Genomic DNA, 56526 nt, shown 5'->3' with positions numbered 1-56526 from the left:
ATTGATTCCCTAAAAAAATTATTGGATTATTAAGAAATTAACATTGCTTGTTAAACTTTAGATAAAGAAAATTTTAACGTTAAAATTCTTGAGTACTTTAGTGCTATACTAATCACTAAAACTTAAAATTATGTTACGTTGGATCGTTATTTTTCTAGTAATTGCCTTAGTTGCAGCAGTATTTGGATTCGGTGGAATCGCCGAGGGAGCTGCAGATATCGCTAAAATTATATTCTACATTTTTATTGTACTTCTTGTATTATCATTACTATCTAGACTTTTTAGAAGATAAAAAATCTCAAACCTATTTTACAAACTAAATTACTATTTAATATTATGAAAAAAATCCTCATCCTGGCCCTTATTGCGGTCACAGCGTTTTCTTGCGGAGCACCGAAAACTGTGCAAGAATCCAGAAAAGTCATTAAAGGATATTGGTCACTGGACAATGTTTCTTACGGTTCTTCAGGAAAATTTAATGTTACTCTTTTCAGCGATACATCAGCAGAATGTTTTGAGGGTAGTACTTGGAGATTCATACCGAATAACAATACCGCCACATACACCATAGAAAATGGAAATTGCCCGACAGGTGAGAGAAACTTCATATTTACTATTGTGGAAATCGACCCTGCTTCTGGACTATATGATTTTATAATCAAACCAACCAATGAAAAAGGAAAATCTGCAGACAACGTTGGTTTCCGTGTTCAATTGGCTCAACTTAATGAAAATTCCATGAAATGGGAGCAAACGGTTAGTCTTGAGGGCAAACCTTTTAAAATCAATATGAATTTCTCTAAGATTCAAGAGTAAACTTTAAACTTCAAATTAAGATATATGAAAACTTTTTTAAAAAAATTGACTTTAATTTCCTTTGCAATCGCCTTGGTTATAAGCTTTGGAAGCTGTGAAGCTACAAGAAACGCTAACAATAAACAGAAAGGTGCCGTAATTGGTGCTACAGGTGGAGCTATTCTTGGTGCCATCATTGGAAACAACGTTGGTAAGGGTGGTAATGGCGAGCTTGGTGCCGTAATTGGCGGCGTAGTTGGTGGAGGAGCCGGTGTTCTAATCGGTGACAAAATGGACAAGCAAGCACAAAAAATTGAAACTGAAATTCCTGGAGCACAGGTAGAACGAGTAGATGATGGAATCGTGGTGACATTTGATGAAAATAGCGGTGTTTATTTTGATACTGCCAAGTATAATATTAATTCAGCGTCACAAGCTACACTGGATAAACTGGCGAATGTATTGAAAGAATATCCAGACACAGATGTATTAGTAGTTGGTCATACGGATAGTGTAGGTGCTGATGAAAGTAATATGACACTTTCCAAAAATAGAGCCCAGGCCGTTACTAATTATTTGGTAACAACCAAAGGCCTAAGCTCTGGTCGCTTTACAACTAACTGGTACGGTGAAAGTGCTCCAGTGGCCGACAATTCAACTGCTGAAGGTCGTGCAAAAAATCGCCGTGTAAACTTAGCCATTGTACCAAATGAAAAAATGAAACAAGAGGCACAACAGCAAGCAGGCGAATAATTAAATAATCAAGCTACTCCAAATAATAAAAATCCCGTTCCATATTGGTCGGGATTTTTTTAGCTTTATACACAAATGGAATTGAGCACAAATTATGAAATAATAATTGTTGGTGGTGGTCTTGCCGGATTGGTAGCGGCATTGCACCTTTCAAAACAAAATTGCAATGTGCTTTTATTAGAAAGACATCCATATCCGCATCACAAGGTTTGCGGAGAATATGTGAGCAACGAGGTTTTGGCATATTTATCTCAGTTGGGCATTGATCCATTTGTTGTGGGGGCAACTAAAATTTCAAATTTTGAAATGAGTGATGTCAATGGCAGACTCCTTAAATGTGAATTACCGCTCGGTGGTTTTGGCATAAGTAGGTATAGTTTTGATAATCTTATCTACCGAACTTTGAAAAATTACGGAAAAGTTGCATTTGAAACGGTTGAAAAAATTAATTTTCAAAACGATTCTTTTGAAGTTATAACACAATCAAAAAAAAAATTCATATCTAACTATGTTTTGGGGGCCTTCGGTAAGCGTTCCAATTTAGATGCATTTCTCAACCGTGATTTTTTTGAAATTCCAGCAACTTGGCTCGCGGTAAAGGGTCACTTCGATTATGATTTTCTAACTAATAGCGTAGCGTTACATAATTTTGAAGGCGGGTATTGCGGATTGAGCAGGGTTGAAGATACTATTGTAAACGCGTGTTATTTGACTACGCTGAAATCTTTCAAAAAACATGGGGATGTTTCAAATTTTCAGAAAAATTGTCTCTCAAAAAATCCCTATCTCAATCAATTCTTCAATAATGCAAAACCGATATTTGATAGACCAATGACCATTAGCCAAATTTCATTTGAATCAAAAAAACCTGTAGAAAATCATATTTTTATGGTTGGCGATAGCGCAGGGTTGATACATCCACTCTGCGGAAACGGAATGGCAATGGCAATTCACGGCGCAAAGATTTTTTCTGAATTATATTTAAAATCAAAAAAAGAGAATTGGGATAGAGCACGTTTGGAAAAACAATATGCATTATCTTGGAACCAATATTTCAAAAATAGATTGAAAACCGGACGATATATACAACGAGCTTTATTGAACCCGGTTTCGCTAAAAATTGGATTTGCGGTGGCAAAATTATTTCCGACAATGCTTACTTCAATTATCAGAAATACCCACGGAAAAAAGTCGATATGATATATTTCAGCAATAAAGAAAGATCGAAACAGCCTGAAATTATGGACGATTTTCATCTGCAAGGTAATGAGATGAAAGTATTGCTCAACGATCTGAAACGTGTAAATAGATGGTTGGGGGGAAATTCAGTAACGCTTGATGGCATTGAAATTCTTTTGAAGAATTATTCCAAAAAGGATAAAATAACAATCATAGATTTTGGTTGCGGTGATGGTGAAATGTTACGACAATGCGCAAAATTTGGTCATCATAATGGATATAATTTCAATCTCATTGGTATCGATTTTAATCCAAATATTTTGATTGAAGCGAGCAAAAAAAGTGATGGATTCCCAAATATTTCTTATCAAAAAATGGATGTTTTTTCTGCTGAGAATTTAATTCCAAATTGCGATATTGCGCTATGTACCTTATTTCTGCATCATTTCAGAAATGAAAAAATTGAATTTTTGTTGAAGAAAATTCTTAATAAAACAAGTATCGGTGTAGTAATAAATGATTTACAAAGGAGCAGAATTGCCTTTCAATTATTTAAATTAATAAGCAATCCGTTTTTAAAAACGAAAATTGCAAGACACGACGGATTGGTTTCCGTTGCTCGAGGATTTAAAAAACAAGAGTTGGCACTTATTTCAACAAAATTAGATAGTCAACATAACAGCATAAAATGGCGCTGGGCCTTTCGATATCAATGGATAATAAAAAAAACGAATCCGTAGTTTTATGAGCGTAAAAATTATAAATGTTGCCAAGCAACTACCAGATTACAGCCGTAACACTTCAGAAATAATTCCTTTTTTCGAGCAATGGATGGAAGGGCAGGAGGCTCGATTTAAGCGAAAGGCCATTAAAATTTTTGAGAGCGCCGGTGTGGACAAGCGCTATTCAATTATGGATCCCATTGAGGTTTTTACCAATACCAGTTTTGAGGAGCGCAATGCCATCTACAGTCGGGAAGTGAAGAAACTTGGACGTAAATGTTTAGAAAAAGCTCTCTCTAAAGCAAATTGGAAACCTACGGACGTTGATTTTATTATCACCGTAAGTTGCACAGGAATTATGATCCCAAGCGTGGATGCATTTTTGGTGAATGAGTTGCAAATGAAACAGGACATTATCCGGTTGCCGGTGACCGAGATGGGCTGTGCTGCAGGAATTTCAGGAATTATTTATGCCGAAAATTTTTTAAGGGCCAATCCCGGAAAACGCGCAGCTGTAATTGCACTGGAAGCGCCCACCGCAACTTTTCAGTTAACAGATTTCTCAATGGTGAATATTGTGAGCTCTGCGATTTTTGGAGATGGTGCTGCTTGTGTTCTATTATCCTCAAATGAGGAAGATAGGGGGCCTGAAATTATTGCAAATGAAATGTACCACTTTTATGACGCCACGCAAATGATGGGTTTTAATTTGGTAAATACTGGACTTCAAATGGTTTTGGACAAAGAAGTCCCGCAAAAAATTGCCGATCATTTTCCAAACATCATTCATCCTTTTTTGAAAAAAAATAATCTCAAGATTGAAGATATTGACCACCTGATTTTTCATCCGGGCGGTAGAAAAATTGTGGAAACCGTAGAAGACCTCTTTGGACAGCTAGGTAAAAATATTGATGATACTAAAGAGGTTTTGAGGCTATACGGAAATATGAGCAGCGCAACGGTGCTATATGTTTTGGAAAGATTTATGGATAAAAATCCTCCGATTGGTAGTTTAGGACTTATGCTCAGTTTTGGCCCAGGATTTTCTGCACAACGCGTGTTATTACGATTTTAATGGATAATCAAAAATTTATTTCTTCTGAAGCGTGGCAAAATCAATATGCATTGATTCTTGGCGGAAGCAGTGGGTTGGGTCTTGCATCTGCTAAAAAATTGGCGGAAAATGGAATGAATATCTGCATCGTGCATCGCGACAGAAAAAGTAATCTGCCAAATTTCGAAAAAGAAATTAAATTAATGGAAAGCTTTGGCGTTACCGTAAAAACGTTCAACAAAGATGCTTTAAAAGAAAACGTAATAGAAGAAATAATATCTGCGCTGCCGAAAAATAGCGTAAAAATTCTTTTACATAGCATCGCAAAAGGAAGTTTGAAGTCTATGTCGGGGACATCTGAAATATTGAAAATTCAGGACTTGGAAATCACAATCCACGCCATGGGAACAAGCTGGTACCAATGGACTGCTGCGCTCATTGAAAATGAAATCTTTTCAGAAAATGCACGAAATTTAGCTTTCACTAGCGAAGGAAACAATCGTGTTTGGCCAGGTTACGCTGCGGTTTCAGCGGCAAAATCCGCGCTTGAAGCCCTTATGCGAAATATGTCCATAGAATTTGCCAGCAAGGGAATAAACACCAATTGCATTCAGGCCGGAACTACTGAAACTGCGGCTTTTCGTGCAATTCCGGGAAGTGATGATCTTGCAAAAATGGCCTTGAACAGAAATCCATTTAATAGATTGACCACGCCACAGGATGTGGCAAACGCGGTTTATCTTCTTTGCAGACCTGAAGCGGACTGGATTAACGGTACTATTTTGAAAGTGGATGGAGGAGAAAGCAACTGTTGATATGCCAAATTTTGAGAATATACTTGAAAAATTGCCTTACACAGAGCCCTTTTTGTTTGTTGATTCGCTTTTGGCAATCGATGAGAATGGGGTAGAGGGTATCTATAAATTTTCGGCCGATTCCTATTTTTATAAAGGACATTTCAAAAATAACCCGATCACGCCAGGAGTTATTTTAACTGAATGTATGGCGCAGATTGGCGTTGTCTGCTTGGGAATATACTTGATGGATATTGAAGCTTCAGATAATTTAAAAATTGCGTTAAGTTCTTCTGAAATAGATTTTTACAAACCTGTGTATCCTGATGAGACCGTGCGAGTACTTTCAGAGAAGGAATATTTTAGATTTCAGAAATTGAAATGCAAGGTTAAAATGCTAAATTCAAAGAACGAGATTGTGTGTAAAGGCAGCATAAGCGGAATGATTTTAAATGAAAACAGTGGAGAATAGAGTAGTGGTAACGGGTTTGGGAATTGTTTCTCCCATTGGTGTAAATCTTACCGATTTCAATAATTCCCTTAAAGAAGGTCAATCAGGAATAACGTTTAGGCCCGAGCTCGAAAAATTGAATTTTTCCTGCCAATTAGGCGCGCTACCAGAAATTTCCGAAGAAAAAAAGCACGCCTATTTTTCTGAACTTCAGCTTAAAAATTTTAATAGCAGCGGAATATTATATGGCGTTATCGCTGGAATGGATGCGTTGGCGGATGCCAAGATTGCCATTGCAGATAATGATGGCGAACCACTTTGGGATTTGGGAATCATTTTCGGGACGGGTACCAGCGGCATTGAAAAATTCAGGGAATCCATTTATAAAATTGATGCGGGCAACGTACGCAGACTGGGGAGCACTTCTGTTTCACAGACAATGGCCAGCGGTGTGAGCGCCTATCTTGGCGGATTGATAGGTGCCGGTAATTTGGTTACGGTTAATTCTTCCGCTTGTGCTACGGGCACGGAAGCGCTTCTTTTAGGATATGAGCGCATAAAAAATGGGCATGCCAAACAAATCCTTTGCGGTAGCACGAGTGATAGCGGTCCCTACATTTGGGGCGGTTTTGACGCCATAAAAGTTTCAAATTACAAATACAACCACGCACCGGAGCAAGTTCCCGGCCCTATGAGTGAGGATGCTGGCGGATTCATACCCGGAAGTGGCGCTGGAGCCTATCTTTTGGAATCTCTTGAAAGCGCTAAAAATAGAGGTGCTAAAATATATGCCGAAATTTTGGGAGGCTCAGTAAATAGCGGTGGCCAGCGAAATGGCGGCACGATGACGGCTCCGAACGGTACGGCAATTCAAAGATGCATTGTCAATGCATTGGCCAAATCACGGGTGAAAGCGGAAGAGATTGATTATATAAATGGTCATTTAACCGCTACCATAAAAGATCCCGACGAAATTGAAAATTGGACCAAAGCATTGCGCAGGGAAGGAAATAATTTTCCCTATATAAATTCAATAAAGGGAATGGTTGGGCACTGTCTGGCCGCCAGCGGGAGTATTGAAATAGTTTCTGCGTTACTTCAATTACAGGACAATTATATTTTTCCAAATGTAAACTGTGATAAAATCCACCCGAGAATTGAAGGGTTAATTTCTTCGGAAAAAATTCCTAAACAAACTATTCAAAAAGAATTACGGACTATTATAAAGGCAAGTTTTGGATTTGGAGATGTGAATGCTTGTGCTATCTTTAAAAAAATTTAAAGCGAGATGACTACAGCGGAAATTTATCAAAAACTTGAACCTATTATAAAAACGTACTTGCCGGAAGACGTTAATGCTTCAGAAATTAAAAGAGACAGTGATCTTACCAAGCAACTCAATATCAATTCTGCACATTTGGTGGATATTGTTTTGGACATTGAAGACGCTTTTGATGTAGAATTCAAGAATGAGGATATGGAAAAGTTACGCACCGTGGACGATACGATCGCCATTATTAAGAAAAAAATTACTAAATAAATTTTTTATCCAGTTAGCGAAAGTTTTAATTCAGTTAAAGTAAGTTAAATAATTTGATGTAAGGTGTTTAAATATTATTTTGATGTGAATCCTTAAATATTTAAGACATGAAACTTATTACAATCCTCATTTTTACATTTATTTCATTTACGGCGTTTTCACAAGATCAATTTTTTCAAAATTCAGATGCGAGTGCCGCTGAAAATTCTGAAATCATCACAGAATCCTACAACGAGCAACTAGCAATGACTACGCAACAACGTTTACTATTTAAAAAGAAGGTTGAGGAATTTTTGATTCGCGCACAAAAAATTGAGAAGGAGTATACCGGAAAGGAAAAACTGGATATGCTCTTAGCGCTTCAAATGGAGGAAACAAGAGAGATGAACAACATCCTTACCCGCCCGCAAATGACGGTTTATAAAGAAATGAAAACAACGGTACAGCCAATTGATACTATAAAAAAAGAGGATTGATTAATCCTCTTTTTCAATGAAATCTTCATTATCAGTAGTTCGTTCAATGGTGGGTTCTTCATTGTAATTGGTCTTCTTCAATCCAGCGGAATCAACATCAAAAAATTCCATAATTTCTGGAGGGTTTGATATTTGTTTCGTGCGTTGGCCTCTAATGGCTATAGGTTTTGAAATCACGAAATCGTTATTCTGAATAATTTTCAACCAATCATTTGAATCAAATTCAGACGTATCTTCCGTTTTTAGGTCCAATTCACGCTTATCTACCAAATCGCCAATTTTCACACCGAGTGCATCCGCAATTTCTGCCCACTGGGTATCAGAAACTTTCGTTTTAGCAATATCAATAGCCAAATACTTTTCATCTATTCCTGTTAAGTAACTCAAGGTGTGCGTACCCACACGGGTATTGCTGCTGTAAATAAGCGTTAGCTGTTTATCATCCCTTGCTATAACTCCCATAGTGTCCATTTGTTAATTTTAAAAAAAGTGTGTGGTAAAAATATAAATTCCCCCAAATAAGTGGGGGAATTATATTTTTATATTGAAAATTATTGATGCGTCTGCATTTTTTCCTTGCGTTTTTGAAGTTGTGCACTTACTTCATTAATTGCCTTTGCCGTGGCAGCTTCAAAAGAAGCATTTGAGTTTTCAGCGAAGATGGTAGGTCCGGGCATACTTATGCGAATGCTACATATTTTTCCTTCTTCAGGATTGCTTGTGTTTTCTTTTTTGAAATAAACGTCTGCCCCAACTATAAAATCATATTTATTTTCAAGCTTGTTCAGCTTTTCGGTGATCATGGCTTCCAGTCTTGGACTGGCCGAAACTTCGTGGTACTCAAAATTAATGTTCATATATCAAGTTTTTTTTATTATCAATTTTAAAGATACAATAGCACAAAATCCAGTACAAACTTTTAATATGATTTTGTGAAACTATTGCGGCAAGTGGCCGCTGGGTTCATCAGAATCTTTAATTGTCATGGATGCAATAATTCCCGCGGAAAGGCAAACGGCAATAACGGCCAAGGAAAGCCATTCCGGCAATTCTATATGGTGTGAAAAAATCATTTTTAAACCAACAAATGCCAAAATAGCAACGAGGCTATAATTGATGTACCTAAATTTCTGGAGCATTCTGGAAATCAAAAAATACATGGATCGAAGTCCAAGAATTGCAAGTATGTTTGAACTAAAAACAATAAAAGGATCAGCCGTTATAGCGAGAATAGCGGGAATGCTATCCAGCGCAAAAAGAATATCCGTGAGTTCAATAATTATTAATGCAACGAAAAGGGGAGTGGCAGCGCGAACACCCATTTTTCGGATAAAAAACTTATCGCCTTCCATTTTAGTTGTCAATGGAAATAATTTTCTAAGGAATTTATAAACTTTGGAATGCTTGGGATCAAATTCTTCTTCCTTGTGCATGAGCATTCTGTATGCTGTGATTAACAGGAAAGCCCCGAAAACATATACGATCCAATCAAATTTATTGATGAGCGCCACACCAAACAAAATCATCAAAGCTCTAAAGATAATGGCTCCCAAAATTCCCCAGAACAAAACTTCGTGCTGGAATTTTGCCGGAATCGCGAATGAAGAGAAAATTACGGCTATCACAAAAACGTTATCGATGCTTAATGAAAGTTCAATTAAATATCCCGTAATATATTTCAGGACGGCATTATTTGGAGAGAGGTTTGTTGGATTTTCTATGAGTCCTGCGCTGAAAAGCCAATAGATAATTCCTGAAAATGCAAGCGCCACGCTTACCCAAACGGTTGTCCAAATTGCAGCCTCCTTCGTTTTTATTACGTGCGGCGTTCTATTAAACACACCAAGATCAAGCGCCAAAAATAAAATGATGAATGCTATAAATATTCCCCAGACCATATTTTAAAATTTTCAAACAAAAATAAGCGCAAATAGATTTATTGGTTACAGGAAAATGTTAATAATCATAAGAACCGTTAAAACTTTTTTAAAGAAGATTTTAGTTTAACCCAATCATAGTAAATTGAAAATTAAAAAAAATGAACGTAAAACAAGAACACTTGAAAGAAACAAACCCAGAGCACGAAATTCTTGACATTTTAAAGAATAGATGGAGCCCGCGTGCTTTTTCGGATAAAAAAATTACAGAAAAAGAAGTGAAAATTTTATTGGAAGCAGGCCGGTGGGCACCTAGCGCTTTCAATGTTCAGCCCTGGAGAATAATTTGGGGAATAAAAGGCACTGAAACGTATGACAGACTTTACAATTGTCTGGATGAATTTAATCAAAGTTGGGCAGATAATGCACAGGTTTTGATGGCAGGTGCTTTCAAAAAAACCAAGGAAGGTGACAAAGAGAATTTTCACGCCTTGCACGACCTAGGCCTTTTTATGGCAAACGTTTATACCCAAGCCCACAGTATGGGAATCGCTACGCACCAGATGGCCGGAATTGATTTCAAAAAGGCACAAAAAGAATTTAAAATTCCTGAAGATTTTCACGTTGCAACCGGTATTGCTCTCGGTTATTATGGAGGAGATGCTTCTGTATTGCCTGAGGATTTGCAGGAAAAGGAAAACAAGCAGAAACGTGAACGAAAACCACAGAGTGAATTTGCGTTTAATGGAAATTTCCAAAATAAAAATTAAGGGCTATGGAAAAAAAAGAAAAAAAATACGCAGATTTTCAGGATGATTACAAACGTTCATCCAATTTCAATAAGGTTGTAAAACCAGACGATCTCAACATTGCCGGAAACGGAAAAGTGAAATTGGACGAAGATAAAAAAGCAAAAGCGGAGGAGGATAAGAAAAAAATATCTGATGCTTTTGAAAAAATAGATTCTGAGGAAGAATAAGTTGAAGCATATTTTAATAGGAGGGAAGTTGAATAATATAAGATTCCTATTTTGATTACATATTAAGGGGTTTTATTTCTGGGTGATTAGTTTTACTTTTAAGAAATAAAACCTTTTCGTTTTGTTTAGTTCAAACGGAATAGACTTTATAAATCCTAATAAATAATTGATATTTCAGAAAATCTAAAAGTGTTAGCAATGTTGAAATTTAGCCAAGATAATCTTCCTGAATTAGATTTTAAAAAAGCCGTAAAAAAGCCTATTCCCATAAAATGCGTTCAAATAGATGATGATTTTGAGGTGGAGACTATGGAAGGTCTCATGAAAGGAAAAAAAGGAGATTGGTTAATGATAGGCATTACAGGGGAGGTGTACGCCTGTGACCGCGAAATTTTTGAAAAGACGTACATAGTAAAAGAATAAGCCATTAATTTTCTATTTATACGTCCTTATTATTTGTTTCGGGATGTTATTTTTCGAATAGAGACAAATAATTTCTTCTGAATAAAATTTTTGTACAGCAAAATTGATTAATTAAATTTCTAAGAATCAATTTTTTAAGCTAAATTCATCTTACAATTAACGCTAACGTTTTTTGAGATGGCAGCAAAAATTTTTATAAGCTATTCTAGACGGGATACGGCCTATGTTTCAACCTTGGTGGAAGCTTTGCGCAAACAGGGCTTTGAAGTTTGGTTCGATAAAAATATACGAACGGGAACCGATTGGGACGATACCATAGAGGAAGAGCTGAAAAGGGCGGATGCCGTGGTACTCATTCTCTCCAAAACATCGGTAGAATCTGAAAATGTAAAGGATGAAATTTCGTATGCCATAGGACTGGACAAACCAGTGAATCCCATAAAAATTGAAGATTGCGATGTGCCGATGCGGTTGGCGCGAAAACAGTTTGTAGATTTTACGGTTATGGGCCCCGAATTGGGTTTTGAGCGATTGGTAAAAGATTTGAGAATTAATTTGAATGAGTCCTCAGTCAATGTGGTAAAAAATACATTTCAACCGCCAAAGCAACAAATTTCGGATTCAGGCAACAGAAAAAATTCAAAATCGATTAAGCCATACATTATTGGTGGGGTTTCAGCCATTTTTCTACTTTTTGTTCTCATTTTAATTTTTACGCCGCCTGAAGAAACCACAACTGATGAGGAACCGATAGAAGTTTCAACTGAGGAAAATGATTGGAAAACAGTTTATGATAAGCATAATTTGGATAATTATATTTCATATTTATATAAATATGGAAAAACAGCAAAATATTATGAAGCTGCATATACTGAAATTAATGGATTGATGGGAAATGAGGGAACTGTTTGGTATGGAACCAAGGGCGGGGAAATGCATTGCGCAAAATATTTGTTTTACGCCGGGGATGCCAATTCGCCGCCACAAATTGAAGATATTATTACACCTATTTACAGAGCGGAATTGTTTGAAGGGAAAAATTATGCTCAAAATGGACGGTACGTGCAGCCTGGGCAAAAATTGCTTGTTCAGGAAGTTTGGGTAGATATGAACAATAACATTTGGGCGGGAGTAAGGTTTAAATAGTCCTAAACAATACAAAGAAAATTTGAGGAGAAGAGCATACGATAAAAAAGATTAAATTTTCAAATATTCTATTTTACATAATATAAATTATAGTTCAAATGATTTTTGAAGATTTTATTATTCCTTTTTGATTGCTTTTATTTTCGATTCTATCAAATCCTTTTATAACAGTCAATCAAAAATGGCAGATTGTTCATATACTGAACTATGTGGAGTTCATTTGCAAAGCAGCGATAATTCCGAGTATCTATCATACCATTTATGAACGTGATTGATATATAATCCATATCAAACATAAATGTTCCAAAATTGGTCTGCATATTATTTCTAATAACCTGAAAAGAAAAATTATTATTGAAAATAATAACCTCATTTGGCGTTACGGGAACATTCTGCAGATTTTGTACGGTGCGTATCCGCTGCCATCGGCCATATAAAAAATTGGGTGTATGATATTGGTTTGCTAATCGTTTTTGAATTTGAACATCATCGGAATACGTAGCAATATTCTTTAAAATATCATTCAAAATTCTATCCTGGATTTCTGGAGCTCTTTCCTTTGTGCTGGGTAAAAGTGCATTCAATTTATCAAAAATTATCCGCGTGGTATCGCTGCGATTTTGAAAATCTGAAATCAAGATTTTTATATCCTCTATTTCTACATCCTTTGCTGCCATCAATTTTTCAATGCGAAATAACAAAGACGCCTGCTCAGCTTCAGATATGGAATTTTCTTTTCTAATTTGTGAGTGAATTAAACTTAATTCAGAAAAGGGAATCTCAGGTTCCCTTGCGTCAAGATTTAACACCACGTTGAAGTCTCCCCGATCCTCAATTCCCTTGAGGATACGTGCCAAAACATTTTTCCTGGCTTTATCGTCCGGTTTATAAGAAGTAATATTTTTCCCTTTTAAAAAATCTGGAATAAAGGCTTCCTTTAAATCGTCAACCTTTAGAATAACCATATATTGCCCCAGATTTTGTGCATATTGTAATTCTGCCAAACACGCCTTGGAGTTATTGCTGTCATTGCTAAGCACAAAAATGAAAACATCGCAATTGCGTATTTGGGAGAGAATTTCCTTCCACCACTCCGCTCCTGCCACAATTTTTGAGTCAAACCAGCATGTATGGTAAATGCTCAAAAAATCAACGAGGTCCACGACTTCCTCTGTTTGCTTTCGCGAATAGCTGAAAAACAGGTTCATAACTGTTTTGTTTTTGGTTGGAATAAATGGCGGGGATAAATTCCTTTAAAGGAATTATAAATATAGAAAGAATCTGTTCAAAAGACAATTAATGAATTTTCAGGAATATATCGGGTCTTTTGAAAATTTGAAAGTAAAAAGGTTTAACTAGAAACAATGATTATTTCTACGTAGTAGGAATACACAAATCAAACTACAATTTAGAGATTCCAATATTAAAAAATTTACCACTAATGGTTCCGGTACCATCAAGAGTGTATTTTATTTCAACAATATCATTTGCCTGAAGAAGAACAGGCGAATTTCCACTGGTACCCCAAAAATCTGAGGCGCTCAAGTTTACGTTACCCGTTGTTAAAAACGAAGCTAAAGCTCCGTTCACATATAACATCACACGGTATTTTTTTGGTCCAGCAGGTAGGTTTGTTGTGGACATGCCAGCCGTGACCAAATAAAGTCCATCGCGTAATATGCGTATGGTCGCATCCTGCGGAGTTGCACTAGTTCCCAAAACCTCATAATAACCCGGTGAATTTTGAATAACGTTGGCGCTGTTTAAAGGTATTGGCAACGGGGTCGTTGTCTGCGCAAATGATTGGTTCTCCTTATTTAAAATGATAGATGGAGTATCGTTATACGTATAAGGAGACCAAATACCATCAATGCGAATATACCATTTGTTTTCCGTTGTGTTATACAGAATTGCACCATCAAGAACATCGGTTATTGCCATCATTTGAGCATTGGTTACACGTGGCATTACCAGTGCACCCGTGGTACTTTCTATTTGGAGCGCACTACCGTCCGCAAGATCTGTGGTATTTATTCCCACTTGGGCATAATTTGGAAATGCAAATAACAAAATCAATAAGGCTATAAAAAGTTGTATGCAATTTTTCATGACCTTAAATTTTTACGATACCTATTTTGAAAAACCTTGCATCCAATGGCACACCACCATTATTCATTACGTATTGTAGGCTAATTGTCTGATTGGCTTCAAAAGGTAACATCATTACACCGCTTGTTCCAAATTCATCATCAGTTTGCATCACCACATTTCCGCGCACCAAATATCCAATTAACGTACTTCCCCGGTAAACTCCTATAATATATTTATGGCTTCCTGCCGGTAGCTCATTGACCGAAAATCCGGCAGTTATAAGATAGTTTCCTTTACGGTTGATGCGTATTGTTCCATTTCCGGTTACTGTAAAGAAAGTTGGCTCATTTGAAACTACCTCACTCTGTCCCAATGGAAATTTGTAGTAGGTATTCGTTGAAGTCTGTACCAGATTATTGTCGTTGTTTGCACCCCAATCTTTGCTCATTACAATAGATGGGAGATCTGGACGGGTAATATTATTCCAAGTGCCAGAGGAAAACATAAATAATGCTGAAAATGTACTGTTGTAAACTATAGAACCTTCTAGTGGATTGATTATGGCATTCATCTGTGTATTGTCCATTCGTGGTGGCACCAATGCGCCATTGGTACTATCAATCTGTAAAGCGCTTCCGGGAGCTGGATTGGTTGTGCCTATTCCCACTTGGGCAGTGGCAGAAACAAAAACGAATAGTATAAGTGCCACAAAAGTGAACACTCCCTTTCCAGGGAACGAGTAGGTGATTTTTTTCATTTGGGGTGAAATAAAAATTCGAAGCAAATGTAAAATTTTTTTCGATAAAAAAAAGTTTTTATTGAAGATAATCGATTGTTATGGTGCTTTTAACGGTAATTTATATGAATAATTCAATTATGTGTAAGAATTGTATTACGAAACGAAATTTGAAACTGAAAGGTCTGAAATTTGTCTGAAAAGCTTTCTTGAAAAAAGAAATGATTCTATTTTTCGGAAAATCGTTTCACCACGATAGAAGATCGTGTGGTTGTAATGAAATAAACGCCTGTTAATAAAATAGCCGCTGCAATAAGGGACTGTATTGTTATTTCTTCATCCAGAAAATACCAGCCTAAAAGCAGTGCTATAATTGGATTCACATAGGTAGATGTAGCAACTTTATCTGGAGAAACCACTTTTAGTAAATAATTGAATGAGGTAAAAGCGATTATACTCCCAAATAAAATCAACAAAATCATCGAAACTTGAACCCCGCTCTCCCACTCTTTCGGTGCAATCCATTTTTCGCCAAAAGCGAAACTGGCTATAGCGAGTGTTATTCCAGCCGTAAACATTTGGTATCCCGTATTTACGAAAAAGTTTTTAGGTAAGTCAGCCTTCCCCACAAATATGCTCCCAAAGGCCCAACTAAGCATGCAGGCAAATATCATAAGCATTCCTATAAGCGATCCTTCTTTTGCGATAATCTCCTTCTGCCCTACCAATAAAAATATTCCAACAATTCCCAATCCAACACCTACAAGAGACATGGGTTTAATTTTTTTTCCTTGAAGAAAATACATCAATATGAGTACTACCAGAGGCTGTGCCGAAATTTCCAACGCAGTAAATCCACTGTCCACAAATTTTAACGCCCAAACTACAAGTCCGTTTCCAAATGACAGGAATAAAAATCCCACGATTACGGTGTTCAAAAATTGTCTTTTCGTTATCCGTAAACTTTTCCCCATAAGTATAGAAATAAGAAAAATAAGAATTCCCGCACAACTAAATCGTACCGAAGCAAGCATAAAAGGGTCAAGTTGGGCTACCGCAATTTTGTTCAGCAAATAAGTAGAGCCCCAGATTACATAAATAGCGAAAAATGCCAGAATTACAAGTGTTGTATTTTTGGGGACGCTCATATATTATAAATTAGGGCGTGAAGGTATTGCTTTAATAAATCTGCCGGAAGAATTTTTCCGGCAGATTTTCATTATTATTCAACTTTGGGATAATCTGTATAACCCTTTTTTCCGGTAGTATAAAAAGTGTCCTCGTCCCACTCTGCCATTGGTTTATTTTTGTCAAACCGCTCTACCAAGTCTGGATTTGAAATGTAAGGTTTCCCAAAAGCTACCAAATCCGCCAGTCCATTTTCCAAAATTGCATTACCCTTTTTTTGGTCAAAATTAGTATTTATCATTAGGGTGCCATTATAAATGGGTCTGTAATGTTCGGCAATATTTGAAACTGCAAATTCAACATTTGATACATCCGTAAAAGGTTCGCTTAAATGAATGTAAGCCAAATTGTAGTTATTTAATTTTGAAATGATATAATCAAAAGTAGGTATAGTTTCCGCATCCATCTTCATTCCGAAGGTTCCATGCAGTGATGGATTAAAGCGTGCACCTATTTTATTTTCAGGCACAACTTGCTTAATGGCGTCAAGCACTTCAAAAAAGAATCGAGCCCTATTTTCAATACTTCCGCCGTAGCCATCACTTCTTTTATTTGAAGTGCCATTGAAAAATTGATGGAAAAGATACCCGTTTGATGAATGGATTTCAACGCCATCAAACCCCGCCTTCATCGCATTTTCCGCAGCATTTTTGAAATCTGATATTGTTTTTTTAATATCCTCAATCGTCATTTCCTTTGGAGTGACCGTTTCCTTAAAACCTTCGGGCGTGTACGATTTTGAATTTGGATTAATGGCAGATGGCGCCAATGGCAAATTGCCATCGTGAAAATCGGGATGCGACATTCTTCCTACGTGCCATAGCTGAATAAAAATTTTTCCTCCCGAATTATGAACACTTTGGGTCACTTTTTTCCATCCTTCCACCTGTGCCTCACTATATATTCCGGGGGTGTTCACGTAACCCACCGCATCTTTTGAAACTTGGGAACCCTCAGTAATTATAAGTCCAGCGGAAGCACGCTGTGCATAATAAATATCGTGAAGTCCTTCTTGGGGGGCATTTTCTGGGTTATCGGCACGACTTCGCGTCATAGGTGCCATAACTACTCGGTTTTTTAGGCTTAAACCGTTTTTGGAATAAGGTTGTAATAGGGGTTGCTCATTTTCCATAATTTTTTTTTGAAATGTAAAATTACGTGTTCATCACGTTTAGACCATTGATATATGATAAGAATAGTTTATGCGTGTATTTATGATGCGGATACTACTTGCCCCTTTTGCGTTTGTTGTAGTTTTTGTCCCCTCTGGTTTTGGGTTTTTTGTACTTCTGTTTAATTATCCTTTTGTATGAACCGCCAAGATTCTCCTTTTTGTTTTTTTCCTTTTTTTCGTGAAAAGCTTCCCCGGCATCCTCATCACGCGCATTTGGGTTATTTGTTTCTACGATTTGAGGCTGTTCTTCCGCAGAAAGCTTTTTTGAAATTTCCACTTCCGCAGGAAATGGAACTTCTTCAATTTGCTGGCCCATCAATCTTTCGATGCGTTCTTTTGATTCCATTTCTTTTTCGGAATAAAACAAAATAGCAGTCCCCTCCTGTGCTGCCCTACCCGTTCGGCCAATACGGTGCATGTAGTTTTCGGGAAATGCAGGTACGTCAAAATTGATAACGTGCGTAATGGCATCCAGATCCAGTCCTCGGGACATAACATCTGTAGTAACAAGCACGCGCGTTTTTTGGGCATTGAAATTTTCAATGGAACGGATACGGTAATTCTGTGTTTTGTTTGAATGGATAACGGCAATTTCATTTCCGAAGATATCATCCAAAATTTCAAAAACCAAATCGGCACTTTTCTTATTTGGCACAAAAACAAGCACTTTTAAAAATTCTTGTTCCTTCTGAAGTAAATGGATAAGCAGGTTTACTTTGGTATAAAAGTTTGGAACTTTGTAGGCCGATTGTGAAATATTTTCCAGAGGCGTACCACTTACGGCAACCGATACCGTTGTGGGAGTGATAAAAAAATCGTGAATGAACGTATTTACCTCTTCGGTCATCGTGGCAGAAAACATAATATTCTGCCGTTTTTTGGGAAGTAGTTCTAAAATATTGGTAAGCTGAAAACGAAATCCCAAGTCCAGCATAACGTCCACTTCATCGATTATCATTTTTTTAACCGATTTAAGTTGAAGCGCGCGGCTCACCACAAGATCATACAATCTGCCGGGCGTTGCAACGATAATATCCGCACCTTTGGCCACTGCTTCTTTTTGCCTATTGATATTGGTGCCACCATATACGCCAATAGTGCGTACCGTCATATATTTTGAAAATTTCTCAATTTCCTCCACCACTTGCAGTACAAGCTCACGCGTGGGCACGAGAACCAAAACACGCGGATGGATTTCTTTTGAAAAGGGCAAATTTTGAAGCACGGGAAGCATATAAGCTAATGTTTTTCCCGTTCCGGTCTGCGCTATTCCCACCACATCAGCTCCAGACATAAGTACCGAAAAAGATTGCTCCTGAATGGGTGTTGGCCGTTCAAAACCCAAATCGGTTACTGCATTGTAAAGTTGCTTGCTTATATTGAATTCGCTAAAAGATTCCATCGCTGTTTATTTGCCGTAAAAGTAAGGTTTTAAAAACAAGCAAAAGCGAAGTTTCTGCTTCGGGAAAACAATTGAAATCAAAAACCGGGTTTATTCAGAAAATATAAAAAACGTTATGGATTCATTTTTTGAAGTGCTTTATTTACGTAATCCACACCGAAGTTTGCGTCAAGATTCATGGATTCTTCCCGTCCAAGGGTGTAATAAATATGGTTGGTGCCAGCTTTTGAAAAACAGACAATTAAATCTGCCAACACATTATACGCTCCCTTCGTTTTCTTTGCGGTACTTGTCAACTCGCTATAGCTTCGCGAAGCAAATTTTGAACAATCAACTGCTTCATCCTTATGGTTTATGTAGCTTTTTGCGGCAATAACCTGGCACCCTGCCGAAAAATTTGAAGTACCAATACCAGACCAGTGTATATTTATGCTTTTATTCACTTGAATACTATTGGGTTTATTAAGGTCTGCTGGGGTCATTGCGTTGTCGTTGTTCCAGTCACGAAGCACCATCACGCCATTGTAATCATAAGGTTTTAGGGCTCGGTATATTTTATTTTCATCTGAAATTTTATGCCAACCAAATCGATATTTATGCTGTCCTTCCACTAAAAATGGTTCGTCCTTTCTGCCCGCCATACTGGAACTAGGATCAGTTGATCCCCAAAATTTAAACACCATTCCATTAATTAACAGGATAAATAGATCATCATTTTGCCGTGTGTTCACACTTACATCCTGTTTTCGGCGAATACCAATTAAATGTATTTCATTAGAATCAAAATTCCAATCAGAGACTTTTAAAGTAGCATAAGTTTTGGAAAGTGAATTTACATGCTTCATTACAGGGCCCGGATTATTTTTGTAATATTCTTTCGATTTTTTGAGCAAGTTCATCCAATTTCTATATTCTTCAGAAGGATTGGCAGCACTGGCCTTTCCCCAATCTGAAATTAGCCCCGAAGCCTTCCAGCGGTTAACATGTTTCATCGTCATGTTGCCTACAACTCCATCCGGAACCATTATTTTATCACCGTGTGGATCCACGGTCCGCACATATTCCTGAAACAATCTGGCAGCGGCCTGTGTAACATAATCAAAGACTCCATCTACGACGCCCCTTGGCATAAATCCTGCTTTGAATAAAAATGTTTGAAGCTCAGCTACTTTCCTTTCATTTTCCTGTCTGAAAGATCGCCATGTAGTTCTATCATCATCGCGAAATGAAACCTTATTCACTAAAATCCCATCCTTGTGATAAGAAGCTAAAAATTGTTTTCGGTCTGCGGGATAGCTGCCAGCATCGCAGCTTCCCAAATAAATTGTTCCCATATTTAATTTTTTAGTTAGTTAAAAAAGAAATGCAGCAAACCAAAACCTTTAATTGAACACGGTAAAAAATAAATTAAAGAGTTTAGGTTCTGTAAGAGAGGAGATTAGGAATAAATATAGTGATTTTTTCAAGTAAAAATCAAAGAATTTTTAAAAAGGAAGTTTATTTGGATTTTTCTCATTCGTTCTAAATGAAACATTTTCTGAAAACTTATCTAGCAACAATTGCAGCTTAGGCTTTATATATTTTTGGCAAAATGGACGATTTACATCAGAATAATAATAGTTGAGAAGTTCCTCACGGGAAGATTGAAACTGGTGAAAAGGTAAGATTTGTGTAATTAGCGTGTCATCAAAGCTATTTTGAAGTTTTTTCAGAATAGAAATACATTCAGTCTTCTGAACTTCAGAAAAATAATAGATGGCAGACCGATATTTTTTGCGCATCCTGTGATTTACTGTGCTCTTATGGGTATGTAAATGGATTTCAATAAGAGTTTCCAAAGAAATTTCTTTACTCTTGAAAGAAATTAAAATCGCTTCGGAAAAGTTTTCATTTTCGCCCGTAGAAGCCACAAAGCCCTGTGAAACGCTTTGTACGCCAATCAATGATTGAAAAACAGCTTCGGTACACCAATGGCAACCACCGCCCAGCGCTATTTGGGATAAAATTGGATGTTCTTCGTCAATCAATCGTCCTTTTTCACTTTTGAAATCTGCCCTTGGTAGGTAATGCTGGTTCGGTTTCTACTATTGATAGTTAGCATTGCATTGCCATTTCTTGAAACTGAAAGTGAAATAGTGAAAATTTCATCATTTGCTTCCACTTTAGCAATAAGCTCATAACCTTTGCTGGTTTTTTCAAGATTATATTCTGATGGAGCACCAGTGAATACCACGCCTCTGTCATTGGAGAACCCACCGCCGGCCCACCCCCTACCATAGTAAGGCATATTGCTCACAATCAATTCTTCAGAAAAAACTATTGAATTAATATTTGAACCCAGATCTACCGGAGCCCAACCCATGGGAAGTGCTGTGAAACCAATAAATTGAAATTTATCTGAATTGATTACGGATTCTATATTATTTTGTACACTCAGATTTTTTTCGGAATCACTTTCTTGCGACCACATATTTCCAAATGTCAAAATGCAGCTGATAATAAAAAGATATTTTTTCATAATTTTTTTGGAATTTAAATACATTTATTATGCCAAGCAGACTACATAACTTTAGAGGCTAAATACCTTTGGACCGCATAGACATCAATACTTTTATTGAATTTTTTACTTACAGTTGGAGTGTCCTCGCTAGAAATCCAAATTTTCAATTCTGCGTCCAGATCAAATGTTCCTGCCGTTTCAAGGGAAAATCTTGAAATATTCTTGTAGGGCATACTTTTATACTCCACCTTGCTCCCCGTTAATCCTTGAACATCAACTAAAATAAGTCTTTTGTTGGTAAACATAAATACATCGCGAAGCAAGGTAAATCCCAGCTCTACCGTCTCGTCTTTAACTAGAAGGCGCGCGTATTTTTCGTTTAACTTTTCCGGAGCCACCTCGCTGGCATTGCCCAATATTTTTCCTAAAATGCTCATTTTTTTGTCTCTTTATATTTTTTAAATATAATACTATAAAGATTTGCACCACAATAAATATGAGGATTGTAGAAAACTTTGTTATAAACAAATATGGGAATAGACGAGCTACAATCGAAATAAATGAATTTATAGTTTTATTTATTTCGATTGTAACAACACTAAAATAGTTGCGTCCTATAAAACATATTGAATTAGCCAATGAGTTTAGTAATAAAAATCAGAAACATTACTCGCGATTTTCCTCTGGGAAATGAAATAGTTAAAGTTTTAAAAGGAATTGACCTCGATATAGAGCGCGGCGAATACGTTGCGCTCATGGGGCCATCCGGTTCCGGGAAATCTACTCTCATGAATCTTTTGGGATGTCTTGACACGCCTACATCCGGCAGTTACGAACTTAACGGAAAAGATGTAAGCAACATGACGGATGACGAGCTTGCGGACATCAGAAACAAAGAAATTGGCTTCGTGTTTCAAACTTTTAACCTTCTCCCCCGTACTACCGCCTTGGAAAATGTTGCGCTGCCCATGATTTACGCGGGTGCTTCAAAAGCGGAAAGAACGGAGCGCGCCAAAGAAGTTTTAACAAATGTGGGACTTGCCGATAGAATGGACCACAAGCCAAATCAACTTTCTGGCGGACAGCGGCAACGTGTGGCGGTTGGCAGAGCTTTGGTCAACAAACCGTCCATCATTTTAGCCGATGAACCTACGGGAAATCTGGATTCAAAAACTTCAGTGGAAATTATGAAGCTTTTTGATGAAATTCACCACGCGGGAAATACCGTAATCCTTGTCACGCACGAAGAAGAAATCGCCGAACACGCCCATAGGATTATAAGGCTTCGGGATGGTGTGGTTGAAAGTGACACAAAAAAAGAAGTGGGCAGTGGACACGCACAGTGAGCAGTGAATCAATTTCAATAATTCGTAAATCCTAACTTCCAGTTTTTAGTTTTCATTTCATGGGTTTACCTTTTACATTTCTCTGTTCTATCTTTGGAAAAAAAATTTCATCCATTTAAACTACATAATGTTTTTATTAGGTATCGCAATCGTTTTATTCGCAATTTTTCTTTGGAACAGGCGCAATGCAGCCAACCAGCGCCAGCGCCGCAATCGAAATTTTCGAAGCAGCTATTATGAGCGTAAAAAAGAACGAGAGAGAGAAAAACCCTAAAAAGTTTACAGGGGCAGTGTTCAGTTTCAGTGTAGTGTAGCGGTACGAATGTAGACAATTCATGGTGTTTCTTTTCGTTATTTGTAAATTTGCGTTACCATAATTCCTAAAAATTTTAAAAACAATGAAAATATATACCAAAACCGGCGACGCTGGCACTACGGCCCTCTTTGGCGGAACTCGCGTTCCAAAACACAGCATCCGTATTGAAAGTTATGGAACCGTGGATGAATTAAATTCATATTTGGGATTGATCCGCAGTCAACAAATTGACGCTCGCAGTAAGGAAATATTGGTTCATATACAGGATCGCCTTTTTACACTTGGAGCCATTTTGGCAACAGATCCGGCAAAGGCCGTTCTCAAAAACGGAAAAGAGCGCTTAAACATCCCGAAGATTACGGAGGATGATATTACATTACTGGAGACAGAAATGGACAAGATGAATGATGCATTACCAGAAATGACACATTTTATTTTGCCCGGCGGTAATACGGTGGTGTCATATTGTCACGTAGCACGCTGTATCTGCCGTCGCTCAGAACGCTGGACTTCACGGTTAAATGAAGAACAGCCCGTTGAAAGCACTGTTTTAAAATATTTGAATAGATTGTCTGATTACCTATTTGTGCTGGCACGGAAATTGTCAAAAGACCAGCAAGCTGAGGAAATACAATGGATTCCGCAAAAGCTTTAGCTAACGGCTTAACTGCCTTTAATCAATTGAAATTTTCTTTGCATAAAGAATTTAGAAAATGGTTTTTTAAGGTTAGTATTTAAACCAATGAACGTTCTTTAAAATATAGCAGAAATAATTACGATTTTTCTTGACTTTTTAATCTAAAAAATTACTTTTGCAGAAAATTAAAACCTAAGTGTTATGTACTGGACATTAGAATTGGCATCCTACTTAAGTGATGCGCCCTGGCCGGCTTCAAAAGATGAGTTGATAGATTACGCGATCAGGACCGGTGCCCCGCTAGAAGTAGTGGAAAACCTTCAGGCAATTGAGGATGAAGGAGACTCTTATGACTCTATTGAGGAAATTTGGGCAGACTATCCAACAGATGATGACTATCTGTGGAATGAGGACGAATATTAATCCCAATTAATTGGGTATCAGAATAAATCAAAATTAAAAGTCTCTTTGGGAGACTTTTTTTTATTTAAAAAGTATAATTTACCATATATGTAAATTTTCAACTTAAAATGAAGATTTCATAATTTACGAATAATAGCCTAGAATCGTATTTTTGTAATCAGGCATTTTGCAAAGTTTATAATCAATGTTGCTTAGCGGCATTCAAAAAATAATTAGGGCTGTTTTAGAGAACGCTCTTAACAAAGTAAACAATCATGGGAATATTAGATAACGTATTAAAAATTTTCGTAGGAGATAAATCAAAAAAGGATATCAGCCAGATCCAGCCTCTTGTAAATGAAATAAAAAAACACGAAGAGGCGCTCCAAAAGCTTTCCCACGATGAACTTCGTGCCAAGTCAGATTTTTTCAGAAAAGAAATAAAAGACGCCCAAAAAGATATTCAGGACCAGATTGATAGTCTTGAGAAGCAATCACACGAAGAGCAGGACATCAATAAAAAAGAAGAATTTTACAACCAGATCGATAAGCTAAAAGACGATAGGTACGAGGTTGAAAAAGCTACACTTACAAAAATTCTTCCCGAAGCCTTCGCCGTAATGAAGGAAACCGCAAAACGCTTCAAGGAAAATGAAACCCTTACCGTTACCGCAAATCCGTACGACCGTGAAATTTCCGCAGAAAAGGAATACGTTGCGCTTGAAGGGGAAAAAGCAATTTGGCAAAACTCTTGGGATGCCGCCGGAAAAGAAGTAACGTGGGATATGCTCCATTATGATGTTCAGCTGATTGGTGGTGTCGCCCTTCACGAAGGGAAAGTTGCCGAAATGCAAACTGGGGAAGGTAAAACCCTAGTTGCCACCTTGCCTATGTACCTCAACGCCCTTGCCGGAAACGGCGTGCACCTTGTAACGGTGAATGATTATTTGGCAAAGCGTGATAGCGCTTGGATGGCGCCTTTGTTCGAGTTCCACGGAATGCGCGTAGATTGTATTGACAATCACCGTCCCAATTCTGCGGCCCGTAGAAAGGCATATATGGCAGATATTACCTATGGAACCAATAATGAGTTTGGTTTTGATTATCTGCGCGATAACATGGCACATTCCCCAGACGATCTTGTACAGCGCCCGCACCATTACGCCATTGTGGATGAGGTGGATTCGGTATTGATTGATGATGCGCGTACGCCCTTGATCATCTCTGGTCCGGTGCCTGAAGGTGACCGCCACGAATTCAATGAATTGAAGCCGAAAATCCACGACATTGTTGAAGTGCAGCGGAGATATTTAACAGGTGTTCTTTCTGAAGCGAAAAAACTTATCAAGGATGGTGATCAAAAAGAAGGCGGATTCCAATTGCTTCGTGTATATCGCGGACTTCCAAAGAATAAAGCACTTATAAAATTTCTTTCCGAAGAAGGCGTTCGCCAAATTCTTCAGAAAACGGAAAACCATTATATGAGCGACAACAACCGCGAAATGCCGAAGGTTGACGCCGAGCTTTATTTTGTTATCGATGAAAAAAACAATCAGATAGAACTTACCGATAAAGGGGTGAATTACCTTTCCGGTGAAAATGACCCAGATTTCTTCGTAATGCCAGAAATAGGAACAGCTATTGCGCAGATTGAAGGTAAAGGGCTTTCCAAAGAAGAAGAAATCGCCAAAAAAGAAGAGCTTTTCCGTGATTTCGCCATTAAAAGTGAGCGAATTCATACGATGAATCAATTGCTGAAAGCATATACTTTATTTGAAAAAGACACGCAGTATGTGGTCATGGAAAATAAAGTAATGATTGTGGATGAGCAGACTGGGCGTATCATGGACGGCCGCCGTTACAGCGATGGGCTTCACCAAGCAATTGAGGCCAAGGAAAATGTGAAAATTGAAGCTGCCACACAAACATTCGCTACCGTTACACTTCAAAATTACTTTAGAATGTACCGCAAACTTTCGGGGATGACGGGTACAGCAGTCACTGAGGCAGGGGAACTTTGGGAAATCTACAAGCTGGATGTTGTTGAAATACCAACCAACAGACCCATTGCGCGCCACGACCGCGAGGACAAAATCTACAAAACAAAAAGAGAAAAGTACAACGCCGTTGCGGAAGAAGTTGTCGCACTCTCGCATGCAGGAAGACCAGTGCTTATTGGTACCACTTCCGTTGAAATTTCAGAGTTATTGAGCCGGATGTTGAGTATCAAAAACATTCCGCATAATGTATTGAACGCAAAATTGCACAAACGCGAGGCAGATATTGTTGCCGAAGCCGGAAAAAGCGGAATTGTGACCATTGCTACCAATATGGCGGGCCGTGGTACGGATATTAAGTTGAGCAAGGAAGTAAAAGATGCGGGAGGACTTGCCATTGTGGGTACGGAGCGTCACGACAGCCGCCGCGTGGACAGACAGTTACGCGGTCGTAGCGGCCGACAGGGAGATCCGGGAAGCTCACAGTTTTATGTGTCTTTGGAAGATAACTTGATGCGCCTCTTCGGGAGTGAGCGTATTGCCAAAATGATGGACCGTATGGGCCTGAAGGAAGGCGAAGTTATTCAGCATAGTATGATTTCAAAATCCATTGAGCGCGCGCAGAAAAAAGTGGAGGAAAACAACTTTGGTATCCGTAAAAGATTGCTTGAATATGATGATGTAATGAATGCGCAACGCGAGGTGGTTTACAAACGCAGATACCACGCATTATTTGGTGCAAGGCTTCGTGTGGACATTGCAAACATGATTTATGACACTGCTGAAGTGGTTGCAGAAAGCAATAAAATGGCGCAGGATTACAAAAATTTTGAATTTGAATTGATCCGTTTTTTCTCGATGAGCTCCCCTATTTCAGAAAATGAATTTTCAAAAATGGATGCCCGCGAGATTGCCGGAAAAATATACAAAGCCGCCTACGAGCACTACCAAAACAAAATGGCCCGTAATGCTGAAATGGCCTTCCCGGTAATCAAGAATGTTTACGAAACTCAGAAAGATAGATACAAGCGAATTCTGGTACCATTCACTGATGGCGTAAAAACATTGAACGTAGCTACGGACTTGGAAAAAGCTTATGAAACCGAAGGGAAACAATTGGTAAACGATTTTGAAAAAAATATAACCCTCGCCATTATTGACGATGCCTGGAAAACGCATTTGCGAAAAATGGACGAGTTGAAACAATCGGTTCAGCTTGCCGTACATGAGCAGAAAGATCCATTGCTTATTTATAAGTTTGAAGCGTTTGAGCTTTTTAAAGCGATGATTGAGAAAGTAAATAAAGATGTAATTTCATTCTTATTTAAAGGAGAGCTTCCGCAGGAAAACCAACAGGCTTTCCAAGAAGCGCGGGAAGTGAAACAGAAAGAAAAACTGAGCGAGCAAAAAGAGGAAATACCCAATATGGATGAGCGCAGCGCGCAGGCTAGAGCGGCCGGGAATACACAACCGCAGCGCCAGCAGGTTACGGAAACCATTACCCGCGAGCGCCCTAAGATTAACCGTAACGAAAAGGTGACCATCAAAAATGTGATGAGCGGTGAAAATAAGGAAATGAAATTTAAGCAAGCCATTCCACTTTTGGATAAGGGAGATTGGGTTTTGGTTGATGAGTAGTTAGTAGTTGAATATGTTATTGATTTAAAAAATCCTTTCACAAATTAGTGAAGGGATTTTTTTTTGAATTGTGAGTTGTACCTTTTGAAATGGAAGTTGGAGTGTATGGAATAGAAATTGGAGCATTCGAAATGCGAATTGGAGCTTCCGAATTGGGAATTGGAGCGTCGATATTGTGAATTGGAACTTCCGAATTGGGAGTTGGAGCGTCGGTATTGTGAATTGGAACTTCCGAAATGAAAGTTGGAGCATTCGAATTGGGAGTTGGAGCATCCTAAATGGCTTCAGAAATAAGATTTTTATGAAGTGTACTCCTTTTTTTCATAATTTAGTTTCACTATTCAACCCTTAAAACCAAATGATTATGAAAAAATTTTTTATTACCTGCACCGCAATTGCCCTTTGTTTTGTTTCCTGTAATAATGAAAACAAAAAGGCAACGGAAAACGAAAGCGACGTAGTTGTTGCAGACACTACCGCCACCGAAGCGCCAGAGATGGCGGAAGAACCTATGGATTCAATTGCCATGCAGAAAGCGTGGGAAAATTATATGACACCCGGCGAACCGCACCAATGGCTGGCAAAAGAGGAAGGCACTTGGAATGCTGAAATGACTTTTTGGATGGGCCCAGATGCGCCACCGGAAAAAGCGAACAGCACGGCAAACATAAAAATGATCTTGGGTGGTCGCTATCAAGAAGCCGTCTACACTGGAGAAATGATGGGTATGCCTTTTGAAGGAAGATCAACGATAGGGTATGACAACGCGGCAAAAAAATGGACTTCAACCTGGATTGATAATATGGGCACAGGTATTATGATTATGAACGGAACGAGTGAGGATGGAGGAAAGACATCGAATTTTGAAGGTACATTCGTTGATCCTATGACCGGAAAGGAGAAGAAGATGCGCGAAACCTACACTGTAGTGGACGAAAACACCCGCAAGATGGAAATGTTTAATCAAGCTCCCAACGGCAGTGAATATAAAAGTATGGAAATTCTATTGACCAGAAAGTGATTGGTGATTGCTGATTGGCGATTAGTAATTAGTAAAATTGAAAAAATACCCTGACCTTTTTGGTTGGGGTTTTTTATTGAAGTGAAACATTACTGTAGGTAGCGTTAAGGGTAAGTGTTTTATTTGAACCGTTTGAAAGATTATAGCCCTTTACCAAGGCGCGATCAGACGATTTCGTTTCTTTCAATTGAAGCGTTTTTGGATATTTCAATGTGGATTTTTTTCCATTGAAATAAAATGAAAATGCCACCGCCGGAATTTTGATTATCGCATCTGTGTTTTCCAATTGGATGTCCAACGTTTCAAAATTGTCTGAAATTCTATCTATTTTCAAATCGCCAAAAGAACCCGAAAGCAATGCTTCCTTGCCTACTGTTCCAATTTTCACATCACTGGAATTGGCGTGCATATTTATTTTTTCAGCAGTTAAAATAGTGCAATCATCAACGTATTTTACATTCAATGTTCCCTTTTTCCAGTTATTTACGGCTACAGGCGCATACGAAGCATTGATGAGGGTCTGCCCCCCATCAATACTATTTGCAGTAAATGCAGAATAATTAAGCGTTGCCCGAACATTATTGGCGTCTGCCATTTTAAGTTCGCCGTGCCGAACGTTTATAGCGGTTTTTGAATTTTTCGGAAGACGTATTATAATCGTTTTATTTGATTTTCCTTCTGTTGAATTATAGGTTTTACTTCCGTTCATAATTACCGTTTTTCCATTTGGGCTGGTGATTACTTTTTTACTGTAATTATCTCCTTCGCCATCAAATTGTTTCGAAAAATTTTCTGCCCAAGCTTCCATCTGCTTTCCGTATTGTTCGCCCCACGCTTCCATTTTTTTACCGTAGGCCTCACCCCACGCCTCCATTTTTTTTCCGTAGGCCTCGCCAATACTATCGGCCTTTTTTTCGTCAAAGGATGTTTCGAAATTTTTGCCCCACGCCTCCATTTTCTTTTCGAAGTTTTTTCCGAATTTCTTATCCATTTGCGCTTCAAATTTTTTCATATATCCTTCTTCATCCTTTTGGAATTCTTCATAATCAAACTGAATATTTCCAACATTTTGCATAACCTCTGGCGGCAATGGCGGCACTTGAAAATTATTGAGCATAGGCATGACCATATTTTCCATCAATGGGCCTATAAAATCCATAGGTGGCATGGGCGGCATCGGGCTTGCGGCATACAAATCATTTCCGGCGTTGGAATTTATCGTGATTTTTTTACTGTTGCCCGTAATATCCAGATTCCAGTTTTTCATTAAGCGCTGCTTTTCCTCTTCTGAAAGTTTACTTCCTTCAATAAAAGCTTCCACTTCAACCCTATCCTTGTTCCAGGTTTCAAAAATTACATTCGTATATGAAGTATTTACCTCTACCTCAACATTCTCGGAAACGTTGAAGCTCTCCACATAATTTTTCTGGGCAAAGCCAAGGGTTGAATACGCCAATAACAGGCCTATTACGGCGTTACGATTGAATAGTCTCGAATTGTTCATTGTTTTGATTTTTTAGTTCTTTTAATTTGTTTTTCAATTTGAACAGCAAATCCAAACGAAGTTTCAAATTATCGATCAATGCAGTTACGGTAGATTCCGTTGGGCCCACTCTGGTGAGTTCCGTATTTAGGGCCGTATATTCTTTGTCCAGTTCGGCTAGGCGCTGCATATAGCCATCTACCAAATCTTTATTTTCCTTGGTAATTTTAAGTGAAGCCAACTGAACATTGATGCCGGTTTTGTAATATTCTTCCACTTTTTTCAAATCGGGTGAAATATCTGCGAGCGTCATCTGTGGCTTTTCGGCCACCTTTGGACTTTGTGGGTCTGTATTCACAATTTCTTCCGTTGAAATATTTTGTGATTTTGGAGACACCAATTCTTGATATCCAAAAAATCCCACGGCCAAAAGAATGATGGCAACTGAAGCAACTTTCAGCCAAGAAAAAGTGCTTTTCTTACTTTCCATTTTTTCTTTGGGAAAAGAAGCCTCGAGTTTTTGCAGAAACCGCGCTTCGTGCCCAACAGAAAGCTTTTTAGCTTCCGGCTTGTGGTTTTTCAATAATTCCCTAATATCCTGTGCCATAGCGCAAGTGTTTTAATTTTTCCTTCAATTTCAATTTTCCGCGGTGTACGTATGTTCGCGATGCATTTTCAGAAACATTCATTATTTCTGAAATCTCTTGATGGTCATACCCTTCCAATAAGAAAAGTTTTGTGGCAATTCGGTAATTTTCAGGTAATTCCTCAATGGCTTTTAAAACCTCAGATACCGTTGTTTCATCTTCCACAGACCAGTCATTGTCCACTTCGGTAAGCGTGAATACTTCCTCATTCAATGACTGGAGTTCCATCTTCCGTGCTTTAATTACATCCAGGCACGTATTGATAACTATTCTTTTTAACCAAGCCCCAAAGGTGACGTCCCCTTTAAATTGGCTCAGTTTTTGAAAAGCCTTTACAAAGGCTTCCTGCATTGCGTCTTCCGCCGCCGCGGTATCCTTTAAATACCGTTGGGCGATAATGAACATGCCGTTGCAATATTGACCATAAAGCGCCATTTGTGCTTTGCGGTTTTGTTGCTTACATTGCTCAACAAGTAATAATTCAGAAGACAATCTTGATGGTTTTTGGTTGCTGTTCTCTTAAATGACGAAACAAAAATGTAGATGTTGCAAATATGTTGAAAATTTTGGGAAACATTTGAGAATTAGAATTTTCAATACACCATATTTATAGTAATTTTGATTAAATTGTACAATATGAAAAAGAAATACGCAGATTTTGATAAATTGAACCGCCTCCTCGTGGCGTGTTTTGAAGCAGAAAAGCTCTATTACAATGCCGCGCTTGATGCACAAACTACAGATTTAAAACGCTTCCTCAATTATATGGCGGTGGAGCGAAACAGAATGAGCCACGACATTTCCAACGAACTTCACTCAAGGGACATCGAGCCACTAAAACAAGATTCTACAAAAGGAAATCTGGATAGAACCTGGCAAGAAGTGAAGGAAGCACTTGAGCATTTTGATGCTCAGGCAATCATCAATTCCTGTGTGAGCCGTGATCGCAATAATATTAAAAGATATGAGGAATTGCTGGAGCGCAAGGAGTTGCCAGATGGTATATTGGAAATTTTGGAAAAGCATAAGTACCAATTAGAGTGGTACATCAAGCAAGCCCAACAGCAGCCTAAAAAAAGTCCGTTCAAGGATGAAACGCCAAAAAATGATGGAAAGGATGATGGCAAGGACGGCGATGGCGGAAAAATTATAAACTTAAAAGCTATGTAAAGAAAAACCCCGAAATTGGATTCGGGGTTTTTCATTTGCTACTATAGCCAATGGTTTTTATTTTTATTCTTCTTCTTCGTCTACAAGAAGATTTAACGTGACAGTAATATTATCCCTAGTTGCTCTAGAGTATGGGCAAACTTCGTGGGCTTTATTTATTAAATCTTCGCCAGTTTCAATATCTACTCCGGGCAAATAGCAATCCAACGTTGCACGTAACTGGAGTTCATCCTCTTTTGTTTTTCCAATTTCAATAGTTGCCGTAACACTGAAATCGTCTCCTAGCTTGACTTTCTTTTTATCGGCAATCATGTGCAGTGCACTGCCAAAGCAGGCCGCATATGCGCTTCCAAAAAGTTGTTCGGGATCTGTGCCGCTTCCGCCATCTCCGCCCAAACCTTTTGGTACTGAAAGTTCCAAGTCAATTTTTCCATCATCTGTGGAAACATGTCCTTCCCTACCGCCCACGGCTGTAGCTTTGGCTTCATATAATTTTTTCATTTTCTTGTTATTTTTTAATTTTAGTGAAATTCAATATACTACCGATAAGCGGCTTTTTAAAAAACATATTCATAAAATTGTCATAAATTCACTTCGTGACCAAAAAGAAAAAAAATAGGAGTTTCCTTCAAGAAAAGGAAGGCATAAATCCACCCGAGACTTTAAATAAAAATGCAGCGGCTGCGCTTCGGGCAAACAGAAAGAAATTACCGTCCACCGAAAAATTGATAGCCGGAATATTAAACCACGATGAAATTTCACTCAGCCGCGCCATTACTATTATTGAAAGTACTGCCGCAAAACATCAAAACCAGGCAAAACAAATCATTGAGTCATGCCTTCCGCATGCAAACAAATCTGTTCGCATAGGAATAACGGGGGTTCCCGGGGTGGGAAAGAGTACTTTTATTGAAAGTTTCGGAAAGCAGTTAATTTCAAAAGGAAAAAGAATTGCCGTGCTCGCGGTTGATCCCAGCAGCAGTTTGAGCAAGGGCAGCATTTTGGGCGATAAAACCCGAATGGAAGAATTGGTAAAGGAAAAAAATGCATTTATTCGGCCATCTGCCAGTGGTGAAACACTGGGAGGCGTTGCTAGAAAAACGCGCGAAACCATTATTTTATGTGAGGCTGCCGGATTTGACGTTATTATTATTGAAACGGTGGGCGTGGGACAAAGTGAAACCGCCGTACATTCCATGACAGATTTTTTTCTGCTTCTAAAACTCGCCGGCGCGGGGGATGAATTGCAGGGAATAAAACGTGGAATTATGGAAATGGCAGATACCATAGTTATAAACAAGGCAGATGGCGAAAATCTAAAAGCCGCAAAATTGGCAAAAACAGAATTTAATCGTGCGCTCCACCTCTACCCTTCCAAAGAAAACGATTGGACAACAAAAACACTTCTCGCAAGTGCCCTAAAAAACGAAGGAATTGTAGAGATTTGGGATACCATCGCCAACTATTTTGAGCTTACAAAAAAAAATGGATTCTTTGAGAAAAAAAGAAAGGAGCAGGATAAATTCTGGTTGATGCAAACCATTGAAGGAAGACTGAAAAGTGATTTTTATTCAAACGCTTCCGTCAAAAAGGAAATGGAAATACAATTGAAATTGCTTCACGAAAATAAAACCACTCCATTTGAAGCCGCGGAAAAACTATTGAAGCTGAAATAACCTCACATAAAATTTTCCTTGAACCACAAAACCTGTGCTTCTAAACCTTCCATTAAGGTTGTTTTAGGATTATAATTCAATAATTTTCTTGCTTTGTCAATATTCGCTTTGGTTCGCGATTGATCGCCAGCACGTGGCGGTTTGTTTTCGGTTTTAATTTTTTTCTGAAGAATTTCCTCAACAGCGGCAATTCCCTGTGCCGTGGTATTTTCTACTTCCGTTCCAAGATTGAAAATCTCACCGTTGCACAAATCTTCTTTGCCAATAACACTTACAATTCCATCCACAATATCCTGCACGTACGTAAAACTGCGCAGGTGTTTTTCGCTGCCATCAAAGAGCGGAAATGGCTTGTCATTCAAGGCGCAATCAATCAAACTTGTGTATAATTTATCCGGTCTTTCACGCGGACCATACACCGAATACAGCCTAAGAGATGTTGCTTTTATTTTATTCTCGCGGCTTTTTGCAAGTACCAACTGCTCTGCCGCCAATTTTGTAACACCGTACCAAGATGCTGGTTTCGGCGGAACGTCTTCAGGAAAAGTTGCCTCCAAACCGTAAATGGAAGAAGTGGCAATATTCACGAAAAAGGGTTTATTTGAACAACCTTCGGCATATTCAATCAAATGCTGCGTGGCTAAAATATTATTGCTGAAATAATCCTCAAAAGTAGAATTTGCTGAAATCCCCGGATGTGCCGCAAAATGAAAAATAATATCGAAGTCGCTTTGTAGTTTTTCTTTAAGATTTGCGGTGCGCAGGTCCATTTCCATCACGGTTATGCCCGCATCGGTTAATGCTTCTGCATTCAATTTTTTCAATGAAATATCATAATATTCAGAAAAATTATCGACGCCAATTACTTGATGGCCCATAGCGCAAAGTCTTTCCGCAGTATGCGAACCTATAAATCCAGCCGCTCCGGTGAGGAGTATTTTCATATAAAATTTATTTCAGAAATTTCTGTTTCCCACTTAATAGCTCGGCAAAATAAAACCTTTTTACGCAAAACACTGGCAATATTGGATATTACTTTAGCCAATAAAGTAGAAACACCGCAACTAATGCAGTCGTAACCTAAAAAAAATTACTTTTGCAAAAACCTTCTCAAAAAAATTAATGTTCGAATTTACCATCATCGTACCTGTATATAATGAAGAGGAAAACCTGGATCGGGTTGAAAAGGAACTGCTGGCTTATACTAAAATTGCTTCAAAAAAAACATCAATTCTATTCGTGAACGATGGCTCAAAGGATAACAGCCAAAGCTTGATTGAAGCCATATGCAATAGAAACGATGCTTTCCATTATATAAATTTTAAGGAAAATCGTGGTCTCAGTGCGGCCATAAAAGCTGGTTTTGACCACGTGGAAGCACCGCTAACGGGTTATATTGATAGCGATTTGCAAACTGTGCCGGAGGATTTCAATCTTTTGTTGCAGCACATTGGGGAATATGACCTTGTAACAGGCGTGCGCGCAAATAGGAAGGACAAATTTGTGAAAAATATGTCTTCTAAAATTGCAAACGGAATTCGGCGCGCATTTACCCACGATGGCATGGACGACACCGGTTGCCCATTAAAAGTAATTAAAACAGATTTTGCTAAACGAATCCCCATGTTTAAAGGACTTCACAGGTTTTTACCGGCGATGATTCTTTTACAAAATGGAAAAATACTTCAAGTGCCCATCAAACATTTCCCCAGAATTGCAGGAACCGCCAAGTTTGGCCTTTGGAACAGACTTTTAGGGCCGTTGATGGATTGCTTCGCATATTTGTGGATGAAAAAAAAATACATCAATTACGAGATTAAAAGCAAAGGATGAGCAGCAATTGGATTGTTTATACAGTCGGATTTTTGGCGCAAATCCTATTTAGCGGACGGTTAATATTGCAGTGGATTCTTTCCGAAAAAAACAAACGTGTAATCACGCCATCCATCTTTTGGAAACTCAGCCTTCTTGCATCGTTTTTACTTTTTTTGTACGGCCATTTGCGCAATGACTTCGCTATAATGCTGGGACAAGCGCTAACTTATTATATCTATATTAGGAATTTGCAATTGCAGGGAGAATGGCAAAAATCTCCAAAATGGTTTCAACTATTTCTGTTCGCGTTTCCCATTTTCGTTGTACTATATGCTTACAATAATGGCCAATACGATATTGAAAAACTCTTCCGTAACGAAGCAATTCCGCTTTGGCTTTTACTTCTGGGCATAATTTCACAGGTAATTTTTACCCTTCGTTTTATATACCAATGGATTTATTCTGAAAAAACAAAGACTTCACAATTGCCCGTTGGCTTCTGGAGAATGAGTGTTTTGGGGGCATCCCTAATTTTGGCGTACGCCATTTTCAGAAAAGATCCCGTTCTCTTTGTGGGGCACATTGCAGGACTTATAATTTACGTTCGAAATATTTTCATTTGGAAAAAACAGGGTCAATATGAAAATTGAAAAAAATTACATTTGGTTATTGTTAATAACGTGTGCCGCGATATTTTTCGTCAATTTAAATTCGCTGCCAGTAAATATCATGGAAGCCCGAAATTTTATTACCGCGCGGGAAATGTTAACGGACGGGAACTGGATTTTAACTACAATCAACGGCGAGCCTCGCTATCAAAAACCGCCTTTGCCCACTTGGCTAACTGCATTTTCAGGTGCAATTTTCGGAATAAAGAATGTATGGGCGCTTAGGCTTCCGGCGGCAATTATTTCGATGGTTTTGGTTTTGTTTTCATACAAATTTGCCAAAAAACTTACCTCAGAAAAAAAATATGCTTTCATCAGTTCATTAGTCTTAGCAACTTCCTTTTACATAGTGGCCTCTGCGCGTGATGGACAGTGGGATATTTACACGCACGGGTTTATGATGCTCTGTATTTTTCTGTTATTTAAATTTTTCACTGAAGAAAATGACAAATTTAAAAATGCACTATTTGCGGGGATTTTCTTCGGATTTTCATTTTTGAGCAAAGGCCCCGTTTCATTGTATGCCCTACTGCTACCCTTTTTAATTTCATTCGGAATTGTTTACAGATTCAAAAATTTTAAGTCTCGATGGTTGCCACTTTTGGCATTTTTGGCCGTGGCGTTCGTCATTTCCGGTTGGTGGCATTGGTACACGATGAAATTTGATCCCGCGGCTGCGGAAATCACGAAAAACGAAACCACAAATTGGATCAATTACGAAACAAAACCTTTTTACTATTACTGGAGTTTCTTCACGCAAAGCGGCGTCTGGACTATTCCCGCGTTTATTGGGCTACTTTACCCCTATTTGAAAAATCGTGTTTTCAACAAAAAAGCATACTTATTTTCATTTCTTTGGACGCTGCTTTCGGTAATTTTACTTTCATTGATTCCCGAAAAAAAATCGCGTTACCTTTTGCCCGTTTTAATCCCTATGGCGCTGAACACAGGGTTTTATATCGAATATCTTTTCAGAAGATTTAAAGATTTAAGAGATAAAAAAGAAACCATTCCGGTTTATTTCAATTTTGGGCTTATTGCTAGCATCGGAATTATTTTTCCAGTTGGAGGCTATTTTTTTCTGAAAAATGGAATTTCTGGATATTGGCTTTGGTTTGTTATTCTTTCCTTCTGTCTTTTTGCTATTGGATTTTTAATGTTTCGAAATCTCTATAAAAGGAACATTGATCGCGTTTTTTATTTGACGATTGTCTTTATTATTTCCATAATATGGTTTGGTCTTCCGCTAAGCAATGCAATTACTATAAATGCGGAGTACAAATCTTTTTCAGAATTAAAAAAATGGCAGGAAACAACTGATATTGAAGTTTACGAGCTTACCGACTTTACGCCAGAACTGGTTTGGGATTACGGTGAAAAAATTGAAATCCTTAGAAAAAATAATGAAATAGAAATTCCAGAAGAAAATAAATTTGGTGTATTGGTTTCTGAAGAAAATCTGGAACTTTTCAAGCAGACCTTCCCAACATTTAGAAGAGAGCGACAGGCTCGCTATGATATGAACCCAAAAGGAAAAGACAGCCGAACGCATAAGGAGCGACTTTACCGGGACTTATTTATAGTAACCAAAAATTAGGTTATTGATTGAAGCGGCGCTGCCCCCATTTCTGTAATCTAAAGAAAAGCCAGCCCAAAAAACCTCCGAAAATCATTCCGCTGAAGACATCCAGCGGATAATGAACGCCTAAATATATACGGCTATATCCTGTTAAAATCGCCCAAATAATTAAAAAGTAAGGAAGATATTTATACCATTTCTGCAAGGTTAGACTCAAGAAAATCGCAGCCGCCATTGAACTTGCCGCATGTGCAGAAAAATAACCGAACCTACCGCAACCATCTGCCACAAACCGCATAGATTCTTTTAAAATTTCTACTTGGCAAGGCCTTGGGCGTTTAACGCCATATTTAAATAAATTAGCAATTTGGTCGGTAGCCGTAATCATCAATGCCACACAAATCAAGATTATGAGTGTTCCTTTCCAGCCATAATTTTTGAAAACCAAATAAAGCAGAATGGCATAAATGGGTATAGAAGACCATTTTTCAGTAACGAAACGCCAAAATCCATCCCACGAAGAATTGCCAAGATTATTCAGAAAGAGGAATAACTGTGTGTCGTATTTTAATAATTCTTCAAGCATGGAAAGGATTTAAACAATTCAATATTTATTGAATTAATCTTCATCGTAACGGGCAATTTCCCGATCGTAAAATTCCGTGGCTTGTTGGATTAAATTTTCGGCCTCTGCCTCCAATTCTTTTTGGTCTTCGGCATCAAAATCCTCCAGCCATTCAACCTCATCATCCTCAAGATTGATAATAAAGCGAGGAAACTCCGTGTGTATCACGAAAATTGCATTAGGATAATCGCTGTTATCGCCTAATAAATATTTTGGAAAGTCCATTTTTTGATATATTTCGTGTTTAATTTTTCTGAAAAAATTTTATTTATACAGCATTGATTTCTAATTCTCTCCGAATTAATTTCTTCGAAAGATAGTTAAATCTCACAAAAAGCATAGCTCCAGAGGCCGTTAAACCAGCCAACAGTCCGTACCATAATCCTTCGCTTCCCAGATTTGTGGCAATTGCCAAGTAATACATTATGGGAAAACCAATTGCCCAATATGCAACAAAGGTAATAATGGTTGGAATTTTTACGTCTTGTAAGCCACGCAGCGCGCCCAAAGCCACAACTTGCAGCGCGTCTGATATTTGAAAAACCGCCGCAATAATTAGCAACCGCGAAGCTATTGATACTACTTCATAATTATCGGCAAAAAGATTTGGGTCATCGTAATCCAAATAGAGTTTTGGAAGTGCGGTATTAAAAACCATAAAAAACAGGGCGAAAATAACCGCCAAAATGGTGGTGAGCAAAACAATGGAAAATGCTATTCGCCTTAAATCCACATAATTTTTTAAGCCTTTTTGGTTTCCCACGCGTATCATTGCGGCTACGCTAAAACCCATTGCAACCATAAATGTCATGGATGCCAGATTGAGCGCGATTTGATTGGCCGCTTGTGGATTTTTTCCCAAAACTCCAGATAGCCAAATGGCACAAGTGAAAATGGCAACCTCAAAAAACATTTGCATGGCAGAAGGAAAGCCCAAATTGATCAATTTTTTAAGCATTGGTTTTGCCAAATTGAAAATTTTTATTTGGGTTACAAAATATTTCGATTTTTCATTTTTCGCCAAAAGAAACCAGAGATAACCAACTAAAATTACACGTGATGCCAAGGTCCCTATTGCGGCACCCACGATACCCAGTTCGGGAAAGCCAAATTTTCCGAAGATGAAAAGATAATTCAAAATTACGTTTACAATATTCGCAGCGAAGGTTGCGTACATTGGGTACTTGGTCATGGAAAGACCATCACTAAATTGCTTAAAACCCTGAAAAACAACCAAAGGCAAGAGCGAGATGGCAACCAAATTCAAATAAGGCATGGCTAAATCCACTACTTCCGGCGGCTGACCCATAACATACATTAAAGGCTTTGCCGCGAAAACAATCAATACCAATGCGATTCCCAAAACCGTGCAAAGAAAAAGACCATGCTTGAATGCAGATTTTCCAGCTTCAAAGTTATTTTCTCCATCCGCTTCTGCGACTAGAGGTGTTATGGCTGTGGAAAAGCCTATTCCCAGTGACATAGCGATGAACATAAAACTATTTCCCAGCGACACCGCGGCAAGTTCCGCAGTTCCCATTTGACCCACCATCACATTGTCCACGAAAGCCACGAGCGTATGCCCGAGCATACCCAAAATCACTGGGGCAGCCAATTTTGTGTTGTATTTGAACTCTTGGGTGTAGTCTGAAAGTGCCAATTTTTAAAATTTGGGCAAAGATAGGATTTGCATTTTCTTAAAAATCCCCAAACCGAAAATATTAATATCCAGTTATATTTCAATTATTGTCCTTCGCCAAAATGAAAAGCATAAGATTTCCACCCTGTAAACTTCAAAGTAAATACTATCTTTGCCCCTCTTTAAGATTTTCAAAAATGAACATTTCCTATAATTGGCTCAAACAATTCATAAATCTACCGTGGGATGCAGAAAAAACAGGTGAATTATTAACCGATCTCGGCCTTGAAGTAGAAGGGATTGAAGATTTTTCATCAGTAAAAGGAGGTTTGGAAGGGGTTGTAGTTGGTCATGTACTCGAATGCATTCCACACCCAAACGCGGATCGTCTAAAAATCACAAAAGTTGATGTGGGTACCGGTACAAATCTGCAAATAGTATGTGGGGCACCGAATGTGGCGGCCGGGCAAAAAGTTCCCGTGGCAACCATAGGCACCACACTTTTTGATAACGACGGAAAACCCTGGCAAATAAATAAAGGAAAAATTAGAGGCGAATCCAGCGAAGGGATGATTTGTGCGGAAGATGAACTGGGCCTTGGAAAATCGCACGACGGCATTCTTATTTTAGATTCAAAATTAAAACCCGGAACTCCAGTAGCCAAGATTTTTGAAATTGAAAACGATAAAATTTTTGAAATAGGATTAACCCCAAATCGCGCAGATGCAATGAGCCATTGGGGTGTAGCGCGTGATCTTAAAGCAGGATTTTTGCATCGGGGCATTTCAGCTAAAATTAATACGCCCTCTACGAGCAATTTCGGCGTGGAGAGCCGCACCTTGAAAATTGCCGTGAAGATTAAGGACAATTCACTTGCGCCTCGCTATTGTGGCGTTACAATTAGCGGCCTAAAAGTAGGACCATCTCCCAATTGGCTTCAAAATAGATTGCGTGCCATTGGCGTATCACCAATCAACAATGTGGTAGATGCCACAAATTATGTGCTGCACGAACTCGGCCAACCCTTACACGCATTTGATGCTGAAAAAATTTCAGGGAAAGAAATTAATGTGAAGACCTTGCCTGCGGGCACAAAGTTCACAACATTGGATGGTGTTGAACGTGAATTGCACGAAGAAGACCTTATGATTTGTGATGCTGAAAAACCGATGTGCATTGCGGGCGTTTTTGGGGGAATTCAAAGTGGCGTAACCGAAAACACAACAAGTATTTTTCTGGAAAGCGCGTATTTCAATCCGGTAAGTATTCGTAAGACTGCTAAAAGACACGGCCTAAGCACGGACGCATCTTTCAGATTTGAGCGAGGGATTGATCCCAATATAACGGACTATGCCCTTCGCCATGCGGCAATATTGATTGTACAACTTGCGGAAGGCCACATAACGAGTGATTTGGTAGATATTTATCCGAAGAAAATTGAAGACCATCAAGTCTTTCTGAATTTCGAAAAAGCAAGCAAGCTGATTGGAGAAAATATTCCTAAGGAAACCATAAAAGATATACTTACCTCGCTGGAAATGAAAATTAACAACGTTACGGAAACAGGCATAGGTATGACTATTCCCGCTTACCGAAATGACGTGACACGGGACGTTGATGTTATCGAGGAAATTTTGCGCGTTTACGGTTATAACAACGTTAAGTTTACACAAAAACTGAATGCCTCCATCAGCAATATAAAAATGGGGGAAGACTACCAAGTACAAAGTAAAATAGCGGCACAGCTTACCGCACTGGGTTTTAACGAAATGATGAGCAATTCGCTTACCACACCAAAATATCTTTCATTGAGTGATGCGCTCAAGGAAGACTATAGCGTAAAAATGCTCAATCCGCTGAGTCAGGATCTTTCCGTAATGCGGCAAGCGATGTTATTCAGCGGCCTGGAAGCCATTGCTTACAATAGCAATAGAAAAAACAGCAATTTGCGTCTTTTTGAATTTGGAAAAACCTATCATAATTTCCCTGGAAACAGAACTGAAATCAAACATTTGGCGCTATTCATTTCAGGATCAAAATCTGAAGGAAATTGGGCCGTAAGTGAAGAGAAAACTGATTTTTTCTTCGGAAAGGGAAGTGTTTCCGCGATCTTGGAACGCTTGGGATTAAGTGATTATTCTGAAGATTCCTCGGAAAGTGACTTTTTTTCCGAAGCGCTTTCATTTAAAAGAAAAAAAGCAACTCTTGTAGATTTCGGAATCGTAAAAAAGAAAATCACAGCAGCATTTGATATTGAAGCTGAGGTATTTTTCGCGGATTTCCATTGGGATGAAATCTTGAAACAAATTTCCACGAAAGATTTAAAATTTAAACCAATTGCGAAATATCAAGCTGCGCAGCGTGATTTTGCTTTGCTTTTGGATAATTCTGTAAAATTTTCAGATTTAAAAAATGCCGCCACACAAACCGAGCGAAAACTTTTGAAAAATGTTTCCCTTTTTGATGTTTATCAAGGCGAAAATCTTCCACAAGGAAAAAAATCCTACGCGCTTAGTTTTACAATTCAAGACGAGAAAAAAACGCTTACCGATAAACAGATTGATAAAATCATGAACAAATTGCAGCAAAAATTTGAAAAGGATTTTGGTGCCGTTTTGCGCTAATTGTTTTTTCAGAAAATAAAAAAAGCGGCTCAAAAAGAGCCGCTTTTTTAGATTTGGGGAGTATAGAATAGTAGGTAATTACATTTTTGGTAGCGCCACGCTGTCCACAACGTGAATTACACCGTTAGATTGATTCACGTCTGCAATAGTGACCATTGAAATTCCGCCGTTTTCATCTTGAAGCACAACATTTTTTCCCTTCATCATAGCTTTGATTGTACCTCCGCTAACTGTTTTATAAGTCGCGGTTCCGTTTCCTTTTTTGATGTCGTTCATAATATCCATTGCACTATGTTTTCCGGAAATCACATGGTAGGTTAAAACATTCTGTAATTTTTCTTTATTTTCTGGCTTCAGTAAATTTTCAACTGTACCTGTGGGGAGTTTACTGAAAGCGGCATTTGTTGGGGCAAAAACGGTAAACGGGCCATCACTTTGAAGTGTTTTCACTAAATCTGCAGCTTTAACCGCTGCAACGAGTGTGGTGTGATCTTTAGAATTGATTGCATTTTCAACAATATTCTTGCTGGGATACATTGCGGCTCCGCCAACCATTACTGTTTTTTCGCTGTTTTTTTGATCCATCATTTTTTTCTCCTGTGCAAAAGCTCCTGAGGAAATTATAAATGAAAAGACCATAACCGCGAGTGTGTAAAAGTTTAATTTTTTCATGTGGTAATTTTTAAGATTCATAAAATGTTATTTGCATTATAAACGAAAGTTCGAAAATGGCGGTTTCGCAATCTTCGAACTTTAATACTTTTTTAACAATTTTATAAAACCTAAATATGACTTTATTTTGGAGGCAGCACAACACCGTCAACAATATGGAAAAATCCATTTTTATGGTAAAAGTTTACGCCTGATAGTAGTGCTGTTCTATTCTCTTCATCAATCAAATATAGTTTTCCACCTACTTCCTTAATTCCTATCCTACTACCATTCAAATTTGAGAAATATGCAAGCCCACCATTTTTTTCAACAGCATCTTTTATCGCATAACTATCCATCCTGCCTGGGATGGTCTGGAATTTCACCATAGACGCCATCAAAATCGGATTTTCAGAAATTGAATCGCGTGTTTTTTCGGGAAGATTTGCAAAGGCACTATCTTTTGTGATGAAGATTGTTACCATTTCTTCCTTTTCCAGTGCAGCTTGCAGTGCAGCGTTATCCTTCATTGCTTTTGCAAGAATGGTGAGTTCTGGCGCTTCGGAAATATTTTCAGCAATAGTTTTATCGGAAGTGAAAATATTTTCATTCCATTGGTCCGTCACCGTTTGCATATCGGTTGTTTTATATTTTTGCGCAGTAACAGAAAGGGTTACCAATGTAATAACGACAAAGGACAAAATATTTTTTGAAAGCATATTTTTTAATTTTTAAAGCAATAAAGATAACAAATATGTTGCCGTTTTCTTTCATGAGGCCATATTCTTAGTATATTTCAAAACAAACGTTAAATAGTTGGATGGCAAAATAGTACTCATTACATTTAATTTTAAATTTTCCAAAATATGTTTTCACCCACAGACCTTGAAAAACAACTGCTAAAATATCGCACCAAACGTATTGATGAAGCAGCAATTTTAAACGAAGTTGAGCGTATTTTTTCTGAAAACGAAACAGAACGCACAACCATATTGACAACGCTTACCGATGGAAAATCCGGTGGAGAAAATGATTTTAATTTCAATCTGCTTCAGTCCTCCCAAATTTTTCACATAAACGATATTAAAAATTTATGTGTGAATTACCGGTTGCGGTTTTTGGATTCAAAATATTTTAAGGGCGAATTTCCCGAAGAAGCCATTTCAGAAATAAGAATGTTGGAAAAACAGCACGGGACAACACTCAAAAATTTCAAGATTGTTGCGCCGGCCAAACTTTTGAAATTAGAAAATGCAGACGATCCTTTGCTTTTTGCTCCTATGGGGAATGATTATTTTTATTTAATCCACAAATGGGGAAATGATCTGCACCCTCTGCGCAAATGGCAAATGTGGCCTTACAAAAGTTTCGAAAATTTAATATTTACGGTTTTTGTGATAAGCATCATCCTTACGGCGCTCACTCCTACCCATTTGCTCTCAACAACCTACGGAATGCAAGAACAGGTTCTCCTGTTTCTTTTCATATTTAAAGGTGTTGCGGGTATTGTATTATATTACGGATTTGCTAAAGGAAAAAATTTCAACGGTGCCATTTGGGACAGTAAATACTACAATGCTTAGTTTCAAAAATAATTATCAAAAAAACCAATAACCTTAAAAATAGAAAAATGTCAGAAAATCACGAAGAAACAGTTAGAATATATACTGGACCTATCCTTGTAGCTGAAGGGTTGGTAGGTAGACTAAAGGAACATGGGATTGTTCCCATAGCGAGAGACGATCAACAAAATGGTGTAATGTTTGGCTCGGGAAATAATTATTCAGACCAAATCCGAATTTTTGTAAGACAGGATGAACTTACAAAAGCACAACCCATTGTCGATGAATTTTTAGTCGAAATCGGCGAATAAAAGATATCATTTTAATAAAAAAGGCGACCAATTTTTGGTCGCCTTTTTTATGCTTCAACAGCGTACATTTTGCTTCGCTGTTCTTTTATCTTGTCATCTGCCATATATTCCTCAAAAGTCATATATCTGTCAATCACCCCATTTGGCGTAAGTTCCAGCACCCTGTTACCAACGGTCTGGGCAAATTCGTGATCGTGCGTGGTAAATAATATGGTCCCCTTGAAATTTTTGAGCGAATTATTGAAAGCTGTAATGGATTCCAAATCCAAATGATTGGTTGGCTCGTCCAGCATCAACACATTGGCCCGCAACATCATCATACGGCTTAGCATACAGCGTACCTTTTCACCTCCCGAAAGTACATTGCTTTTTTTCAAAGCTTCTTCGCCGCTGAAAAGCATTTTTCCAAGAAATCCGCGAAGGAAAACCTCTTCCCGCTCCTCTTCTGTCTTTGCATATTGGCGTAACCAATCAACCAGTGAGAGATTATTCTGAAAAAAAGTTTCGTTATCAAGCGGCAAATAACTTTGGTTGGTGGTTATTCCCCATTGAAACGAACCACTATCGGGTTTTGCATTGCCATTCAAAATTTCATAAAAAGCAGTGGCGGCACGGGAATCCTTTGAATAAACAACAATTTTATCCCCTTTTGCAAGATTGATATTTACATTTCTGAAAAGTACTTCGCCATCGATTGAAGCCGATAGATTTTCAACATTCAAAATTTGGTCGCCCGCTTCCCGTTCCCGTTCAAAAATAATAGCGGGATAGCGACGGCTGGATGGCTTTATTTCTTCAACATTTAACTTTTCAAGCATTTTTTTACGCGAAGTAGCCTGTTTGGATTTTGCCACGTTCGCACTGAAGCGCATGATAAATTCCTGAAGTTCCTTTCGTTTTTCATCAGCCTTTTTATTCTGTTGCGCACGTTGGCGGGCCGCCAGTTGGCTACTTTCATACCAAAACGTGTAATTACCGCTATAATGTGTTATTTTTCCGAAATCGATATCACTAATGTGTGTACAAACCGAATCGAGGAAGTGACGGTCGTGGGAGACCACAATCACACAATTATCATAATTGGCAAGAAAATTTTCCAGCCAATTAATTGTTTCATAATCAAGATCATTGGTAGGCTCATCCATGATAAGTACATCGGGATTTCCGAAAAGCGCTTGTGCCAAAAGAACACGTACTTTTTGTTTTCCGTCCAGATCTTTCATCAATGTGAAATGCAGACTTTCATCAATACCGAGATTTGAGAGCATTGCGGCGGCATCACTTTCCGCATTCCAACCATTCATTTCTTCAAAGGTAACTTGCAGCTCGCCTATTTTCTCGGCGTTTGCATCGGTATAATCCTCGTATAGTTTATCTATTTGGGACTTTATACTGTACAATTCCTTATTGCCGCGCACCACTGTTTCAAGTACCATAAAATCATCATACGCGTTGTGGTTCTGTTCCAAAACGGACATTCGCTTGCCAGGCTCCATATGTACACGGCCAGAAGTAGGCTCCTGTTTGCCGGAAATAATTTTTAAGAAAGTAGACTTGCCCGCGCCGTTGGCACCAATAATTCCGTAAATATTACCGGTTACAAACTGCGTGCTCACCTCATCAAACAAAACTCTTTTACCAAATTGCACGGAAAGATTTGAAACTGAAAGCATAACTGATTTTTATAAATTTGCGCAAAAGTAGCCATTTCAGTGTTACCAAAGAAAGATTAACGTTTTAAAAATCCTTTTAACGCCCAATTAACACAATGCCTACGGGCACTCGCATACATTTGTTTTAGAATCTAAAAAACAAGTGGGGCCATACAGAATTTTACTCATCTTTATTCTTTCGATTCTTTTTTTTTCCTGTGATTTCGGGGAGAAAAATGAAGTTGCAACCACTTGGATTTCAGGCCAAGTCATTAATCCAAAGTTTGATTACGTTATTTTTGGAAAAGGCGACCAGAATGCAGATACCGTAAAATTAGACTCCAATAATTTCTTCATCTACAAATCTGAAAAAATTCAAACCGGATTATATTCATTCCGGCACGGTGAAAGTCAGGTATTTTTTATTGAGCCGGGCGATAGTCTTTTAATACACGTAAATACGATTGAATTTGATGAATCATTATCGTATTCAGGAAAAGGCGGTGAGCAAAATAATTTTCTTATCAATCTTTTTCTGAAAAATGAAAAGGAAAATGAAGCTCTTCAGGAATGGTACAAATTAAGTCCGGAAAACTTTTCAAACAAGGTAGATTCGCTAAGAAATGATAAATTTTCACAATTGGAAAATTTCATAGACCGAAATGATGGTATAAATCCAGAATTTGAAAAAATTGCGAAGGCAGGAATCCGTTATAACAACTATCTTCGAAAAGAGCTCTATATTTCGGCAAACCTTAGAAACGTCAAACAATTTCCACAGTCTTTTTTTAATTACCGAAAAGATATTGATTTCCAACAAAATGGGCTTCGGTTTTATTATCCGTATTATCGTTTCCTAAACCGATATTTTGAAAATTTGGTAATGGAAAAATATGGTAACATTACTGAAATAGACCGAACTTCCTATGATTATAATTTCAGAAAACTGAATATGATTGATAGTCTTGTTTTTTCTGATACTTTAAAAAATTCATTGTTGCGTGGCACGATGGTCCGGTATTTAATTCGCGGAAGAAGTGCCATTGAAGAGCAGAAAATGGTGGCGCTTTATAAAAAACTGAGTACGGATAAGGAAGATGTGGCGGAAATTGATGAACTGGCATCAGCGACCATTAAATTGGCTCCTGGAAATAGTATTCCTGATATACCTTTGGTGAATACCGAAAATGTGGTAGCAACTATTTCTGAAATTATTGAAAAACCTACCGTACTTTATTTTTGGTCCGCAAGCTCCGTTAAACATTTTAGGGACATCCATACTCGCAGTGCAGAACTGAAATCAAAATTTCCGGAGTACGATTTTATAGGAATAAACACCGATTCCCACTTTAAGCGATGGCGGGAAACGATTCAAAAAACAGGTTATGATGTTTCCGAGGAATTTCAACTGGAAAACTTGACCGATAGTAGAAACAAATTGGTATTGAATTCCATCAACAAGGTAATTATTGTTGATAAAAACGGAATTATCCTTGAAGGCAACACCAATATGTTCAATTCAAATTTTGAAGAGTTATTATTAGGCTATCTCAACAGATAAAATTTCTATACCTAAATTTCTTTTAGTATTCCAAAAAAAATTTAATTTCCCTTTTTATAATCTTCCAAAAATTGCTTCAAACCGCTATCGGTCAATGGATGTTTCAATAAACCTTCAATGGACGATAACGGCCCGGTCATAACATCTGCTCCTATTTTCGCGCAATGTATTACGTGCATGGTATGGCGCACGGATGCTGCAAGAATCTGGGTATCAAAATCGTAATTGTCGTAAATTAAGCGAATATCTGATATAAGCTCAAGCCCATCTGTTGAAATATCGTCAAGTCTCCCTATAAATGGAGAAACATATGTAGCACCGGCCTTTGCCGCCAAAAGTGCCTGTCCCGCAGAAAATACCAAAGTACAATTTGTGCGGATACCGCGATCACTGAAATATTTTATGGCCTTTACACCTTCCTTAATCATCGGTACTTTCACCACAATCTGATTATGAAGTTCTGAAAGCTCTTCGCCCTCCTTAACCATTCCTTCAAAATCTGTTGCGATAACCTCAGCGGAAACATCGCCATCAACGATATTGCAGATGTCCACGTAATGCTTGAGAATATTATTTTTTCCCTTAATCCCTTCCTTCGCCATTAATGATGGATTGGTGGTTACACCGTCAAGTACGCCAAGGTCTTGGGCTTCTTTTATTTGGTCGAGGTTTGCGGTATCAATAAAGAATTTCATAGCAGTTTTTTCAGGTTATAATGCAAAAGTAGAAAGATTTAATAGATTGTTTTATCCGAAGGCTGATTTTTGGCTTGAAATATAATTCAATTACTTTAATCCATAATGCTTCAAAAGCATACGTTCATACACTTTATCGGGCAAAATTCGTTTTAGGACGATTGAAAACTTTTGCATAGGCGCACCCACTTTGTAATGAATTTTCGGATTTTCGTTTTCAATGATTTGATGCACTACTTTGGCCATTTTTGAAGGATCTTCGCCGTGATCCACGTGTTCATTCATCATTTTTAACGTACTGCTATACGCCTCTTTGTATGGCGAATTTTCCAGGACTGGCGCGTGGTAGCGGCCCGCAGCGATATTTGTGGCGAAATCTCCCGGCGCTACATTTGTCATTTTTATACCGAATTGCAATGTTTCCATTCGCATTGCTTCAATGGTGATTTCGAGTGCAGATTTGGTGGCCGAATAAATTCCGCGATAGGGTAAGCCCATATATCCCGCAATGGATGTGATATTTATAATATGCCCTCGCTTCTGGGAGCGCATATATGGAAGTACGGTTTTAATTACATTAATGGGCCCGTATAGGTTGGTATCAAAGGCTTTTTTCATTTCCTCGGTTGGGGTTTCTTCGATTGGTCCCGTAATCCCAACACCAGCATTATTTATAAGAACATCTATTTTCCCCGTGGCTTCAATTAATTCTGAAATTGCAGATTCAATAGATTCTAAGTTACAAACATCCATTTTCAACAATGGAAAAAGTGAATTTTGAATAGTATCAGGATTGCGGCTGGTACCGTAAACAGTGTAATTTCGGGAAGAAAGATAATCGCCGATGGCCTTCCCAATCCCCGAAGAACCGCCAGTAATCAATACAACTTTACTCATAAATGCAGGTTGAATGGCAAAGATGCGGTTACGCCAGTTCTTTTCCAAATAGTTTTAAGGAAAAAGCAATGGGAAAAAAGCTCAGCGATCATTAATTTTTTCTTAGAAAAAGTACGGAGGGATAAAAACACCAAAGAAACGAGCCGTGTATAGCTTTTATTCCTTAAGCAAAATTAGATTTTTATAGGAAAGTTTATTGCACAAAAAATGGCAAGCTACCTACATCACACCGCTACGACCGTTTACCCTTGCTGCGTTCCCGCCCTGGGGGATTCAACAGGAGCTGGTTGTGTAGGACTTGCCGCTGCAAAGATACAGGTTTTTACAGTTTTTACAAGTGTTTTCACATTTCAATTTTAATAAATACCTTGCGAAAAATTTAAACATGATTATGAAAATTCATAACCTTTTAATTGCCACTGTTTTAATACTGGCTACAGCAAGTTGCGGTGATACCGAAGAAGAAAAAGATTTATTTTCAATAGAAATTAAAAACCCGAAGAAAACTTATACTGCAAAAGATAAAATATCTTTTGAATTGGTGAATAAAAAAAATATTGAAATAGATTCAGTAGTTTATTTTTTAAATAAAGATCGAATTGATGCAACTTCAAATAGTATTTCGCTCGAAGGAAAAAAATTAGGGGAACGCAATTTTACCGCAAAAATTTATGGTGACGGCAAAGAATATTCCGCATCAACCAATATTACAATCCTTGCTTCTGAAAAACCGAAACTGTATACCTATAAAATTTTGGAGGAATATCCGCACGATATCAAAGCGTACACGCAAGGTCTGGAATTTGAAAGCGATACTTTGTACGAAAGTACGGGGCTGAAAACAGTTTCCTCACTTCGAAAAACGAATTATAAAACTGGTGAAGTTCTCAAAAAAGTTGATCTTCCAGATGCCTATTTTGGTGAAGGAATTACCATTCTCAACAATAAGATTTATCAATTGACTTGGCAGGAAAACACAGGCTTTATCTACAATTTGGAAACTTTTGAGCAAGTGGGAACCTTTGTATATAACGAGAGCCGCGAAGGTTGGGGCCTTTGCCACGACGATGACAATAATATTTATAAAAGCGACGGAACCGATAAAATCTGGACGTTAAATTCAAATACCCTTGCGGAAAAGGATTTTATTGAAATTTTTACCAATACCAGTAAAATTAAAAGTGTGAACGAGCTGGAATGGGTGGACGGAAAAATTTATGCAAATGTGTACGAGCAAGGTTCCATTGCAATTATAGACCCAAAAACTGGCGCCGTGGAGGGCGTCATTGATTTAACCGATTTGAAGGATAAAGTTACCCAGCATCCCCAATTAAATGTTCTGAATGGTATTGCATACAACGGCGAGCCCAATATCCTTTACATCACCGGGAAAAATTGGGACAAGCTCTTTAAAATACAGATAATGACGAAGTAGGTAAAACTTCAAAATTCATATTTAAAAACATTTCCCTCAGTCAAAAGACCGCTTTGCTCAAAGGCGGTTTTTTTGTGGACTGTAATTTGGTTGCTTTGGTGTACTAAATAATCTAAAGCCATGAAAAAATCAATTGTAATTAGTATCCCGGAGCCCTGCCACGAAGATTGGGCAGAAATGACCCCAACCGAAAAAGGAAAGTTTTGTGCCGTTTGTACCAAAGAAGTTTTTGACTTCACCAAAAAAACGGATGAAGAGCTGATAAAAATTCTTTCCGAAAATAAAAATGCCTGTGGCAGATTGACAAAAAATCAATTGAACCGTGAAATGAAACTTGAACGAAAAAGTGGTATAAGCCTCGCGCCATTCGCAGCTTCACTTCTACTTCCGTTGACGTTACTTTCAAATAATCCCTCCTCAAAAACAAAAATTTCTTCAGAAAAACCCAAAATCTCAATTGGAATTGGGCGCTTCAGTTCTCCCACAACCGAAAGAATACAAATAATTACCGTTGGCAGAATTACAGATGAAAATGGCGATCCATTGAAAAACGTTGAAATAAAATCCCACGAAACCAACACCCGCAAATGGACCAATAAAAATGGCGAATACCGCATTGTAACGCTTAACAATGAAATTTTGACCTTCACTAAAGATAAGTACGATTCGCAGACCGCGCGCTTAAGAAATAAATCTGAAAAAATAAATGTTGTGATGACTTCAGATACTGAAACCACGCGTACACATACCGTGATTGTAGGAAAAATAAGGAGTAATGCACCTGTAAACGAAAATGATTCGCATTCAATTACTATAAAAGGAACTGTAAATGACGATACCGGATTGCCACTTCCGGGCGCGAATGTTGTTATAAAAGGTACTTCTGTAGGCACTCAAACAGATTTTGATGGCAATTATTCCATTGAAGCTGAGCCTGGAACTATCTTGGTTTTCAGTTATGTGGGTTTTGAGTCTAAGGAAATTGTCTGCTCTTCAGAAAACAAACAGATTGATGTCAAATTAGAATACGGTGGATTTTTGGGAGAAGTTGTTGTTACGGGAGGAATCTCATTTGAAGAGGAAACTCCGAAGAAAGACCCCAATTGGTACGAAAAAGCAAAGCAAGCCTATAAAAATACCCAAGAATTCAGAAGAATAAAACACGAACGCAAAAAAGCGGAACGAAAGGCAAAACGCAGCAAAAAACAATAAAAATCCAATAGTTATCCATAACTATTATATTTCAAAGCCATTTGAAATGGGATACTGAAAACTTCCAAGCGCGACAATAATATGCTTCAATAAAAGTTATATTTTTACCAAAAATTTTTTGAATGAAGTATTTGTACGGATTTGCGGTTATATGTTCATTATTGCTATGGAGCTCGTGCCGAAATGATTTTGAGAGCGTGCCCAGCACCGGCAACCTTGAATTCTCAAGGGATACAATTTATCTTGATACCATTTTTTCCACTATTGGCTCGAGCACTTATAATTTAAAAGTTTATAACCGAAGCGACGAGGACGTTACCATCCCCTCCGTACGCTTGGGCCAAGGCGAATCCTCTAATTATAGATTGAACGTGGACGGTCTTCCGGGAAAGGTTTTCGAAAATATCCAGGTTCTTGCCAAGGACAGTATTTTCATATTCGTTGAAACCACAATTGATATCAACAACTTGCCCGCGGGCGGAAATAATTTTCTTTACACAGATCAAATTTTGTTTGACACTGGCGGAAACGAGCAAAAAGTGGAACTGGTAACACTTGTACAGGATGCCGTTTTTCTATTTCCCGCACAGATAGGTGGCGGAATGGTGGAGACACTAACGCTGGGTGAGGGAGAAAACGCGACACAAATTGAAGGCTTTTTCCTCGAGGATGATGAGCTCACTTTTACAAATGAAAAACCCTATGTTATTTATGGATACGCGGCCGTTCCCGGCAATAGAACTCTCAACATTGAACCCGGTGCCCGCATCCACTTTCACGCAAATAGCGGTATTCTGGTAGCACAAAATGGTTCCATAAAATCAATAGGCGCGGCAAGTAACGACGCTGAAGCTATGGAAAATGAAATCATTTTTGAAGGTGATAGACTGGAACCAGCCTTCGCCGATATTCCCGGGCAGTGGGGCACAATCTGGCTCACCTCCGGCAGTGTGGACAATCAGTTTGAGTACACAACCATAAAAAATAGCACCGTTGGGGTTTTGGTGGACAACAGTTCTGCAGATTTCAGCAATGTTCAAATTTATAACAACGCGAATGTGGGTGTTTTGGCGCGTACGGGCGACGTTGTGGGAGAAAATATGGTTATCAATAATAGTGGCCAATCTTCATTGGCAATTCAATTGGGCGGAAGCTACGATTTTAGGCACTGCACATTTGTAAATTATTGGACCAATGGTTTCCGAAGTTTTCCTTCCGTGAGTATTGATAACATTCTTGAAACCGAAGAAGTTCTGTTTGTTGCAGATTTGGTACAGGCAAATTTCACTAATTGCATTATCTACGGAAATGAACGCCGCGAGATTTCGCTTTTCCGAAGCAATGACGCGGACTTCAACTTTAATTTTTCAAACAGTTTGATTCGTTTCGAAGATACCAATAACGAATTTGACGGGAATCCATTATACGATTTTTCGAATCCTTCGTTGTATTCCAATATTATTTTCAATGAAGATCCCGCGTTCCAAAATACCAATTTGAATAATTTTAACATTGAAAATGGAACTTCAGGCGCCGAAAACATTGGACTCAGCAACGTACAACCGTTAGTGGATTTAAATGGAACTGCCAGAAGCACACCGCCGGATGCCGGAGCTTATGAAAGCACAACTTTTCCCGAATTATAAATTCGAGGATTTATTCCGAAGCAATTTTAGTTGAAGATTCGCATTCTGGCTTTCTACAGGTTCCAAAACTAACGTATCGCCGCGGAAATGGAATTTTCTTTCGGCCGTATCGCCAAATTCTTTTGGGTTGGAATGTGAAAGTTTGAAATGGGAAACGATACTATCTGAAACTGAATAGTTTCCCATATAATAGTATGATTTTGTTAGATGTTTCAAAGATTCCAGTGGAATGGCATCACTGAAATTGGCAAACTCCAAAGCGGTATTCTCATAACCTTTCTCATAAAGATGCAGCGCTACGTGGCCGCTTCCATCATACAAAAGATAGCCATCCATTCCGCCGCGATAGTGTTTCCAAATATTTGTTGCGGTATCGCGCACCTTCATACTTTCAAGTTTCCACATGCCAGTAATATCCTTTTTCGTTATTTTTTCCCTCGAAACAGTTCGTGTTTCCTCACGGCAACCGATCAAACTTCCGCAGAAAATAATGAGAAGGAAAATTATTTTAACGCGATCAAACATTCTTGAAATTATTTAATATTCTGTTTTTTCTTCTTTCTTGGCCCATTGCTCAAAAACCTTAACCCCCTCTGCCCTTTCCATATTAATGAATTTAATCCGCCTGTTTTCGATGTCCTTTTCAATTTCTTCATAAATAAAATGATCATCAAACCCTATTGCGGCGGCATCTTCCTTGGTACAGGCATAAAAGACAGCTTTAGGCCGCGCCCAATAAATTGCACCAAGACACATAGGGCAAGGCTCGCAGGAAGTATACACTATGCAATCTTCCAACTGAAAGGATTTCAGTTTATCGCAGGCCTTTCTAATCGCAACTACTTCTGCGTGTGCGGTGGGGTCATTTGACGAGGTTACTTGATTGAATCCTTCTGCTATGATTTTATCATTTTTCACAATTACAGCTCCAAACGGTCCGCCAGCATTACTTTTCATGCCTTCTTCCGCTAATTGAATAGCTCGTTTTATAAAATAGGAATCTCTTTCGGAAATCATTTTTCGAATATATTTTATATGAATTTTTTAAGTTGAAAAAAGCAAAAGTTCTTCGACATACTCAAAATTATAGGTGCCAATTTCAGCAAGGCCAATTTTTTTCAGCAGTTTAACTGAAGTAATATTTTCAGGCAGTGTAATACCGACAATTTTTTCAATTTTCAATTCTTCTGAAGCGTATTTCATTATGGCTTTAGCCGCTTCCAGTGCATAACCTTGTCCTACAAATTCTGGCAAAAAAGCAAAACCTATGTCAGGAAAATCCAAATTATCCCGCTTATAAAGTCCGCAAGAACCAATTGCCGTGCTGGAATCCTTCAGCAAGACCTTGTAGGGACCAAAACCTTGGGAAGAATAAATGCTCAAATAATGTCTTTCCAAATAGGCTTCGGCATCTGCGATGGAATTGATATTTCGATTGCCAATATTCTTTAGCCAGCCTTCGCTATTCATTAATTCGTAGATAAATGGAGCATCAAGCAATGTATATTTACGAATTTGAAGTCTTTCGGTATAGATCATAAATTAGCCTTTAAAGAGAGGCCGACCGTTCATCATTTCATTCACTTTTTCGGCTACGTCTTCAAGTACACTTTCGTCTTTGAAATTTTGAACCACCTCATCAATCAAATCTACAATTTGTTCCATATCTTTTTCAACCAAACCTCGGGTAGTGACGGCAGCTGTACCTATTCTTATTCCGCTGGTAATAAATGGTGATTTATCATCAAAAGGAACCATATTTTTATTTACTGTAATTTCAGCTTCATTTAATGCTTCTTCGGCCTCTTTTCCAGAAATATCCTTGTTCCGAAGATCGATAAGCATCATATGGTTATCTGTTCCGCCAGAAATGACCTTATAATTTTTTTCAACAAAACGCTTCGCCATTACCTCAGCATTTTTCTTTACCTGTACGGCATAATGCAAAAATCCGTCGGTCAATGCTTCACCAAATGCAACAGCTTTTGCAGCGATGATATGCTCGAGTGGTCCGCCTTGATTTCCGGGAAAAATGGCACTGTCTAAAAGTGTACTCATTTTTTTGAGATTTCCATTTTTAAGTTTTTGCCCAAAAGGATTGTCAAAATCTTTTCCCATCAAAATCATACCTCCGCGTGGTCCGCGCAATGTTTTATGCGTAGTTGTAGTAACCACGTGGCAATGCGGAAGCGGATCGCCAATAATCCCCTTGGCTATTAATCCAGCAGGGTGGGCTATGTCTGCCATGAGTAGGGCACCAACCTTGTCTGCAATCTCGCGGAAGCGTTTGTAATCAATTTCGCGTGAGTACGCCGACGCCCCAGCGATTATCATTTTTGGT

General features: G+C 38.3%; 64 protein-coding genes and 1 other RNA gene (2 of these 65 cut by a window edge). 34 read left to right on the top strand and 31 right to left on the bottom strand.

The window, feature by feature from the left end; genetic code table 11:
• From KIV10_RS10920 to KIV10_RS10865, 12 genes are all read left to right on the top strand, one after another.
• Positions 1–33: the 3' end of an alpha-ketoacid dehydrogenase subunit alpha/beta gene (locus KIV10_RS10920; protein ID WP_214113581.1), read on the top strand. 1974 nt of this gene lie to the left of the window's left edge; the window shows 33 of its 2007 coding nt (coding positions 1975–2007); its start codon lies beyond the left edge, outside the window; it ends in the stop codon at positions 31–33.
• A 97-nt stretch (positions 34–130) separates the two neighbouring features.
• Positions 131–292 (top strand): DUF1328 domain-containing protein, encoded by a 162-nt coding sequence (locus KIV10_RS10915; RefSeq protein ID WP_214113579.1) that lies wholly within the window; start codon positions 131–133, stop codon positions 290–292.
• A 44-nt stretch (positions 293–336) separates the two neighbouring features.
• On the top strand, positions 337–816 hold the full coding sequence (locus KIV10_RS10910; RefSeq protein WP_214113577.1) for a lipocalin family protein: 480 nt from the start codon (positions 337–339) through the stop codon (positions 814–816).
• Between the two features lie 24 nt (positions 817–840).
• The gene (locus tag KIV10_RS10905) at positions 841–1548 is read left to right on the top strand and encodes an OmpA family protein (RefSeq protein ID WP_214113568.1); all 708 of its coding nucleotides are present in this window, start codon (positions 841–843) and stop codon (positions 1546–1548) included.
• Between the two features lie 75 nt (positions 1549–1623).
• On the top strand, positions 1624–2748 hold the full coding sequence (locus KIV10_RS10900) for an NAD(P)/FAD-dependent oxidoreductase (protein ID WP_214113567.1): 1125 nt from the start codon (positions 1624–1626) through the stop codon (positions 2746–2748).
• A complete protein-coding gene (locus KIV10_RS10895) occupies positions 2745–3467 on the top strand; it encodes a methyltransferase domain-containing protein (RefSeq protein WP_214113565.1) in 723 nt (240 codons plus the stop codon). The genes KIV10_RS10900 and KIV10_RS10895 overlap by 4 nt, the downstream gene beginning before the upstream one ends.
• Before the next feature lie 4 nt (positions 3468–3471).
• Positions 3472–4524, top strand: coding sequence for a type III polyketide synthase (locus KIV10_RS10890; RefSeq protein ID WP_214113563.1), 1053 nt, complete (start codon positions 3472–3474; stop codon positions 4522–4524).
• On the top strand, positions 4524–5318 hold the full coding sequence (locus KIV10_RS10885) for an SDR family oxidoreductase (RefSeq protein ID WP_214113561.1): 795 nt from the start codon (positions 4524–4526) through the stop codon (positions 5316–5318). Before KIV10_RS10890 ends, KIV10_RS10885 begins: the two co-directional genes overlap by 1 nt.
• Positions 5296–5769, top strand: a complete 474-nt coding sequence (locus tag KIV10_RS10880; protein WP_214113552.1) for a 3-hydroxyacyl-ACP dehydratase FabZ family protein — start codon at positions 5296–5298, stop codon at positions 5767–5769. The genes KIV10_RS10885 and KIV10_RS10880 overlap by 23 nt, the downstream gene beginning before the upstream one ends.
• Complete coding sequence (locus KIV10_RS10875; protein ID WP_214113818.1) at positions 5759–7030, top strand: beta-ketoacyl-[acyl-carrier-protein] synthase family protein; 1272 nt, start codon at positions 5759–5761, stop codon at positions 7028–7030. Before KIV10_RS10880 ends, KIV10_RS10875 begins: the two co-directional genes overlap by 11 nt.
• A gap of 6 nt (positions 7031–7036) precedes the next feature.
• The gene (locus KIV10_RS10870; protein ID WP_214113550.1) at positions 7037–7288 is read left to right on the top strand and encodes an acyl carrier protein; all 252 of its coding nucleotides are present in this window, start codon (positions 7037–7039) and stop codon (positions 7286–7288) included.
• A gap of 107 nt (positions 7289–7395) precedes the next feature.
• Entirely contained in the window at positions 7396–7764 is a 369-nt protein-coding gene (locus KIV10_RS10865; RefSeq protein ID WP_214113548.1) for a hypothetical protein, read from the top strand.
• On the opposite strand, the gene KIV10_RS10860 is transcribed toward KIV10_RS10865, so the two are convergent.
• The 3 genes from KIV10_RS10860 to KIV10_RS10850 all read right to left on the bottom strand — a co-directional run bounded on the left by KIV10_RS10860 (position 7765) and on the right by KIV10_RS10850 (position 9662).
• A complete protein-coding gene (locus KIV10_RS10860) occupies positions 7765–8226 on the bottom strand; it encodes an arsenate reductase family protein (RefSeq protein ID WP_214113546.1) in 462 nt (153 codons plus the stop codon).
• 89 nt (positions 8227–8315) lie between these two features.
• Complete coding sequence (hpf, locus tag KIV10_RS10855; RefSeq protein ID WP_214113544.1) at positions 8316–8621, bottom strand: ribosome hibernation-promoting factor, HPF/YfiA family; 306 nt, start codon at positions 8619–8621, stop codon at positions 8316–8318.
• 81 nt (positions 8622–8702) lie between these two features.
• Positions 8703–9662, bottom strand: a complete 960-nt coding sequence (locus KIV10_RS10850; protein WP_214113542.1) for a TerC family protein — start codon at positions 9660–9662, stop codon at positions 8703–8705.
• Positions 9663–9802: 140 nt separating this feature from the next.
• On the opposite strand from KIV10_RS10850, the gene KIV10_RS10845 reads away from it, so the two are divergent.
• The 4 genes from KIV10_RS10845 (at position 9803) to KIV10_RS10830 (ending at position 12189) form a co-directional block, all read left to right on the top strand.
• The gene (locus KIV10_RS10845) at positions 9803–10411 is read left to right on the top strand and encodes a nitroreductase family protein (protein ID WP_214113540.1); all 609 of its coding nucleotides are present in this window, start codon (positions 9803–9805) and stop codon (positions 10409–10411) included.
• Between the two features lie 5 nt (positions 10412–10416).
• Positions 10417–10620, top strand: coding sequence for a hypothetical protein (locus KIV10_RS10840; RefSeq protein WP_214113538.1), 204 nt, complete (start codon positions 10417–10419; stop codon positions 10618–10620).
• Between the two features lie 198 nt (positions 10621–10818).
• Positions 10819–11043, top strand: a complete 225-nt coding sequence (locus KIV10_RS10835) for a PGDYG domain-containing protein (RefSeq protein ID WP_214113536.1) — start codon at positions 10819–10821, stop codon at positions 11041–11043.
• Positions 11044–11220: 177 nt separating this feature from the next.
• Positions 11221–12189: a toll/interleukin-1 receptor domain-containing protein gene (locus tag KIV10_RS10830; protein WP_214113534.1), complete on the top strand. Its 969-nt coding sequence runs from the start codon at positions 11221–11223 to the stop codon at positions 12187–12189.
• Positions 12190–12341: 152 nt separating this feature from the next.
• Here KIV10_RS10830 and KIV10_RS10825 read toward each other — a convergent pair whose 3' ends face one another.
• The 10 genes from KIV10_RS10825 to KIV10_RS10780 form a co-directional block, all read right to left on the bottom strand.
• Positions 12342–13397: a toll/interleukin-1 receptor domain-containing protein gene (locus KIV10_RS10825; protein ID WP_214113532.1), complete on the bottom strand. Its 1056-nt coding sequence runs from the start codon at positions 13395–13397 to the stop codon at positions 12342–12344.
• Positions 13398–13590: 193 nt separating this feature from the next.
• Positions 13591–14298 carry a hypothetical protein gene (locus tag KIV10_RS10820; RefSeq protein ID WP_214113530.1) on the bottom strand — a complete coding sequence of 236 codons (708 nt, stop codon included), beginning with the start codon at positions 14296–14298 and terminating at the stop codon, positions 13591–13593.
• 4 nt (positions 14299–14302) lie between these two features.
• A complete protein-coding gene (locus KIV10_RS10815; RefSeq protein WP_214113528.1) occupies positions 14303–15037 on the bottom strand; it encodes a hypothetical protein in 735 nt (244 codons plus the stop codon).
• A 206-nt stretch (positions 15038–15243) separates the two neighbouring features.
• On the bottom strand, positions 15244–16164 hold the full coding sequence (locus tag KIV10_RS10810) for an EamA family transporter (RefSeq protein WP_214113526.1): 921 nt from the start codon (positions 16162–16164) through the stop codon (positions 15244–15246).
• 74 nt (positions 16165–16238) lie between these two features.
• Positions 16239–17336 carry an alkene reductase gene (locus KIV10_RS10805; RefSeq protein ID WP_214113524.1) on the bottom strand — a complete coding sequence of 366 codons (1098 nt, stop codon included), beginning with the start codon at positions 17334–17336 and terminating at the stop codon, positions 16239–16241.
• A gap of 94 nt (positions 17337–17430) precedes the next feature.
• A complete protein-coding gene (locus tag KIV10_RS10800) occupies positions 17431–18780 on the bottom strand; it encodes a DEAD/DEAH box helicase (protein ID WP_214113523.1) in 1350 nt (449 codons plus the stop codon).
• Positions 18781–18893: 113 nt separating this feature from the next.
• Positions 18894–20114 carry a peptidoglycan-binding domain-containing protein gene (locus KIV10_RS10795; RefSeq protein WP_214113521.1) on the bottom strand — a complete coding sequence of 407 codons (1221 nt, stop codon included), beginning with the start codon at positions 20112–20114 and terminating at the stop codon, positions 18894–18896.
• A gap of 150 nt (positions 20115–20264) precedes the next feature.
• Positions 20265–20807 carry a peptide-methionine (S)-S-oxide reductase gene (locus KIV10_RS10790; RefSeq protein ID WP_246516269.1) on the bottom strand — a complete coding sequence of 181 codons (543 nt, stop codon included), beginning with the start codon at positions 20805–20807 and terminating at the stop codon, positions 20265–20267.
• Complete coding sequence (locus KIV10_RS10785; RefSeq protein ID WP_214113520.1) at positions 20804–21298, bottom strand: DUF4251 domain-containing protein; 495 nt, start codon at positions 21296–21298, stop codon at positions 20804–20806. Before KIV10_RS10785 ends, KIV10_RS10790 begins: the two co-directional genes overlap by 4 nt.
• 41 nt (positions 21299–21339) lie before the next feature.
• Positions 21340–21717 (bottom strand): PH domain-containing protein, encoded by a 378-nt coding sequence (locus KIV10_RS10780; protein WP_214113519.1) that lies wholly within the window; start codon positions 21715–21717, stop codon positions 21340–21342.
• A 201-nt stretch (positions 21718–21918) separates the two neighbouring features.
• On the opposite strand from KIV10_RS10780, the gene KIV10_RS10775 reads away from it, so the two are divergent.
• From KIV10_RS10775 to KIV10_RS10755, 6 genes are all read left to right on the top strand, one after another.
• Positions 21919–22626 (top strand): ABC transporter ATP-binding protein, encoded by a 708-nt coding sequence (locus tag KIV10_RS10775; protein WP_214113518.1) that lies wholly within the window; start codon positions 21919–21921, stop codon positions 22624–22626.
• Between the two features lie 185 nt (positions 22627–22811).
• On the top strand, positions 22812–22940 hold the full coding sequence (locus KIV10_RS14005) for a hypothetical protein (protein WP_262898436.1): 129 nt from the start codon (positions 22812–22814) through the stop codon (positions 22938–22940).
• 84 nt (positions 22941–23024) lie between these two features.
• Positions 23025–23597, top strand: a complete 573-nt coding sequence (locus KIV10_RS10770; protein ID WP_214113517.1) for a cob(I)yrinic acid a,c-diamide adenosyltransferase — start codon at positions 23025–23027, stop codon at positions 23595–23597.
• Between the two features lie 183 nt (positions 23598–23780).
• Entirely contained in the window at positions 23781–24002 is a 222-nt protein-coding gene (locus KIV10_RS10765) for a DUF2795 domain-containing protein (protein WP_214113516.1), read from the top strand.
• A 254-nt stretch (positions 24003–24256) separates the two neighbouring features.
• Entirely contained in the window at positions 24257–27616 is a 3360-nt protein-coding gene (secA, locus tag KIV10_RS10760; protein WP_214113515.1) for a preprotein translocase subunit SecA, read from the top strand.
• A 364-nt stretch (positions 27617–27980) separates the two neighbouring features.
• Positions 27981–28637 carry a DUF1579 domain-containing protein gene (locus tag KIV10_RS10755; RefSeq protein ID WP_214113514.1) on the top strand — a complete coding sequence of 219 codons (657 nt, stop codon included), beginning with the start codon at positions 27981–27983 and terminating at the stop codon, positions 28635–28637.
• A 73-nt stretch (positions 28638–28710) separates the two neighbouring features.
• On the opposite strand, the gene KIV10_RS10750 is transcribed toward KIV10_RS10755, so the two are convergent.
• The 3 genes from KIV10_RS10750 to KIV10_RS10740 are packed head-to-tail and all read right to left on the bottom strand — an operon-like array spanning position 28711 to position 31202.
• On the bottom strand, positions 28711–30141 hold the full coding sequence (locus KIV10_RS10750) for a YggN family protein (RefSeq protein ID WP_214113513.1): 1431 nt from the start codon (positions 30139–30141) through the stop codon (positions 28711–28713).
• A complete protein-coding gene (locus KIV10_RS10745; protein ID WP_214113512.1) occupies positions 30113–30727 on the bottom strand; it encodes a hypothetical protein in 615 nt (204 codons plus the stop codon). Before KIV10_RS10745 ends, KIV10_RS10750 begins: the two co-directional genes overlap by 29 nt.
• Entirely contained in the window at positions 30711–31202 is a 492-nt protein-coding gene (locus tag KIV10_RS10740; RefSeq protein ID WP_214113808.1) for an RNA polymerase sigma factor, read from the bottom strand. The genes KIV10_RS10745 and KIV10_RS10740 overlap by 17 nt, the downstream gene beginning before the upstream one ends.
• Before the next feature lie 201 nt (positions 31203–31403).
• Between KIV10_RS10740 and KIV10_RS10735 the strand changes: the two genes are divergently transcribed.
• Positions 31404–31937, top strand: coding sequence for a DUF2383 domain-containing protein (locus KIV10_RS10735; protein WP_214113511.1), 534 nt, complete (start codon positions 31404–31406; stop codon positions 31935–31937).
• 63 nt (positions 31938–32000) lie between these two features.
• Here the strand turns inward: KIV10_RS10735 and KIV10_RS10730 are convergent, their stop codons facing one another.
• Entirely contained in the window at positions 32001–32438 is a 438-nt protein-coding gene (locus KIV10_RS10730; protein WP_214113510.1) for an organic hydroperoxide resistance protein, read from the bottom strand.
• A 95-nt stretch (positions 32439–32533) separates the two neighbouring features.
• Here KIV10_RS10730 and meaB point away from each other — a divergent pair, with 95 nt between their 5' ends.
• On the top strand, positions 32534–33613 hold the full coding sequence (meaB, locus tag KIV10_RS10725) for a methylmalonyl Co-A mutase-associated GTPase MeaB (protein ID WP_214113509.1): 1080 nt from the start codon (positions 32534–32536) through the stop codon (positions 33611–33613).
• Between the two features lie 2 nt (positions 33614–33615).
• Here meaB and KIV10_RS10720 read toward each other — a convergent pair whose 3' ends face one another.
• Complete coding sequence (locus tag KIV10_RS10720; protein ID WP_214113508.1) at positions 33616–34557, bottom strand: NAD-dependent epimerase/dehydratase family protein; 942 nt, start codon at positions 34555–34557, stop codon at positions 33616–33618.
• Positions 34558–34735: 178 nt separating this feature from the next.
• Between KIV10_RS10720 and KIV10_RS10715 the strand changes: the two genes are divergently transcribed.
• From KIV10_RS10715 to KIV10_RS10705, 3 genes are read left to right on the top strand one after another with little or no spacing between them, the layout of a single operon-like run.
• On the top strand, positions 34736–35446 hold the full coding sequence (locus KIV10_RS10715; protein WP_214113507.1) for a glycosyltransferase family 2 protein: 711 nt from the start codon (positions 34736–34738) through the stop codon (positions 35444–35446).
• Positions 35443–36078, top strand: coding sequence for a lipid-A-disaccharide synthase N-terminal domain-containing protein (locus KIV10_RS10710; RefSeq protein WP_214113506.1), 636 nt, complete (start codon positions 35443–35445; stop codon positions 36076–36078). Before KIV10_RS10715 ends, KIV10_RS10710 begins: the two co-directional genes overlap by 4 nt.
• Entirely contained in the window at positions 36068–37693 is a 1626-nt protein-coding gene (locus KIV10_RS10705; RefSeq protein ID WP_214113505.1) for an ArnT family glycosyltransferase, read from the top strand. Before KIV10_RS10710 ends, KIV10_RS10705 begins: the two co-directional genes overlap by 11 nt.
• A gap of 1 nt (position 37694) precedes the next feature.
• Here the strand turns inward: KIV10_RS10705 and KIV10_RS10700 are convergent, their stop codons facing one another.
• From KIV10_RS10700 to KIV10_RS10690, 3 genes are read right to left on the bottom strand one after another with little or no spacing between them, the layout of a single operon-like run.
• The gene (locus KIV10_RS10700) at positions 37695–38261 is read right to left on the bottom strand and encodes a phosphatase PAP2 family protein (protein WP_214113504.1); all 567 of its coding nucleotides are present in this window, start codon (positions 38259–38261) and stop codon (positions 37695–37697) included.
• 33 nt (positions 38262–38294) lie between these two features.
• Positions 38295–38525, bottom strand: coding sequence for a hypothetical protein (locus tag KIV10_RS10695; protein ID WP_214113503.1), 231 nt, complete (start codon positions 38523–38525; stop codon positions 38295–38297).
• 43 nt (positions 38526–38568) lie between these two features.
• Entirely contained in the window at positions 38569–39960 is a 1392-nt protein-coding gene (locus KIV10_RS10690; RefSeq protein ID WP_214113502.1) for an MATE family efflux transporter, read from the bottom strand.
• Between the two features lie 176 nt (positions 39961–40136).
• Here KIV10_RS10690 and pheT point away from each other — a divergent pair, with 176 nt between their 5' ends.
• Positions 40137–42563: a phenylalanine--tRNA ligase subunit beta gene (gene pheT, locus KIV10_RS10685; RefSeq protein ID WP_214113501.1), complete on the top strand. Its 2427-nt coding sequence runs from the start codon at positions 40137–40139 to the stop codon at positions 42561–42563.
• A 78-nt stretch (positions 42564–42641) separates the two neighbouring features.
• Here pheT and KIV10_RS10680 read toward each other — a convergent pair whose 3' ends face one another.
• Together KIV10_RS10680 and KIV10_RS10675 are read right to left on the bottom strand one after the other, a co-directional pair.
• Complete coding sequence (locus tag KIV10_RS10680; protein ID WP_214113500.1) at positions 42642–43235, bottom strand: fasciclin domain-containing protein; 594 nt, start codon at positions 43233–43235, stop codon at positions 42642–42644.
• Positions 43236–43357: 122 nt separating this feature from the next.
• Entirely contained in the window at positions 43358–43933 is a 576-nt protein-coding gene (locus KIV10_RS10675; protein ID WP_214113499.1) for a fasciclin domain-containing protein, read from the bottom strand.
• A gap of 147 nt (positions 43934–44080) precedes the next feature.
• Between KIV10_RS10675 and KIV10_RS10670 the strand changes: the two genes are divergently transcribed.
• Both KIV10_RS10670 and KIV10_RS10665 read left to right on the top strand, forming a co-directional pair.
• On the top strand, positions 44081–44797 hold the full coding sequence (locus KIV10_RS10670; RefSeq protein WP_214113498.1) for a hypothetical protein: 717 nt from the start codon (positions 44081–44083) through the stop codon (positions 44795–44797).
• A gap of 47 nt (positions 44798–44844) precedes the next feature.
• Entirely contained in the window at positions 44845–45087 is a 243-nt protein-coding gene (locus KIV10_RS10665) for a putative signal transducing protein (protein ID WP_214113497.1), read from the top strand.
• Between the two features lie 47 nt (positions 45088–45134).
• Here the strand turns inward: KIV10_RS10665 and KIV10_RS10660 are convergent, their stop codons facing one another.
• Positions 45135–46760 carry an ABC-F family ATP-binding cassette domain-containing protein gene (locus KIV10_RS10660; protein WP_214113496.1) on the bottom strand — a complete coding sequence of 542 codons (1626 nt, stop codon included), beginning with the start codon at positions 46758–46760 and terminating at the stop codon, positions 45135–45137.
• A 142-nt stretch (positions 46761–46902) separates the two neighbouring features.
• Between KIV10_RS10660 and KIV10_RS14045 the strand changes: the two genes are divergently transcribed.
• Positions 46903–48300, top strand: a complete 1398-nt coding sequence (locus KIV10_RS14045) for a TlpA family protein disulfide reductase (RefSeq protein WP_214113495.1) — start codon at positions 46903–46905, stop codon at positions 48298–48300.
• A 41-nt stretch (positions 48301–48341) separates the two neighbouring features.
• Here KIV10_RS14045 and fsa read toward each other — a convergent pair whose 3' ends face one another.
• The 3 genes from fsa to ffs all read right to left on the bottom strand — a co-directional run bounded on the left by fsa (position 48342) and on the right by ffs (position 50196).
• Entirely contained in the window at positions 48342–48995 is a 654-nt protein-coding gene (fsa, locus tag KIV10_RS10650; RefSeq protein WP_214113494.1) for a fructose-6-phosphate aldolase, read from the bottom strand.
• A gap of 90 nt (positions 48996–49085) precedes the next feature.
• Positions 49086–49892, bottom strand: coding sequence for an SDR family oxidoreductase (locus KIV10_RS10645; protein ID WP_214113493.1), 807 nt, complete (start codon positions 49890–49892; stop codon positions 49086–49088).
• Positions 49893–50097: 205 nt separating this feature from the next.
• Positions 50098–50196, bottom strand: an RNA gene (ffs, locus tag KIV10_RS10640) — signal recognition particle sRNA small type.
• A gap of 87 nt (positions 50197–50283) precedes the next feature.
• Between ffs and KIV10_RS10635 the strand changes: the two genes are divergently transcribed.
• From KIV10_RS10635 to KIV10_RS10625, 3 genes are all read left to right on the top strand, one after another.
• Complete coding sequence (locus tag KIV10_RS10635) at positions 50284–51327, top strand: glutaminyl-peptide cyclotransferase (RefSeq protein ID WP_214113492.1); 1044 nt, start codon at positions 50284–50286, stop codon at positions 51325–51327.
• A gap of 120 nt (positions 51328–51447) precedes the next feature.
• Positions 51448–52539: a carboxypeptidase-like regulatory domain-containing protein gene (locus KIV10_RS13955; protein ID WP_246516268.1), complete on the top strand. Its 1092-nt coding sequence runs from the start codon at positions 51448–51450 to the stop codon at positions 52537–52539.
• 122 nt (positions 52540–52661) lie between these two features.
• Complete coding sequence (locus tag KIV10_RS10625; protein WP_214113491.1) at positions 52662–54185, top strand: hypothetical protein; 1524 nt, start codon at positions 52662–52664, stop codon at positions 54183–54185.
• Here the strand turns inward: KIV10_RS10625 and KIV10_RS10620 are convergent.
• The 4 genes in view from KIV10_RS10620 to glyA are tightly spaced (at most 27 nt apart) and all read right to left on the bottom strand, a layout consistent with a single transcriptional unit that may run on beyond the window.
• The gene (locus tag KIV10_RS10620) at positions 54180–54710 is read right to left on the bottom strand and encodes a lipocalin-like domain-containing protein (protein ID WP_214113490.1); all 531 of its coding nucleotides are present in this window, start codon (positions 54708–54710) and stop codon (positions 54180–54182) included. The genes KIV10_RS10625 and KIV10_RS10620 overlap by 6 nt on opposite strands.
• A 12-nt stretch (positions 54711–54722) precedes the next feature.
• Positions 54723–55202, bottom strand: coding sequence for a nucleoside deaminase (locus KIV10_RS10615; protein WP_214113489.1), 480 nt, complete (start codon positions 55200–55202; stop codon positions 54723–54725).
• 27 nt (positions 55203–55229) lie between these two features.
• Positions 55230–55724, bottom strand: a complete 495-nt coding sequence (locus KIV10_RS10610) for a GNAT family N-acetyltransferase (protein ID WP_214113488.1) — start codon at positions 55722–55724, stop codon at positions 55230–55232.
• Between the two features lie 3 nt (positions 55725–55727).
• A protein-coding gene (glyA, locus tag KIV10_RS10605; protein WP_214113487.1) for a serine hydroxymethyltransferase crosses the window boundary here: on the bottom strand, positions 55728–56526 show its 3' portion. Its footprint extends 476 nt past the window's final position; 799 of the gene's 1275 nt are visible here — the last part of the coding sequence; its start codon lies off the right edge, out of view — the gene reads right to left on this strand; its stop codon occupies positions 55728–55730.

The organism is Aequorivita echinoideorum (genome assembly GCF_018476645.1).
GTDB classification, from domain to species: Bacteria; Bacteroidota; Bacteroidia; order Flavobacteriales; family Flavobacteriaceae; genus Aequorivita; species Aequorivita echinoideorum.
The sequence above is the reverse complement of the archived record's forward strand: the minus strand, read 5'-3'. Positions and strand labels throughout refer to the sequence as shown.

Excerpts from the sequence above, each read along its gene's own strand:
- KIV10_RS10680 (WP_214113500.1), bottom strand. The coding sequence starts at position 43,235 with ATGAAAAAATTAAACTTTTACACACTCGCGGTTATGGTCTTTTCATTT.
- secA (WP_214113515.1), top strand. The coding sequence starts at position 24,257 with ATGGGAATATTAGATAACGTATTAAAAATTTTCGTAGGAGATAAATCA.
- KIV10_RS10840 (WP_214113538.1), top strand. The coding sequence starts at position 10,417 with ATGGAAAAAAAAGAAAAAAAATACGCAGATTTTCAGGATGATTACAAA.
- KIV10_RS10670 (WP_214113498.1), top strand. The coding sequence starts at position 44,081 with ATGTTTTCACCCACAGACCTTGAAAAACAACTGCTAAAATATCGCACC.
- KIV10_RS10795 (WP_214113521.1), bottom strand. The coding sequence starts at position 20,114 with ATGGGAACAATTTATTTGGGAAGCTGCGATGCTGGCAGCTATCCCGCA.
- KIV10_RS10755 (WP_214113514.1), top strand. The coding sequence starts at position 27,981 with ATGAAAAAATTTTTTATTACCTGCACCGCAATTGCCCTTTGTTTTGTT.
- KIV10_RS10720 (WP_214113508.1), bottom strand. The coding sequence starts at position 34,557 with ATGAAAATACTCCTCACCGGAGCGGCTGGATTTATAGGTTCGCATACT.
- KIV10_RS10775 (WP_214113518.1), top strand. The coding sequence starts at position 21,919 with ATGAGTTTAGTAATAAAAATCAGAAACATTACTCGCGATTTTCCTCTG.
- KIV10_RS10730 (WP_214113510.1), bottom strand. The coding sequence starts at position 32,438 with ATGAAAAAATTATATGAAGCCAAAGCTACAGCCGTGGGCGGTAGGGAA.
- KIV10_RS10700 (WP_214113504.1), bottom strand. The coding sequence starts at position 38,261 with ATGCTTGAAGAATTATTAAAATACGACACACAGTTATTCCTCTTTCTG.
- fsa (WP_214113494.1), bottom strand. The coding sequence starts at position 48,995 with ATGAAATTCTTTATTGATACCGCAAACCTCGACCAAATAAAAGAAGCC.
- KIV10_RS10805 (WP_214113524.1), bottom strand. The coding sequence starts at position 17,336 with ATGGAAAATGAGCAACCCCTATTACAACCTTATTCCAAAAACGGTTTA.
- KIV10_RS10885 (WP_214113561.1), top strand. The coding sequence starts at position 4,524 with ATGGATAATCAAAAATTTATTTCTTCTGAAGCGTGGCAAAATCAATAT.
- KIV10_RS10705 (WP_214113505.1), top strand. The coding sequence starts at position 36,068 with ATGAAAATTGAAAAAAATTACATTTGGTTATTGTTAATAACGTGTGCC.
- KIV10_RS10715 (WP_214113507.1), top strand. The coding sequence starts at position 34,736 with ATGTTCGAATTTACCATCATCGTACCTGTATATAATGAAGAGGAAAAC.
- KIV10_RS10785 (WP_214113520.1), bottom strand. The coding sequence starts at position 21,298 with ATGAAAAAATATCTTTTTATTATCAGCTGCATTTTGACATTTGGAAAT.
- KIV10_RS10780 (WP_214113519.1), bottom strand. The coding sequence starts at position 21,717 with ATGAGCATTTTAGGAAAAATATTGGGCAATGCCAGCGAGGTGGCTCCG.
- KIV10_RS10825 (WP_214113532.1), bottom strand. The coding sequence starts at position 13,397 with ATGAACCTGTTTTTCAGCTATTCGCGAAAGCAAACAGAGGAAGTCGTG.
- pheT (WP_214113501.1), top strand. The coding sequence starts at position 40,137 with ATGAACATTTCCTATAATTGGCTCAAACAATTCATAAATCTACCGTGG.
- KIV10_RS10625 (WP_214113491.1), top strand. The coding sequence starts at position 52,662 with ATGAAGTATTTGTACGGATTTGCGGTTATATGTTCATTATTGCTATGG.
- KIV10_RS10675 (WP_214113499.1), bottom strand. The coding sequence starts at position 43,933 with ATGCTTTCAAAAAATATTTTGTCCTTTGTCGTTATTACATTGGTAACC.
- KIV10_RS10645 (WP_214113493.1), bottom strand. The coding sequence starts at position 49,892 with ATGAGTAAAGTTGTATTGATTACTGGCGGTTCTTCGGGGATTGGGAAG.
- KIV10_RS10830 (WP_214113534.1), top strand. The coding sequence starts at position 11,221 with ATGGCAGCAAAAATTTTTATAAGCTATTCTAGACGGGATACGGCCTAT.
- KIV10_RS10820 (WP_214113530.1), bottom strand. The coding sequence starts at position 14,298 with ATGAAAAATTGCATACAACTTTTTATAGCCTTATTGATTTTGTTATTT.
- KIV10_RS10910 (WP_214113577.1), top strand. The coding sequence starts at position 337 with ATGAAAAAAATCCTCATCCTGGCCCTTATTGCGGTCACAGCGTTTTCT.
- KIV10_RS10850 (WP_214113542.1), bottom strand. The coding sequence starts at position 9,662 with ATGGTCTGGGGAATATTTATAGCATTCATCATTTTATTTTTGGCGCTT.
- KIV10_RS10900 (WP_214113567.1), top strand. The coding sequence starts at position 1,624 with ATGGAATTGAGCACAAATTATGAAATAATAATTGTTGGTGGTGGTCTT.
- KIV10_RS10615 (WP_214113489.1), bottom strand. The coding sequence starts at position 55,202 with ATGATTTCCGAAAGAGATTCCTATTTTATAAAACGAGCTATTCAATTA.
- KIV10_RS10745 (WP_214113512.1), bottom strand. The coding sequence starts at position 30,727 with ATGGCACAGGATATTAGGGAATTATTGAAAAACCACAAGCCGGAAGCT.
- KIV10_RS10800 (WP_214113523.1), bottom strand. The coding sequence starts at position 18,780 with ATGGAATCTTTTAGCGAATTCAATATAAGCAAGCAACTTTACAATGCA.
- KIV10_RS10865 (WP_214113548.1), top strand. The coding sequence starts at position 7,396 with ATGAAACTTATTACAATCCTCATTTTTACATTTATTTCATTTACGGCG.
- KIV10_RS14005 (WP_262898436.1), top strand. The coding sequence starts at position 22,812 with ATGCAGCCAACCAGCGCCAGCGCCGCAATCGAAATTTTCGAAGCAGCT.
- KIV10_RS10870 (WP_214113550.1), top strand. The coding sequence starts at position 7,037 with ATGACTACAGCGGAAATTTATCAAAAACTTGAACCTATTATAAAAACG.
- KIV10_RS10735 (WP_214113511.1), top strand. The coding sequence starts at position 31,404 with ATGAAAAAGAAATACGCAGATTTTGATAAATTGAACCGCCTCCTCGTG.
- KIV10_RS10860 (WP_214113546.1), bottom strand. The coding sequence starts at position 8,226 with ATGGGAGTTATAGCAAGGGATGATAAACAGCTAACGCTTATTTACAGC.
- KIV10_RS10610 (WP_214113488.1), bottom strand. The coding sequence starts at position 55,724 with ATGATCTATACCGAAAGACTTCAAATTCGTAAATATACATTGCTTGAT.
- KIV10_RS10740 (WP_214113808.1), bottom strand. The coding sequence starts at position 31,202 with ATGGCGCTTTATGGTCAATATTGCAACGGCATGTTCATTATCGCCCAA.
- KIV10_RS10905 (WP_214113568.1), top strand. The coding sequence starts at position 841 with ATGAAAACTTTTTTAAAAAAATTGACTTTAATTTCCTTTGCAATCGCC.
- KIV10_RS10895 (WP_214113565.1), top strand. The coding sequence starts at position 2,745 with ATGATATATTTCAGCAATAAAGAAAGATCGAAACAGCCTGAAATTATG.
- KIV10_RS10845 (WP_214113540.1), top strand. The coding sequence starts at position 9,803 with ATGAACGTAAAACAAGAACACTTGAAAGAAACAAACCCAGAGCACGAA.
- KIV10_RS10620 (WP_214113490.1), bottom strand. The coding sequence starts at position 54,710 with ATGTTTGATCGCGTTAAAATAATTTTCCTTCTCATTATTTTCTGCGGA.
- KIV10_RS10810 (WP_214113526.1), bottom strand. The coding sequence starts at position 16,164 with ATGAGCGTCCCCAAAAATACAACACTTGTAATTCTGGCATTTTTCGCT.
- KIV10_RS10765 (WP_214113516.1), top strand. The coding sequence starts at position 23,781 with ATGTACTGGACATTAGAATTGGCATCCTACTTAAGTGATGCGCCCTGG.
- KIV10_RS10750 (WP_214113513.1), bottom strand. The coding sequence starts at position 30,141 with ATGAACAATTCGAGACTATTCAATCGTAACGCCGTAATAGGCCTGTTA.
- KIV10_RS10815 (WP_214113528.1), bottom strand. The coding sequence starts at position 15,037 with ATGAAAAAAATCACCTACTCGTTCCCTGGAAAGGGAGTGTTCACTTTT.
- KIV10_RS10890 (WP_214113563.1), top strand. The coding sequence starts at position 3,472 with ATGAGCGTAAAAATTATAAATGTTGCCAAGCAACTACCAGATTACAGC.
- hpf (WP_214113544.1), bottom strand. The coding sequence starts at position 8,621 with ATGAACATTAATTTTGAGTACCACGAAGTTTCGGCCAGTCCAAGACTG.
- KIV10_RS10635 (WP_214113492.1), top strand. The coding sequence starts at position 50,284 with ATGAAAATTCATAACCTTTTAATTGCCACTGTTTTAATACTGGCTACA.
- KIV10_RS10695 (WP_214113503.1), bottom strand. The coding sequence starts at position 38,525 with ATGGACTTTCCAAAATATTTATTAGGCGATAACAGCGATTATCCTAAT.
- KIV10_RS10880 (WP_214113552.1), top strand. The coding sequence starts at position 5,296 with ATGGAGGAGAAAGCAACTGTTGATATGCCAAATTTTGAGAATATACTT.
- KIV10_RS10665 (WP_214113497.1), top strand. The coding sequence starts at position 44,845 with ATGTCAGAAAATCACGAAGAAACAGTTAGAATATATACTGGACCTATC.
- KIV10_RS13955 (WP_246516268.1), top strand. The coding sequence starts at position 51,448 with ATGAAAAAATCAATTGTAATTAGTATCCCGGAGCCCTGCCACGAAGAT.
- KIV10_RS10915 (WP_214113579.1), top strand. The coding sequence starts at position 131 with ATGTTACGTTGGATCGTTATTTTTCTAGTAATTGCCTTAGTTGCAGCA.
- KIV10_RS10710 (WP_214113506.1), top strand. The coding sequence starts at position 35,443 with ATGAGCAGCAATTGGATTGTTTATACAGTCGGATTTTTGGCGCAAATC.
- KIV10_RS10660 (WP_214113496.1), bottom strand. The coding sequence starts at position 46,760 with ATGCTTTCAGTTTCAAATCTTTCCGTGCAATTTGGTAAAAGAGTTTTG.
- KIV10_RS10770 (WP_214113517.1), top strand. The coding sequence starts at position 23,025 with ATGAAAATATATACCAAAACCGGCGACGCTGGCACTACGGCCCTCTTT.
- KIV10_RS10835 (WP_214113536.1), top strand. The coding sequence starts at position 10,819 with ATGTTGAAATTTAGCCAAGATAATCTTCCTGAATTAGATTTTAAAAAA.